This window comes from Terasakiella brassicae (assembly GCF_014641495.1).
GTDB lineage: Bacteria > Pseudomonadota > Alphaproteobacteria > Rhodospirillales > Terasakiellaceae > Terasakiella > Terasakiella brassicae.
Genome location: NZ_BMHV01000009.1, coordinates 57,672 through 115,342, shown reverse-complemented (window position 1 = coordinate 115,342; position 57,671 = coordinate 57,672). Strand labels below are relative to the sequence as shown.

50 protein-coding genes (1 of these 50 only partly in view) are annotated in these 57,671 nt (G+C 49.2%); 23 read left to right on the top strand and 27 right to left on the bottom strand.

From position 1 onward, the window contains the following. Both IEW74_RS08030 and IEW74_RS08025 read right to left on the bottom strand, forming a co-directional pair. Window positions 1-115: the 5' portion of a CHAD domain-containing protein gene (locus IEW74_RS08030; RefSeq protein ID WP_188663620.1), read on the bottom strand. The gene continues 1,502 nt to the left of window position 1, outside the view; 115 of the gene's 1,617 nt are visible here — the first part of the coding sequence; the start codon lies at window positions 113-115; its stop codon lies beyond the left edge, outside the window. Between the two features lie 93 nt (window positions 116-208). After that, a complete protein-coding gene (locus IEW74_RS08025; protein WP_188663618.1) occupies window positions 209-2,041 on the bottom strand; it encodes an extracellular solute-binding protein in 1,833 nt (610 codons plus the stop codon). A gap of 82 nt (window positions 2,042-2,123) precedes the next feature. Between IEW74_RS08025 and IEW74_RS08020 the strand changes: the two genes are divergently transcribed. After that, window positions 2,124-2,735, top strand: a complete 612-nt coding sequence (locus IEW74_RS08020) for a tetratricopeptide repeat protein (protein WP_188663616.1) — start codon at window positions 2,124-2,126, stop codon at window positions 2,733-2,735. A 66-nt stretch (window positions 2,736-2,801) separates the two neighbouring features. Here the strand turns inward: IEW74_RS08020 and acnB are convergent, their stop codons facing one another. The 7 genes from acnB to IEW74_RS07985 all read right to left on the bottom strand — a co-directional run bounded on the left by acnB (window position 2,802) and on the right by IEW74_RS07985 (window position 11,923). After that, window positions 2,802-5,387, bottom strand: a complete 2,586-nt coding sequence (acnB, locus tag IEW74_RS08015) for a bifunctional aconitate hydratase 2/2-methylisocitrate dehydratase (RefSeq protein ID WP_188663614.1) — start codon at window positions 5,385-5,387, stop codon at window positions 2,802-2,804. Between the two features lie 407 nt (window positions 5,388-5,794). Continuing rightward, entirely contained in the window at window positions 5,795-6,898 is a 1,104-nt protein-coding gene (gene ychF / locus IEW74_RS08010) for a redox-regulated ATPase YchF (RefSeq protein ID WP_188663612.1), read from the bottom strand. Between the two features lie 118 nt (window positions 6,899-7,016). Further along, window positions 7,017-7,706, bottom strand: a complete 690-nt coding sequence (gene pth / locus IEW74_RS08005; protein WP_188663610.1) for an aminoacyl-tRNA hydrolase — start codon at window positions 7,704-7,706, stop codon at window positions 7,017-7,019. 11 nt (window positions 7,707-7,717) lie between these two features. Next, complete coding sequence (locus IEW74_RS08000; RefSeq protein WP_188663608.1) at window positions 7,718-8,338, bottom strand: 50S ribosomal protein L25/general stress protein Ctc; 621 nt, start codon at window positions 8,336-8,338, stop codon at window positions 7,718-7,720. A 141-nt stretch (window positions 8,339-8,479) separates the two neighbouring features. After that, a complete protein-coding gene (locus IEW74_RS07995; RefSeq protein WP_229734278.1) occupies window positions 8,480-10,837 on the bottom strand; it encodes a DNA translocase FtsK in 2,358 nt (785 codons plus the stop codon). Between the two features lie 107 nt (window positions 10,838-10,944). Further along, a complete protein-coding gene (locus IEW74_RS07990; protein WP_229734277.1) occupies window positions 10,945-11,457 on the bottom strand; it encodes a CYTH domain-containing protein in 513 nt (170 codons plus the stop codon). Between the two features lie 31 nt (window positions 11,458-11,488). Continuing rightward, window positions 11,489-11,923, bottom strand: coding sequence for an NUDIX domain-containing protein (locus IEW74_RS07985; protein WP_188663603.1), 435 nt, complete (start codon window positions 11,921-11,923; stop codon window positions 11,489-11,491). 210 nt (window positions 11,924-12,133) lie between these two features. On the opposite strand from IEW74_RS07985, the gene IEW74_RS07980 reads away from it, so the two are divergent. Further along, window positions 12,134-12,949 (top strand): universal stress protein, encoded by an 816-nt coding sequence (locus IEW74_RS07980; protein WP_188663601.1) that lies wholly within the window; start codon window positions 12,134-12,136, stop codon window positions 12,947-12,949. An 85-nt stretch (window positions 12,950-13,034) separates the two neighbouring features. Here the strand turns inward: IEW74_RS07980 and IEW74_RS07975 are convergent, their stop codons facing one another. Both IEW74_RS07975 and IEW74_RS07970 read right to left on the bottom strand, forming a co-directional pair. Further along, a complete protein-coding gene (locus tag IEW74_RS07975; protein WP_188663599.1) occupies window positions 13,035-15,389 on the bottom strand; it encodes a thiamine pyrophosphate-binding protein in 2,355 nt (784 codons plus the stop codon). Between the two features lie 27 nt (window positions 15,390-15,416). Beyond that, a complete protein-coding gene (locus IEW74_RS07970) occupies window positions 15,417-16,604 on the bottom strand; it encodes a methionine gamma-lyase (RefSeq protein WP_188663597.1) in 1,188 nt (395 codons plus the stop codon). Window positions 16,605-16,733: 129 nt separating this feature from the next. On the opposite strand from IEW74_RS07970, the gene IEW74_RS07965 reads away from it, so the two are divergent. The 5 genes from IEW74_RS07965 to IEW74_RS07945 all read left to right on the top strand — a co-directional run bounded on the left by IEW74_RS07965 (window position 16,734) and on the right by IEW74_RS07945 (window position 20,975). Next, a complete protein-coding gene (locus IEW74_RS07965) occupies window positions 16,734-17,201 on the top strand; it encodes an Lrp/AsnC family transcriptional regulator (protein ID WP_188663595.1) in 468 nt (155 codons plus the stop codon). An 87-nt stretch (window positions 17,202-17,288) separates the two neighbouring features. Continuing rightward, entirely contained in the window at window positions 17,289-17,954 is a 666-nt protein-coding gene (locus IEW74_RS07960; RefSeq protein WP_188663593.1) for a CerR family C-terminal domain-containing protein, read from the top strand. Continuing rightward, window positions 17,951-18,901, top strand: a complete 951-nt coding sequence (locus IEW74_RS07955; RefSeq protein WP_188663591.1) for an HlyD family secretion protein — start codon at window positions 17,951-17,953, stop codon at window positions 18,899-18,901. The genes IEW74_RS07960 and IEW74_RS07955 overlap by 4 nt, the downstream gene beginning before the upstream one ends. Further along, window positions 18,898-19,845, top strand: a complete 948-nt coding sequence (locus IEW74_RS07950) for an ABC transporter ATP-binding protein (RefSeq protein ID WP_188663589.1) — start codon at window positions 18,898-18,900, stop codon at window positions 19,843-19,845. Before IEW74_RS07955 ends, IEW74_RS07950 begins: the two co-directional genes overlap by 4 nt. Continuing rightward, entirely contained in the window at window positions 19,842-20,975 is a 1,134-nt protein-coding gene (locus IEW74_RS07945) for an ABC transporter permease (protein ID WP_229734276.1), read from the top strand. The genes IEW74_RS07950 and IEW74_RS07945 overlap by 4 nt, the downstream gene beginning before the upstream one ends. Before the next feature lie 63 nt (window positions 20,976-21,038). Here the strand turns inward: IEW74_RS07945 and IEW74_RS07940 are convergent, their stop codons facing one another. Then, window positions 21,039-22,688: an electron transfer flavoprotein-ubiquinone oxidoreductase gene (locus IEW74_RS07940; RefSeq protein WP_188663587.1), complete on the bottom strand. Its 1,650-nt coding sequence runs from the start codon at window positions 22,686-22,688 to the stop codon at window positions 21,039-21,041. A gap of 147 nt (window positions 22,689-22,835) precedes the next feature. Here IEW74_RS07940 and IEW74_RS07935 point away from each other — a divergent pair, with 147 nt between their 5' ends. The 6 genes from IEW74_RS07935 to IEW74_RS07910 all read left to right on the top strand — a co-directional run bounded on the left by IEW74_RS07935 (window position 22,836) and on the right by IEW74_RS07910 (window position 30,348). Continuing rightward, window positions 22,836-23,702, top strand: a complete 867-nt coding sequence (locus IEW74_RS07935; protein WP_229734275.1) for a uracil-DNA glycosylase — start codon at window positions 22,836-22,838, stop codon at window positions 23,700-23,702. Window positions 23,703-23,852: 150 nt separating this feature from the next. Next, window positions 23,853-25,652, top strand: a complete 1,800-nt coding sequence (locus tag IEW74_RS07930) for a lytic transglycosylase domain-containing protein (protein WP_188663585.1) — start codon at window positions 23,853-23,855, stop codon at window positions 25,650-25,652. Window positions 25,653-25,666: 14 nt separating this feature from the next. After that, window positions 25,667-26,203, top strand: a complete 537-nt coding sequence (gene moaB, locus IEW74_RS07925) for a molybdenum cofactor biosynthesis protein B (protein ID WP_188663582.1) — start codon at window positions 25,667-25,669, stop codon at window positions 26,201-26,203. Between the two features lie 102 nt (window positions 26,204-26,305). Further along, on the top strand, window positions 26,306-28,201 hold the full coding sequence (locus IEW74_RS07920; protein WP_188663581.1) for a PAS domain S-box protein: 1,896 nt from the start codon (window positions 26,306-26,308) through the stop codon (window positions 28,199-28,201). Beyond that, window positions 28,194-29,267, top strand: coding sequence for an HD domain-containing phosphohydrolase (locus tag IEW74_RS07915; protein WP_229734274.1), 1,074 nt, complete (start codon window positions 28,194-28,196; stop codon window positions 29,265-29,267). Before IEW74_RS07920 ends, IEW74_RS07915 begins: the two co-directional genes overlap by 8 nt. Before the next feature lie 52 nt (window positions 29,268-29,319). Further along, a complete protein-coding gene (locus tag IEW74_RS07910) occupies window positions 29,320-30,348 on the top strand; it encodes a substrate-binding domain-containing protein (RefSeq protein WP_229734273.1) in 1,029 nt (342 codons plus the stop codon). 253 nt (window positions 30,349-30,601) lie between these two features. On the opposite strand, the gene IEW74_RS07905 is transcribed toward IEW74_RS07910, so the two are convergent. Beyond that, on the bottom strand, window positions 30,602-31,330 hold the full coding sequence (locus tag IEW74_RS07905) for an SDR family oxidoreductase (RefSeq protein ID WP_188663579.1): 729 nt from the start codon (window positions 31,328-31,330) through the stop codon (window positions 30,602-30,604). A 135-nt stretch (window positions 31,331-31,465) separates the two neighbouring features. Between IEW74_RS07905 and IEW74_RS07900 the strand changes: the two genes are divergently transcribed. Then, window positions 31,466-31,957 (top strand): hypothetical protein, encoded by a 492-nt coding sequence (locus IEW74_RS07900; protein ID WP_188663577.1) that lies wholly within the window; start codon window positions 31,466-31,468, stop codon window positions 31,955-31,957. Between the two features lie 321 nt (window positions 31,958-32,278). Here the strand turns inward: IEW74_RS07900 and IEW74_RS07895 are convergent, their stop codons facing one another. Beyond that, window positions 32,279-33,283 (bottom strand): hypothetical protein, encoded by a 1,005-nt coding sequence (locus IEW74_RS07895; protein WP_188663575.1) that lies wholly within the window; start codon window positions 33,281-33,283, stop codon window positions 32,279-32,281. 204 nt (window positions 33,284-33,487) lie between these two features. Between IEW74_RS07895 and IEW74_RS07890 the strand changes: the two genes are divergently transcribed. Together IEW74_RS07890 and IEW74_RS07885 are read left to right on the top strand one after the other, a co-directional pair. Beyond that, entirely contained in the window at window positions 33,488-34,255 is a 768-nt protein-coding gene (locus IEW74_RS07890) for an FKBP-type peptidyl-prolyl cis-trans isomerase (protein ID WP_188663573.1), read from the top strand. A 78-nt stretch (window positions 34,256-34,333) separates the two neighbouring features. Then, a complete protein-coding gene (locus tag IEW74_RS07885) occupies window positions 34,334-35,170 on the top strand; it encodes a mechanosensitive ion channel family protein (protein ID WP_188663571.1) in 837 nt (278 codons plus the stop codon). 21 nt (window positions 35,171-35,191) lie between these two features. On the opposite strand, the gene IEW74_RS07880 is transcribed toward IEW74_RS07885, so the two are convergent. Both IEW74_RS07880 and IEW74_RS07875 read right to left on the bottom strand, forming a co-directional pair. Beyond that, entirely contained in the window at window positions 35,192-35,812 is a 621-nt protein-coding gene (locus tag IEW74_RS07880) for a class I SAM-dependent methyltransferase (RefSeq protein ID WP_188663569.1), read from the bottom strand. Beyond that, window positions 35,805-38,828 (bottom strand): EAL domain-containing protein, encoded by a 3,024-nt coding sequence (locus tag IEW74_RS07875; protein ID WP_188663566.1) that lies wholly within the window; start codon window positions 38,826-38,828, stop codon window positions 35,805-35,807. The genes IEW74_RS07880 and IEW74_RS07875 overlap by 8 nt, the downstream gene beginning before the upstream one ends. Window positions 38,829-39,057: 229 nt before the next feature. Here IEW74_RS07875 and IEW74_RS07870 point away from each other — a divergent pair, with 229 nt between their 5' ends. The 3 genes from IEW74_RS07870 (at window position 39,058) to IEW74_RS07860 (ending at window position 42,459) form a co-directional block, all read left to right on the top strand. Continuing rightward, window positions 39,058-40,380: an acetyl-CoA hydrolase/transferase family protein gene (locus IEW74_RS07870; RefSeq protein ID WP_229734272.1), complete on the top strand. Its 1,323-nt coding sequence runs from the start codon at window positions 39,058-39,060 to the stop codon at window positions 40,378-40,380. A 178-nt stretch (window positions 40,381-40,558) separates the two neighbouring features. Then, on the top strand, window positions 40,559-41,458 hold the full coding sequence (locus tag IEW74_RS07865) for a type IV pili methyl-accepting chemotaxis transducer N-terminal domain-containing protein (RefSeq protein WP_188663562.1): 900 nt from the start codon (window positions 40,559-40,561) through the stop codon (window positions 41,456-41,458). Window positions 41,459-41,556: 98 nt separating this feature from the next. Next, on the top strand, window positions 41,557-42,459 hold the full coding sequence (locus IEW74_RS07860) for a type IV pili methyl-accepting chemotaxis transducer N-terminal domain-containing protein (RefSeq protein WP_188663559.1): 903 nt from the start codon (window positions 41,557-41,559) through the stop codon (window positions 42,457-42,459). On the opposite strand, the gene IEW74_RS07855 is transcribed toward IEW74_RS07860, so the two are convergent. Further along, entirely contained in the window at window positions 42,428-43,822 is a 1,395-nt protein-coding gene (locus IEW74_RS07855; RefSeq protein WP_188663557.1) for an FAD-linked oxidase C-terminal domain-containing protein, read from the bottom strand. The two genes, IEW74_RS07860 and IEW74_RS07855, sit on opposite strands and share 32 nt — an antisense overlap. A 146-nt stretch (window positions 43,823-43,968) precedes the next feature. On the opposite strand from IEW74_RS07855, the gene IEW74_RS07850 reads away from it, so the two are divergent. Both IEW74_RS07850 and IEW74_RS07845 read left to right on the top strand, forming a co-directional pair. Next, on the top strand, window positions 43,969-44,712 hold the full coding sequence (locus IEW74_RS07850; RefSeq protein WP_188663555.1) for an MBL fold metallo-hydrolase: 744 nt from the start codon (window positions 43,969-43,971) through the stop codon (window positions 44,710-44,712). 90 nt (window positions 44,713-44,802) lie between these two features. Continuing rightward, window positions 44,803-46,602: an ATP-binding cassette domain-containing protein gene (locus IEW74_RS07845; RefSeq protein ID WP_188663553.1), complete on the top strand. Its 1,800-nt coding sequence runs from the start codon at window positions 44,803-44,805 to the stop codon at window positions 46,600-46,602. Here the strand turns inward: IEW74_RS07845 and IEW74_RS07840 are convergent. The 3 genes from IEW74_RS07840 to fdxA all read right to left on the bottom strand — a co-directional run bounded on the left by IEW74_RS07840 (window position 46,599) and on the right by fdxA (window position 48,670). After that, a complete protein-coding gene (locus IEW74_RS07840; RefSeq protein WP_188663546.1) occupies window positions 46,599-47,399 on the bottom strand; it encodes a hypothetical protein in 801 nt (266 codons plus the stop codon). The two genes, IEW74_RS07845 and IEW74_RS07840, sit on opposite strands and share 4 nt — an antisense overlap. Window positions 47,400-47,481: 82 nt before the next feature. Beyond that, window positions 47,482-47,988 (bottom strand): CarD family transcriptional regulator, encoded by a 507-nt coding sequence (locus tag IEW74_RS07835; RefSeq protein ID WP_188663543.1) that lies wholly within the window; start codon window positions 47,986-47,988, stop codon window positions 47,482-47,484. Window positions 47,989-48,334: 346 nt separating this feature from the next. Beyond that, a complete protein-coding gene (gene fdxA, locus IEW74_RS07830) occupies window positions 48,335-48,670 on the bottom strand; it encodes a ferredoxin FdxA (protein ID WP_188663541.1) in 336 nt (111 codons plus the stop codon). A 273-nt stretch (window positions 48,671-48,943) separates the two neighbouring features. Between fdxA and IEW74_RS07825 the strand changes: the two genes are divergently transcribed. Beyond that, a complete protein-coding gene (locus IEW74_RS07825) occupies window positions 48,944-49,546 on the top strand; it encodes a DUF938 domain-containing protein (protein WP_188663539.1) in 603 nt (200 codons plus the stop codon). 15 nt (window positions 49,547-49,561) lie between these two features. Beyond that, window positions 49,562-49,768, top strand: coding sequence for a hypothetical protein (locus IEW74_RS07820; protein ID WP_188663537.1), 207 nt, complete (start codon window positions 49,562-49,564; stop codon window positions 49,766-49,768). A gap of 21 nt (window positions 49,769-49,789) precedes the next feature. Here the strand turns inward: IEW74_RS07820 and IEW74_RS07815 are convergent, their stop codons facing one another. The 7 genes from IEW74_RS07815 to IEW74_RS07785 form a co-directional block, all read right to left on the bottom strand. Next, window positions 49,790-50,170 (bottom strand): RNA-binding S4 domain-containing protein, encoded by a 381-nt coding sequence (locus IEW74_RS07815; protein WP_188663535.1) that lies wholly within the window; start codon window positions 50,168-50,170, stop codon window positions 49,790-49,792. After that, entirely contained in the window at window positions 50,167-52,671 is a 2,505-nt protein-coding gene (locus IEW74_RS07810; protein ID WP_229734271.1) for a helicase-related protein, read from the bottom strand. Before IEW74_RS07810 ends, IEW74_RS07815 begins: the two co-directional genes overlap by 4 nt. Before the next feature lie 150 nt (window positions 52,672-52,821). Next, window positions 52,822-53,220, bottom strand: coding sequence for a DUF2946 family protein (locus IEW74_RS07805; protein ID WP_188663533.1), 399 nt, complete (start codon window positions 53,218-53,220; stop codon window positions 52,822-52,824). A 112-nt stretch (window positions 53,221-53,332) separates the two neighbouring features. Further along, window positions 53,333-54,136: an energy transducer TonB gene (locus IEW74_RS07800; protein ID WP_188663532.1), complete on the bottom strand. Its 804-nt coding sequence runs from the start codon at window positions 54,134-54,136 to the stop codon at window positions 53,333-53,335. Continuing rightward, on the bottom strand, window positions 54,123-56,180 hold the full coding sequence (locus IEW74_RS07795) for a TonB-dependent receptor domain-containing protein (RefSeq protein WP_188663530.1): 2,058 nt from the start codon (window positions 56,178-56,180) through the stop codon (window positions 54,123-54,125). Before IEW74_RS07795 ends, IEW74_RS07800 begins: the two co-directional genes overlap by 14 nt. A 45-nt stretch (window positions 56,181-56,225) precedes the next feature. Next, the gene (locus IEW74_RS07790; RefSeq protein ID WP_188663528.1) at window positions 56,226-56,630 is read right to left on the bottom strand and encodes a hypothetical protein; all 405 of its coding nucleotides are present in this window, start codon (window positions 56,628-56,630) and stop codon (window positions 56,226-56,228) included. A gap of 161 nt (window positions 56,631-56,791) precedes the next feature. After that, window positions 56,792-57,565, bottom strand: coding sequence for a ferredoxin--NADP reductase (locus IEW74_RS07785; protein ID WP_188663526.1), 774 nt, complete (start codon window positions 57,563-57,565; stop codon window positions 56,792-56,794). Window positions 57,566-57,671: the final 106 nt, after the last annotated feature.

Genomic DNA, 57,671 nt, shown 5'->3' with positions numbered 1-57,671 from the left:
GTTCAACCACCTGTTCCCCTGACTTTTGTCCTTGGGCCAAGGTTGCAACGATGCTGCTCCATTCCTGCGCGCTATGTTCATTTCCAAGTGCGTAGTATCTGGTTTCTACGATCATTGTCCCGCCTTTCCCCTCTGCATGTCACAAGAGTGTAACATTTTAGCGGGTATGATAGCAAAGTCATGTTACATTTTTAGGGAATAATCCCTATTACTTGCGCTTATTTGCAAGGGTTTTTTCTTTGTCTTTATCCAGCCACCAGAAGGACCATGCGTCATAGCCGGGGCTGTATTTCGGGTAGGTATCAGGGCGGCTAAACTTGTTCCATGCCAGGATGCGGGCACTTTTCAGATGCCAGTTGGGAATGACGTAATGTCCCCATAAAAGAACCCGGTCCAAGGCGCGTGTGCGCATGACCAACTCTTCGCGGTTGGGGGCGTTGACGACCAATTCAACCAATTCGTCTACAATATCATTGCTGATCCCAATGGAATTACGCGCACCGGGTTGATTTGCGGTTTTGCTGGACCAGAAACTATATTGTTCGTTGCCCGGTGACTGACTTTGGCCGAAGACATCAACAACCATGTCATAATCGAAGGTATCCGTGCGCTGTTTATATTGCGCGGTATCAACCATACGCAAGCTGACCTCAATACCCAAGCGTTCGAGATTTTTCTTAAACGGCAGGACAATACGTTCCCATGTGGGACCGGCCTGTAGCAGGAATTCAAAACTGAGTTGTTCGCCCGTCTTGGCATTGACCAGTTTGCGATTTTTAATGACGTAGCCCGCTTTTTTCAACAAGGTGACGGCTTGTTTCAGGTTTCCCCGAATATTACCTGAACCATCTGTTTTTGGTGGCTCGTATGTTTTTGTGAACACTTCATCGGGCACGCGCCCGCGATATTTTTCCAGAATTTCCAATTCGCGTCCTGTCGGTAATCCGCGTGAGGCCAATTCGGAGTTTGCAAAATAGCTTTTGGTCCGGCTGTATTCACCATGAAACAGGTTTTTATTGGCCCAATCAAAATCAAAGGCATAGGCCAAGGCTTCGCGGACCAAGGGGTCTTTAAACTTGTCACGGCGAATGTTGAAGACAAAGGCTTGCATGCCTGCCCCAACACTATGGTTGAAACGCAGTTTTTCAATCAGACCGTTTTTGACTTCGGGGATGTCATAGGCAGTTGCCCAGTTCTTTGCGATGTTTTCGTATCGATAATCAAAGGCACCGCCTTTAAAGGCTTCAACCGCAACGGTTGCATCACGATAATAATCATAACGGATTTCGTCAAAATTGTTTTGCCCGGCATTGACGGCAAGGTCTTTGCCCCAGTAATCCTTGACGCGTTCATAAACCACGTTGCGACCAGCTTCAAACGATTTGACACGGTAGGGACCGCTGCTTAAGGGTGGCTGCAACGTTGTTTTTTCGAAGTCTTTATCCTGCCAGTAATGTTTCGGTATAACAGGAAGTTGCCCGACAATCATGGCCAGTTCGCGGTTTTTTGCCGATTTAAAGGTGAATTTGACAGTGCGTTCAGACAGGGCTTCGACCTTGGCGACATCGCCGTAATAGAACCGATATTGCGGGTGGCCTTTTTCGAACAGGGTGTTGAAACTGAACACCACATCTTCAGCCGTGACAGGTTTGCCATCATGCCATTTGGCTTGGGGGCGTAGATGGAATGTAACGGAGGATCGATCCTCGGGTATTTCAATTGTTTCCGCCAAAAGGCCATATTCGCTAAAGGGTTCATCCAAGGAACGCTGGGTTAACGAGTCATAGACTATGCCGACCCCGGCAGCACTGTTGCCTTTTAAGGTAAAGGGGTTGAAGGTATCAAATGTGGATCCCAGTGCCGCAAGACGTAAATTCCCTCCCTTTGGGGCATCGGGGTTGGCATAATCAAAATGGGTGAAACCGGGGCCATATTTAATATCACCATGCATGGCAACGGCGTGTTTTGGTTCGCTCGCCCATGCGTTAAACGTGACGGTCAATCCAATTAGTCCGGCAAAAGCGGCTGTTTTCAAACCCATTTTTGAACCCTGTTTTTTTGTGAATGCGACATTTACTTGATATTGGCGGGGATGTAAGCTTTGTGCAAGGGGTTGATCCAAAATGCGCTTTGTTTTTTTACTGATTTTAGTCGTTTTCTCGCATCCCACCTTTGCCAGTATGGAAGATGCCATTCGTGCGGTACAGGAAGGGCGCAACGAAGATGCCTTGCGCGAATTTCATCAATATGCGCGGGCGGGAAATCCGGTGGCGGATTACTGGATCGGCACCATGCATATGCAGGGACGAGGTGTACCAAAAGATATTGAAACGGCGATGCGCTGGTTTCATAAGTCTGCCCGACAAGATCATGCCCCGGCGATGGTGGTGCTGGGGCGTATTCATGCGGATGGCCTGAATGGTAAAACCAACCTGAACCTTGCACGCGGCTGGTTTGATAAAGCGGCCAAAGCCGGGGACCATTACGCCATGTTACGAATGGGCGAGATTTATATTTCCGGTATCGGGATCAAAGCCAATCCGAACATCGGTATTCGTTATGTTAAACAGGCGGCAAAAACCGGATACCCAAAGGCCATGCATATTCTGGGGCTGGCCTACTTGCGCGGGGTCGGGGTTGCTGTGGACAAACAACAAGGCTTTTACTGGCTGGAAAAAGCGGCTGACGCGGGATTTGCCCCGTCTCTTGAGGTATTGAAAGAACTCACACAATAATACACATAAAAAAAATCCCCGCCGGATTGCTCTGACGGGGAGTTTAGATGTTGTACAAATTAATGCTTAGGCATCAACCGTTGCCGCTTTTTCAACAAAAGCCGGGATCTGGTCGAAGTTCATGTAACGATAAACGTCATCTGCTTTTTCGTTCACAGCCTTCACCTTAGCTTGATATTCTTCGTTTGACGGGATTTTACCGATTTGCGCGCAAACAGCGGCCAACTCGGCAGAACCCAGATAAACGTTGGTATCAATGCCCAGACGGTTCGGGAAGTTACGGGTGGATGTAGACATCGCCGTAGACCCTTTGCGGATTTGTGCCTGGTTCCCCATACAGAGGGAGCAACCCGGTGTTTCCATACGCGCGCCTGTTTTACCAAGGATGGAATAATAGCCTTCTTCGGTCAGAATTGCGGCGTCCATCTTGGTCGGCGGTGCAATCCACAGGCGGGTCGGCAGATCGGACAAACCGTCCAGAACCTTACCGGCAGCGCGGAAGTGACCGATGTTGGTCATACAGGACCCGATAAAGACTTCATCGATGTTCTGACCGGCAACGTCAGACAATGTTTTCACATCATCCGGGTCGTTCGGGCAAGCCACGATCGGTTCTTTAATATCGTCCATGTTGATTTCGATAACGGCTGCATATTCTGCATCTTCGTCACGCTTCATCAGCTTCGGATCGGCAATGAAAGCTTCCATTGCTTCGATACGGCGCTTCAGAGTGCGCTCATCATGGTAGCCTTCCGCGATCATCCACTTCATCAGGGTGATGTTGGAACGCATATATTCGATAATCGGTTCTTCGTTCAGGTGAACGGTACAGCCAGCCGCACTGCGCTCAGCAGAGGCATCAGACAGTTCGAAGGCTTGTTCGACTTTCAGGTCGGGCAAGCCTTCGATTTCGAGAATACGACCAGAGAAGATGTTCTTCTTGCCTTTTTTCTCAACCGTCAGCAGGCCTTCTTTGATGGCATAGAACGGAATGGCGTTAACCATATCGCGCAACGTAATGCCTTCTTGCAGTTTCCCTGTGAACTTAACCAATACAGATTCCGGCATATCCAACGGCATAACGCCTGTCGCAGCCGCAAAAGCAACCAGACCGGAACCGGCCGGGAAGGAAATCCCCAACGGGAAGCGGGTATGGCTATCGCCACCTGTCCCAACTGTATCAGGCAACAGAAGGCGGTTCAGCCAGCTGTGAATAACTCCATCTTGTGGGCGAAGCGCCACACCGCCACGTGTCTCGATAAAATCGGGCAGTGTCTTGTGAGTGTTCACGTCAACCAGTTTCGGATAAGCAGAGGTATGACAGAAAGATTGCATAACAAGGTCGGCAGAGAAGCCGAGGCAAGCCAGGTCTTTCAGTTCGTCACGGGTCATCGGACCTGTTGTATCCTGTGAACCCACAGTGGTCATTTTCGGTTCGCAATAGGTACCCGGACGGATGCCTTTGCCTTCTTCCAAGCCACAGGCCTTACCGACCATTTTCTGCGCCAGTGTGTAACCTTTGCCTGTGTCTTCCGGTTCAACCGGTGTACGGAACAAGGTAGACGGTTCCAGACCCAAGGCTTCGCGTGCACGTGCGGTCAGGCCGCGACCAATGATCAACGGAATACGGCCACCGGCGCGAACTTCGTCGAAGATCACTTCGGATTTTACTTTAAATTCGGCAATAACTTTACCGTCTTTCAAAGCTTTTCCTTCAAGCGGGCGCAATTCAATCTCGTCGCCCATGTTCATTTCGTTGACGTCAAGTTCGATCGGCAATGCGCCGGCATCTTCCATTGTGTTGTAGAAGATCGGTGCAATTTTGCTGCCCAGACAGACACCGCCGAAACGTTTGTTCGGCACGAACGGAATGTCTTCACCTGTCCACCACAGAACGGAGTTTGTTGCAGACTTACGTGAAGACCCAGTCCCGACAACGTCACCGACATAAGCAACCAGATTGCCTTTGGCTTTCAGGTCTTCGATGAATTGGATCGGACCACGTACGCCTGCTTCTTCCGGTGTGATGCCTTCGCGCGGGTTTTTCAACATGGCAAGGGCGTGCAACGGAATATCGGGGCGGGACCACGCATCCGGTGCCGGGGACAGATCGTCCGTGTTGGTTTCGCCTGTGACTTTAAACACAGTCAGCTTCATGCTTTCAGCGACTTCCGGTTTGGACGTAAACCATTCCGCATCCGCCCAGGATTGAAGAACAGCTTTTGCATTTACAGAACCGGCATCGGCTTTTTCTTTGACGTCGAAGAAGTAATCGAAAACCAGCAGGGTCTTTTTCAGACCTTCTGCGGCTGTTTCGCCCACTTCAGCATCGTCCAGAAGGGCGATCATCGGTTCAATGTTGAACCCGCCGAGCATAGTACCCAGCAATTCTGTTGCCTTGACGTTGGAAACCAAAGAACAGGAAACGTCACCTTTGGCGACTTGTGCCAGAAAACCGGCTTTGATGCGCGCTGCATCGTCAACGCCAGCCGGGACGCGGTGTGTCAGAAGATCAACCAGTGTGTCTTCTTCACCTGCCGGCGGGTTTTTCAACAATTCAACAAGCGCTTCAGTTTGTTCAACCGACAACGGCAGGGGTGGAATGCCAAGAGCTGCACGCTCCTCGACATGTTTGCGATATTCTTCTAGCACTAAACTACCTCCGCTTATGCAAGAGTGAATAAGGAGAAAGCCCGCCTAAAGCGGAGTTCCTCATAAAAAACGTGGCCTATTTACACCACAAACGCGATCGTTTGTCCAGTCTCTAAACCCTTGAAAACGCGCAGAAAACCTTGCCTCTGGTATTACCAAGGGCGACTTTTAAGTTGTCTTTTTAGAGCTGTTAAATAAAGAGTCTGTCCCCTCAGGTGCTTAGCCTGCATTCAACGTAAGTCTGGTGTATGAAATTTTTTCGGGATGTGAGGTTCTTTGCGCTGCTTTGAAAGGGCTTTCTTTACAGGAACAGCGTGTTTGGTAGAAATTTATACGAGTTTCATGTGGATTCGTAGAAACACAAAAGGCTCCCGATGGAGGGGAGCCTTTTGGGGTATGATGTCGATTTACACGTTGAAGCGGAAGTGGAAGACGTCGCCGTCTTTCACCACATATTCCTTACCTTCTTGACGCATTTTACCGTTTTCCTTGGCCCCGGTTTCACCGTTACAGGCGATATAGTCATCATAGGCGATGGTTTCGGCCTTAATGAAGCCGCGTTCGAAATCCGTATGGATAACACCTGCGGCTTGCGGTGCTTTGGCCCCGGCTTGGACGGTCCAGGCGCGGGCTTCTTTCGGGCCAACGGTGAAGAAGGTCAGCAGTTCCAGAAGTTTGTAGCCTTCACGAATGACGCGGGCGAGGCCGGTTTCTTCAAGGCCGAGGCTTTCCAGAAATTCTGCCTTTTCTTCGTCGCTATCCAGTTTGGAAACTTCTTCTTCGATTTGGGCAGAAATCACAACGGCGCGCGCGCCTTCGGCGGCAGCTTTTTCGAAAACTTTGGCTGAGATGGAATTGCCTTCTGCCGCACTGTCTTCTTCGACGTTACAGACGTAAAGGACGGGTTTGGAGGTCAGCAATTGCAGCATCTGGAAGAGTTTTTCCTCTTCGTCATCGCGGCGCTCGACAATGCGGGCCGGTTGACCTTCGCGCAAGACTTCAAGGCAGCGCCCAACCAGTTCCAGTGTCGCTTTGGCTTCCTTGTCTTGACCGCGTGCTTTTTTGATCAGGGCTTGTTCACGTTTTTCCAGACTTTCCAAGTCCGACAGCATCAATTCGGTTTCAACGGTTTCCGCATCACGCAAAGGATCGATGGAATTATCGACATGGGTGATGTTTTCATCTTCGAAACAGCGCAGGACGTGGATGATGGCATCAACTTCGCGGATATTGCCAAGGAACTGGTTGCCCAGTCCTTCGCCTTTGGACGCACCGCGCACCAAGCCAGCGATATCGACGAATTCCAGTTGTGTCGGGATGATTTTACCGGACCCGGCAATCGCGGCCAGTTTGTTAAGGCGTTCATCAGGCACACCAACCCGCCCGGAGTTTGGCTCAATCGTACAAAACGGAAAGTTGGCCGCTTCGGCTGCTGCTGTTGACGTCAGCGCGTTAAACAAGGTTGATTTGCCGACGTTAGGCAGGCCGACGATACCGCAGTTAAAACCCATTGGAGTTCATCCCAAGAAAAAATAGAAAAACCGTTGGCAATGCGGATAGCGCGCCACGCACGAAAGGTCAAGCCAAACGTCCTGTTTTGCGAGGCAAGCGGGCAAAAAAGAAGATGAACTACTCTGTCAGCTTCTTTAAAACAGCAAAAGGGGAGTCGTTGTTGTCGTCATTATTTGCATTTTTGACCGAAGACGATTGTGCGCTGTCTTGTGTGGGCGTCTTCGGTTTGTTGGGGCGTTGCGGGCGCATCCCAAGGGCATAACGGTTCATAAATTCCGTATCTGCATCGTTGATGACATGACCGATGTGCTGGGCAACCCCATCCAGCATTTTATCGCGGGGGTCTTCTTCCGCCTTCGCAAAATCACCGAGAACATATCCGTGGACTTTTTCTTTGGAACCGGGATGACCGATCCCTAAGCGCACGCGTTTATAATTTTTACCCATATGGGCATCAATGGAACGCAGGCCATTATGGCCGCCGTGACCACCACCAATTTTAACTTTGATTTTTGTGAAGGCGAGATCAAGTTCGTCGTGCAGGACAACGGTCTGTTCGGGGGCAATTTTGTAAAAGCGTGCCGCCGCGCTGACCGAACGGCCTGACTCATTCATAAACGTTTCAGGCATCAGGGCGAGGACTTTGGTGCCATCGATGGTGCCTTCGCACATTTGGCCCTGAAATTTGGAACGCCACGGCCCAAAGGAATGGCGCCGAACGATTTCGTCCAGCGCCATAAACCCGATGTTGTGTCGGTTTTTGGCGTATTTCCCACCGGGGTTGCCTAGTCCGACCAACAAAATCATAGGAAGTTGCCTTATGCTTCAGCTTCTTCTTCAGACTCGTCTTCGCTTTCCACTGCTGCTTTCTCACCAGAAGACGGTGCCGCGATAGAGCAGATAGTGAAGTCACGGTCTGTAATGGTCGGCTCAACACCTTTGGGCAGGGTAACTGCGGAAATGTGGATAGAGTCCCCAACAGAAGTACCCGTCAGGTCAACTTCGATGCTTTCCGGAATAGCATTTGCCGGAACTTCACATTCGATCTCGTGACGTACAACGTTGAGAACGCCGCCACGTTTGATACCATCGGACTTTTCTTCGTTTACGAAAGTAACCGGGATCGCAACAACGATGGACGCGTCTTTTGCCAAACGCAGGAAGTCGGCGTGCATCGGTGCATCTGTGACCGGGTGGAACTGAACATCACGGCAAATGACAGTTTCTTTGGTTTTACCGATCTGGATTTCACCAGTGGAAGCGAAGAAAGTTTGACCTGTGTGCAGTTGCAGCCACAGTTCTTTCGGGCTCAGGGAAATGCTGACAGGGTCTTTTTTGTCACCGTAGATAACGGCCGGTACGAGGCCTTCACGACGGATTGCGCGGGCTGCCCCCTTGCCGGCTGTCTCGCGCTTTTGTGCGTTCAGAACATAGCTCATAAACTTATTCCTTAAAATCTTGTTACATTTGGTTGTTGCCTAGCCTCCAGGGGTGCCAGCAACGTAAGTGGGCGGGTAGTACAGGAAACGACCCCTTGAGTCAATCTTGAAACATCATAAGATCGGCAAGAACCCGCCTTTTTATTCAACACCGTCTTTCCCGGCGAGAATTTTACGACGACCAACCCGATCAGGGGCAGAGACGATGCCGTCTTCTTCCATTTGATCAACGATGCGGGCCGCCCGGTTATAACCGATGCTGAGACGGCGTTGAATGTGGCTGGTAGAGGCTTTGCCATCCTGAATACAAATTTGAACGGCTTGATCATAAAGTGCATCCCCGCTGGAGGTGTTGCCACCCACACTGCCGGCGGGCATGACAAGGCCGTCGATGGGTTCGTCACTTTCTTCGGTGACTGCATCGAGATATTTGGGTTCGCCTTGTTTTTTCAGGTGATTGACGACTTCTTCAACCTCTTCATCCGAGGCAAAGGGGCCGTGAACCCGCGAGATTTGCCCGCCGCCCGGTTTAAACAGCATATCGCCCATCCCAAGCAGCTGTTCCGCCCCTTGGCTTTCCAGAATGGTGCGGCTGTCGATTTTGGTGGTAACGGTGAAGCTGATCCGCGATGGGAAGTTGGCTTTGATCGTCCCGGTCATCACGTCAACAGACGGACGCTGGGTTGCCATGATCAAATGAATACCGGCGGCACGGGCTTTTTGGGCAAGCGATTGAATGCAGGCGTCGATTTCTTTACCGACCATTAACATCAAATCGGCGAATTCATCGACGATAATGACAAGGAACGGCAGGGCGTCCATATCCAACGGCTGTTCTTCAAAAATCGGCTTGCCGGTTTCCGGGTCAAATCCGGTTTGAACACGCCGGGTGAGGACTTCGCCTTTTTTGCGGCTTTCTTCCAGTTTGGCGTTATAGCCGGAAATGTTACGCACCCCAAGGTTTGACATCAGGCGGTAACGTTCGTTCATTTCCTGTACACACCATTTCAACGCCATGACGGCTTTGCCCGGTTCGGTGACAACCGGGGACAATAAATGCGGGATACCATCATAAACGGACAATTCCAGCATTTTCGGATCAATCATAATGAACTTACATTGTTCCGGTGTCATCCGATAAAGCATGGACAGGATCATAGTGTTGACCCCAACGGATTTACCGGAACCGGTTGTCCCGGCGACCAAAAGGTGCGGCATGCGCGCAAGATCCGCCATGACGGGTGATCCGCCGATATCCACACCCAAGGCCATGTTGAGGGAGGCTTTCGGGTTATCGAAGCTGGGAGATTCCAAAAGGGTGCGCAGATAAACGGTTTCGCGTTTGGCGTTGGGCAGTTCAATACCGATGACACTGCGCCCCGGGACAACCGCGATGCGAACGGAAATTGCACTCATGGACCGGGCGATATCATCAGCCAGTGAAATAACACGCGATGTTTTGGTCCCGGCGGCCGGTTCCAGTTCATAAAGGGTAACCACAGGACCGGGGCGGACTTCGACAATCTCCCCTTTTACGCCAAAGTCTTCTAGAACCTGTTCCAGCAGTTCGGCATTATGTTCAAGGGCAGCACGATCGATTTTACCGGCGGCCTTTTGGGCCGGGGTGGCTTCGGTTAAGAGATCGAGAGGTGGAAAATTGTAACTGTCTGGCGAAAGGACAAGCGTTTGTTGTTTGGCTTTCTGTGATTTTTTGGGCAGCGAGACATCTTCTTCCGGTGCCTTGATTTTTTTGGCACTGCGCTTGCGTTTTAAGACGGGTTCTTCGTCTTCAATTCCGCTTTCCTCTTTGATCATGTCTTCCAGTTTGGTGCGTTGCAGGACACCAACGCCTTTGCGAACGGCAACAACGGATCCTTGCAATGTTCCCTTGGCGACACTGCCGACACCTTGACCGACTTGTGTCCATTCAGAACGCGATAAGGCGAGACCGTAAAGGAGGGATAGAACACCGGAAATCCCGCAAAACAGGGCAATTCCCAATTTAATGAGGGCAAGATCGGGCACCCCGATCCATGTGAGAAAGGAGACGAGACGCTGGGTTAAGATCATCCCTGCGACACCGCCTAAACCGCTGCGTAGCGGCCATGTATCAGGTGTTGGAACGGCGTTCAGGGTGATGGACAGCAAAAAGGCGGCGCTGCAAAGTATGATCAAGCGCATCCACAGGTTTGAAACCATCTGTTTGGACGTGATGCGCCACGCCCAAGAAAACAGGACCAGAACGGGGACCGCACAGGCCAGCCCAAAAGATTGCACCATTATGTCAGCCAGATAGGCACCAATCGCTCCCATGAGGTTTTGCACTTCATGGGGAGAGGCACTGTTCCACGACGGATCACCCGGTGTGTAGCTGGCAAGGATCAGCGCAAGCATAATCGCACAAGCCCCTAACAGGAGGCCGCATAATTCGATTGTGCGTTTTACCAAAAATTCTTTGGCACCTGCGGGTAATAAGGGTGTGCGCTGCGATTTTGTCATGGTTCGGGCCATCTCGTGTCTCTCTTGGTCCATAGATAGAGTCGGAGTTGTGACAGAGTCTAGATCAAGAGAGTTAAGGGATGGTTTACGGTGTTAAAATGCAGATGTTATTCCTTGGCTTGAAATTTGCTTACAAGGTCGCCAAAGCTCACCCCCCATGTGGAAAAGGGATGTTCAGCAATATAGGAATTGAAAAATCGTTCATCTTTACTGACTTCCGGTCCCACCCAGTCCGGTTTTTCAAATGCCTGATCCGGTGTGTCCAGTTCAATTTCAGCCATGATCAGGCCGTCATTGATCCCGTGAAATTCGTCAATCTCCCACGTATTCCCCGCATAGTCAAAGGTGTAACGGGTTTTGGAAATGGCATCGCCGCATAATTGATCCAGCATCATGGCGCAGTCTTCGTGTGGGATTTCATATTCAAATTCAAGGCGCTGGATATCGCCGCGATCAGCCTTGATGGTCAGGAAAGATTTATCACCCTTGCTGCGCACACGCACCACACACTGATTGTCTTTGCTGATATAGCCTTGCGAGATTTTTTTGGCACGGGCTTCATTCTTCCACCCGTTACCGGTGACCAGAAATTTACGTTCGATTTCCATCATATTGGACATGGCAACGTTCCCCCGAAATGGAAGTGGACTTTTATTTGAGTGCGAAAGCAATTTTCAGGGCAGCGCGAACAACCGGATTGATTTCGTATTTCTTTTGATCCTTGATGTCGTCGGCACTTAATAAGCGCCACTCATTGTGTTCGTCGGACAGCTTGATTTTTTCGAATTTTTGATCGCATTCACAAAGATAGAATAATATAACACGTTCCGGTTTGCCGGCTTCTTCAAAACTGCGTCGCCCTGCGTAAATGATTTGACCAACGTGGACTTTGTGCAGGTGGGTTTCTTCAATGATTTCACGCTCCAGACCGGCGACCATATCCTCGCCTTCGTCCAGTTTGCCACCGGGTAGATCCCAATGGCTTTTACCTGTTTTTTCCATCATCAAAATGCGACCTTTCTTATCTTTCAGAATCGCTTTCTGGCTCACCGTAAAGAGGGCCGCGTCATTTACAAAAGCCGTCACGTCATTTACCCCGTGTGTTTTGAATATCAATATCCAGTATTGCCACATTCAAAGAGTTATTGTCGACACGCAATTGCAAAGAAATGTTAAGCTCTTGTTAAATTTCAGTAAAAGCTTGGAAAAAATGGAAAAATCCGCCACTCTCATACAGAGCTATGGTAGGCAGAATGAACGAAATTTATAAGGCAATTCAGGGAAGGTTTAGAACTCATGCCATTCAAGCATATTTTATTGCACCTCGATGCAACGGAGCAATGCGCAAAACGTGTCAAGATCGCTTTGGATTTGGCGAAAGATGGAAACGGGCACGTGACAGCCTTGTTCTGTCAAACCGACCCGGAAATGTCGGCTATTCTCGGACGCCATCCAGTGGGAGATAAATTGCGCGCTTTGGCCGATGAAGCTGAAAAAACCTTTTTAGCAGAAGCCGATGCAGCCGGTGTGCCTTGCACAGCCAAGAATGTGCTGTGTACGTCTCATGCACAAGTTATTCAGGCGATTACATGGGCGGCGCGCACCAGTGATATTGCCGTTCTTGGTCAATATGACTGGTCTGTGAACTATAAGGGGATTCCGTCCGATCTGGCCGAAAATGTGATCATTCACAGTGGTCGCCCGGCACTGGTTATCCCGTTTGCCGGGGAATTCCCCAAAGTCGGGTCGCGTTGTCTGGTGGCCTGGAATGGCGGGCGCGAGTCTGCACGTGCGTTAAATGATTCCATCCCTATGATGACGGGTTCTGAAGTTGTCGAAATTTATGCCATTCAGAAAGAAGGCGTGAAGCGCCCGGATGCGGATGATCTGGTTGCCCATTTGGAAAAATACAACATCAATGCGGTGGCGGTTCGTGACAAACAGGAAGGGGCCAGCGTGACTGATTTGCTTCTTTCCCATGCCGCAGATGAAGGGTCGAACCTGATTGTCATGGGGGCACATGGTCATTACGGTGTGTCACATATGTTAAAAGGTGGCAATACGCGTGAAATCCTCAAACATATGACCGTTCCGGTTTTGATGTCTCACTAAAAAATAATAAGTTTCCTTGTTCTAATTTAAGGAAACGTCCAAAAAAACGGGCTTCTGTTTGAATGCAGAGGCCCGTTTTTTTGCGTTAACGTGGCAAGGCACCGAGGGCTTGTTGAATAATGCCTTCCCGATCAATGCCGTAATGTTTGTAAAGGTCTTGCAAGGTTCCGGTCTGTCCGAAATGTTCAACACCCAGTGGGATGGTGCGATGACCGGCAACAGCACCCAACCACGATAGAGTTGCCGGATGTCCGTCGATAACAGTTAAGATCGCACAATGTCTGGGTAAATCGCCCAGCAAACGTTCCACATGGCAGGTGGCGTTTTGATTGCCACGCGCACGGTCTCTTTGTGCTGCTGTCCACCCGGCGTTGAGCCGGTCGGCAGAAGTGACGGCTAATACCCCGATATCGCGGCGTTGGGCGGCAAGGAAACCGGCGGCCTCTAGGGCTTCGGGGGCAATCGCCCCCTGATAGGCGATGACCAATTCACAATTGGGGCCGGGTTTGCGCCACCAATAGGCCCCGTCAATGGTGCCTTGTTTGAAATCATCATCCAGACGCTTGGCCGGTTGTTCAATCGAGCGGGTGGTCAGGCGCAGATAGACAGAGCCCCCGGTTTCGTCGCGCAGCCATGTGCGTTCATTCGGGTCGCCTTCGCCATCTTTTTGCATATAGGCAAAGGCCCAATTCATAATGACGGACAGTTCATCCATATAGGCCGGCTCAAATGCTGCCAAACCGTCTTGGCTCATGCCGATTAAGGGGGTGCCGATTGATTGATGCGCTCCACCTTCTGGGGCCAGTGTGATCCCGGACGGTGTGCCGACAATCATAAAACGGGCATCTTGATAGCAGGCGTAATTTAACGCATCCAATCCCCGGCAAACAAACGGGTCATAGACTGTCCCGATCGGCAGCAGGCGTTTGCCGAACAAGGAATGGGACAGCCCCGCAGCGCCCAACAGCAGAAACAGGTTCATTTCTGCAATGCCGAGTTCAATATGTTGCCCATCTTTGTTGAACGCCCATTTCTGGGTAGAGGGGATTTTTTCCGTCTGGAAAGTATCTTCCAAGGCGTGACGATGAAACAATCCGCGACGATTGACCCACGGCCCCAGGTTTGTCGTCCCTGTGACATCGGGGGAGGTGGTCAGAATGCGCTCTGCCAGTTCCGTATCGCTTTTTGAAATTTCATCTAGAATTTTACCAAAAGCCATTTGGGTGGAAATTTCACGATCCGTTGAAACCGTGATCATGGGTGCATCGATTATTTTATCGCTGTAACGGCGCAGACCTTTGGAAAAGAAGGGAACCTGATCGAGAAAGGCTTGTAAATCCTTGCTGTTTTCAACCGTGGCAAATTTATCCCATTCCTGCCCTTCAGGTACGCCCATGTCTTTTTGCCAAGCCGCCATTTGTGTCTTGTTCATAAAACCGCCGTGATTGTCCTTATGTCCGGCCAGCGGGGTTCCCCAACCCTTAACCGTATAGGCGAGAAAACATACCGGGCGGTCATGGTCGATGGCCCCAAAGGCGTTCGTCATGGTTTCAACGCAGTTTCCGCCGAGGTTTTCCATCAACTCAGCGAGTTCTTTGTCGCTGTAGCTGTCAATCAGGGCAGAGACATCGCCTTGATCGCCCAAATCGTCCAACAGGCGTTTGCGCCAGATGGCACCGCCTTGATAGGTCAGCGCGCAATAAAGTTGATTGGGACAGGCATCAATCCAGTCTTTGAGTTGGTCCCCGCCCGGTTTTTGAAAGGCGGCTTTCTGCAAGATGCCATATTTGATTTTAACGACATCCCAGCCAAAGGAAGAAAACACACCGATGATACGTTCCCATAATCCTTCAGAAACGACACCGTCCAGTGATTGACGGTTATAATCCACAATCCACCAGCAATTGCGCAGATCGTGTTTCCAACCTTCTTGCAGGGCTTCGTAAATGTTGCCTTCGTCCATTTCCGCATCACCCACCAACGAGATCATGCGACCTAAAGGTAGGTCTTTGCCCCATTTTTTAGCCTGAATATAATCTTGAACGAGGGAGGCAAAGGTGGTGATGGCAACCCCTAAGCCAACGGAACCTGTGGAAAAATCAACATCGTCGATATCTTTGATTCGGGACGGATAGGATTGCACACCGCCAAATCCGCGAAAGTTTTTCATGCGTTCCAAATCCTGATGGCCCATCAGATATTGCATGGCATGAAAAATGGGGGAAGCATGGGGTTTCACTGCCACGCGGTCTTGGGGTTTTAAGGTGGCGAAATAAAGGGCGGTCAGGATGGATACACAAGAAGCCGAGGATGCCTGATGCCCACCGACTTTCAGACCATCTTCCTTGAGACGCAGGTTGTTGGCATTATGGATCATCCAGTGGGATAACCATAAAAGACGTTGTTCGATGGTCTTGAGATGTTGAATGTCTGTCGGCATGAGGCCCTCCTGTTTCTTTTGCGTTATTTATAAACCACTCATGGCTTGTTCAAGATCAGCGCGGATATCTTCAATATCTTCAAGGCCGACAGAAAGACGAACCAGACCTTCTGAAATGCCATGCGCTTCGCGTTCTTCAGGCGTGTAAGTCGAATGGGTCATGGAGGCCGGATGCTGGATCAAGGTTTCTGCATCCCCAAGCGAAACCGCACGATGGATCATCTTAAGTTTGTTCATCAAAGTGATCCCGGCTTCATAACCACCGACCAGTTCAAAGGCGATCATGCCGCCAAAGTTTGCCATTTGTTTTTTGGCGAGTTCGTGATGCGGGTCGGTTTCTAATCCCGGATAATAGACGGATTGAACAGCCGGAGAATGCGCGAGCATTTGTGCAATGGCATGGGCATTTTCACAATGACGATCCATGCGCAGGGAAAGTGTTTTCAGCCCCCGCATGACCAGCATCGCGTTAAAGGGCGCCATGACGGCCCCGGTCATATCTTTCATGCCGACGAGACGGGTGACTTCCATATCTTCTTGTGATCCGATTGCAAGACCGGCGACCACATCCCCGTGCCCGCCGAGATATTTTGTGGCAGAATGGACAACAATGTCGGCGCCCAGTTCGATCGGGCGGGTCAAATATGGCGTTGCGTAAGTGTTGTCAACAACCACGCGGGCTTCAAACGGTTTGGCAATATCGGCAATTTTGGCAATGTCGATTAAACGCATGTTCGGGTTGGCAGGCGTTTCGAAATAGACAATTTTGGTTTTTTGGGAAATAGCTTCAACCAGATTGGCCGGGTCGGTCAGATCAACATAGGAAACGTCAATACCGAAGCGCGATAACCCGTGACGCATGAAGGCAAAGGTGCAGCCATATAAGGTTTTATCAACGATCAGTTCATCACCGGGCTGCAAAAAAGACCAGAGAACAGAGGTAATCGCCCCCATGCCGGAGGCGGTGGCAATGGCGGCTTCCCCGCCTTCCAGATCAGCCATGCGTTTTTCCAGAATATCCAATGTCGGGTTGGAAATGCGCGAATAAATATAACCGGCTTCTTCGCCTGCAAATCGTCGCCCGCCGCTTTCTGCAGTTTCAAAGGCAAAGGTGGAGGTCAGATGGATCGGCGGCGTTAAAGCCCCTTCATTTTGAAGAGGGTCGTAAAAATTGTGAATGGCCCGTGTGGCGAAGCCTGCATCCTGTTTGGTCATGGTGATTTCCTCCAACTCATTTTATGTAACGTATTGGATGATATAATATTCTTTATATGGTGGTTTTATCTGCCAAATACATCTAATATAAATATTAAAATTAGCAGTTTCTGCCAAAGGAAATGACAAATGGATGCCAAAGACGTTCAAATCATCAGGGTTCTTCAGGAAAATGGACGATTGAGCAATCAGGAACTTTCGGAAAAGGTCAATCTGTCCCCGTCACCTTGCCTGCGCCGCCTGCGGTTGTTGGAAAAACAAGGTGTGATTAAGGGCTATACCGCGCTTGTCGATCAAAAGGCCTATGGCTTGCCCCTGACGGTTTTTATTCAAGTTCGATTGGAACGCCACAATACAGAAGCGGTGCGCACTTTTGAACAACGTGTGAAAATGATCCCGGAAATTATGGATTGTTATATTACGACGGGCGGGTCGGATTATCTGTTGCGGGTCGTCTGTCAGGATCTGGATGCGTATGAATTTTTTGTACGCGAAACCTTACATAATGTACCGGGCATTGCCTCCATCGATACAAGCTTCGCCTATAGTGTTGTGAAGCAAGGTCACGTTTTCCCTGAAATTTCAGAAACTCAATAGAGATTTTTAAAGAAAAAATAAATCAATCGATTGACTTAATTATTATATTGGTGGCATTCTTATGGGGCAGAAAGAAGTGAGAATGTGATGTCAGATAAGAAAACAAAAGCAACCGCAAACCGTTTACTGGAGGCGGCGATTGAGGTCTTTGCCAAATATGGCTTTGATGGCGCCTCAACCCGGATGCTGGTCAACGAGGCCGGGGTCAATATATCCGCAATCCCGTATTATTTCGGCAGTAAGGAAGGCCTTTACGAAGCGGTGATCGAACATATCATCTCCACGGTGCTGGCCCGTCAGGAAGAAAAATCAAAAGAGATTTTTCAGGCGTTGAATAAAACCGATTTGACGAGCGTCCAGGCCCGCGTCCTTTTGCATGATTTTATCACCAGCTTTATTGATATTCTGCTCAGTCAACGGACCTCGCCCAGTATGGTTGAGATTATGATCCGTGAACAAATTCATCCGTCTTCCGTTTTTGATCGATTTTATGACGAGATGCTGAAACCGACCCATGAAATTCTCACGCACCTGACCGCCTTTTTAATTGGTCGGAAACCGGACTGTGAGGAGGCGATTTTATGTACCCATACGATCTTGGGACAATTTGTCATATTTAAAACCCATCAGGAATTAATGTTGCGGCGTACCGGATGGCAAGAATATGGGCCACGTGAAATGGACGCGATTAAAACGATGGTGTTGCGCAATGTGGACGCCATCCTTGATGCGAATAGGAAAAACGAACCATGAAAACCTCGTTTTGGATTTTCCTGAGCTTGCTTGTTTTGGCGGCCTGTACCCCTGAAAAAGAAACCATCCCCGGTTATGTAGAAGGGGATTTTCTTGCCATTGCCCCAACCAGCAGCGGATTGCTAGAAAAGGTGCGGGTCGTGGAAGGGCAAACGGTCAAGCCCGGGGATACTTTATTTTCGCTGGATTTGGTTGATTTACAGGCACAATATGACAGTGCCGTGGCGGCCAAACATCGTGCACAGGCCGAACTGAACGACCTGTTGAAAGGAGAACGTCCCGAGGAACTAGAGGTTCTTTTTAAACAATCGGCACAAGCACGCGCAAATCTGGAAAATGCGCAAAAAGACTATAATCGCACGATACCGCTCAGCAAAACAGGCGCGGTCAGCTTATCTCGGCGTGATGATGTTATCGCCGCATTGGATATGGCCAAAGCACGTGTTGAAGAAGTAAAAGCACAAATCACCGCTGCCAATCTTGGGGCGCGGATTGACCGGATCGAAGCCGCACGTGCCAGCGTGGAAATTGAAGAACAGAAAAGTAAACAAATCGAAAAACGGCTTCAAGAGGCTGCGCCTGTGGCAGGTGTTGAAGCAACGGTAATGGATGTTTTTTTTCGCCCCGGTGAATATGTCGGGGCGGGCCAATCTGTTGTGAAGCTTTTACCACCCGCCAATATCAAAATTAAATTTTTTGTTTCGCAGGAAAAAGTCGCCACCTTGAAAATGGGGCAGAATGTATCTGTTTCTTGTGATGGATGTGATCAATCATATCCGGCGCGTATCACTCATATCGCTGAAGAAAGCGAATATACGCCGCCGGTGATTTTCAGTGTTGAATCGCGCGATAAACTTGTTTTCATGGTGGAAGCTCGCCCGATAGAATTCCATGAGGCTTTGCGTGTTGGATTGCCAGTTACCATTGAATTGGGGCTGGGGTCGTGAGCGCACCGTCATATGCCATTGATGTCAGGAACCTCACCAAGAGGTTTGGCGATAAACTGGTTGTGGATCATTTTGATGTGAAGGTACCCAAGGGGAAAATCTATGGCTTCTTGGGGCCAAACGGTTCAGGCAAGACGACAACGTTGCGCATGATTTGTGGATTGCTCACCCCGGATGAAGGGGAAGGCGAAGCCTTGGGCTATAATATTCGTACGCAAGCCTTGGAGATCAAAAAGCGCATTGGTTATATGACGCAAAAGTTCAGCTTTTGGGAAGACCTCAGCATTCGGGAAAATCTGGAATTTGTTGCCACGATCTATGGGCTGGATCATAAAAAGAAACGCGTGGATGAAGCCTTAATTAAGCTGAACCTTGACACGCGCCAAAATCAATTGGCCGGGGCCTTGTCGGGGGGATGGAAGCAACGCCTTGCACTGGCGGCCTGTATTCTGCATGAACCGAAACTTTTGTTGCTGGATGAACCCACGGCAGGTGTGGACCCGAAAGCCCGGCGGGAATTTTGGGATGAAATTCATAAACTGGCGGCAAATGGTCTGACGGTTTTGGTCAGTACACATTATATGGACGAGGCCGAACGTTGCCATGCGATTATTTATATGTCTTACGGAAAACTGGTGACACAAGGATCGGTGCAGGATGTAATCAAGGGGGCCGGGCTTTATACATGGGTGGTCCAAGGCGATCGCCTGATGGATTTAGCCGCCGTTCTGCAAAAGATTGCAGCGGTGAAAACCGTTGCCCCGTTTGGGGATAGTCTGCACGTCAGCGGCACGGACCCGGACAGTTTAAAAGCAGCTTTATCGCCTTATTTTGAACATCCCGGCTATAAATGGCATCAAGAAAATCCATCTTTTGAGGATGTCTTTATTCGCTATATGGCGGATGCGGAAGATAACTTTCAACATAAGGGGGAGGGCGGATGATGTTTTTTTCATTTCGTCGCACAGGCGCTGTCCTTGTGAAGGAATTTATCCAACTCAGGCGCGATACGGTGACGTTGCGCATGATCATTATGATACCGATTGTGCAGCTTTTACTGTTTGGCTATGCGCTGAATACGGACCCGAAACATCTGCCGACTGCGGTGATATCTTATGACAATGGTGCGATGGCGCGGGCGGTGGTTGCGGGATTGAAAAATACGCAATATTTTTCAATAGATTATGAAGTTCATTCAGACAAAGAAGGCCGTGCCCTTTTGCAACGCGGGGATGTTTTGTTTGTTCTGAGTATTCCGGCAAATTTTGAACGTGATATTGTGCGCGGCGCCCATCCTGACATTTTGATTGAGGCAGACGCCAGCGACCCTGTTGCAGCGGTGGGGGCCTTGAATGCGGCGAACGGGATGATGCAACGACTTTTAAATGAGGAACTTAGCGGGCCGTTGGCAAAATTAAAACAGTCCCCGCCTGCTTTTAATGTGATGGCCCATCGTCTTTATAACCCGGAAGGTTTTACCCGTTATAATATCGTACCCGGCTTGATCGCCATTATTTTAACCATGACTGGGATTATGATGACGGCCTTGGCAATGACGCGTGAACGCGAACGCGGCACGATGGAAAACCTGCTCGCCATGCCCGTTTCCCCGTTGGAAGTGATGGTGGGTAAGATCACGCCTTATATCTTGATCGGTTTTTTCCAATCGGCCTTGATCATTATCGCGGCAAAACTGATGTTCGGCGTGCCCATTGTTGGCTCTTTATGGCTGCTGTTTGCGGCGTTGACGGTTTTTATCACCTGCAATATGGCGCTGGGTTTTACAATTTCGGCAGCTGCAAAAAATCAAACACAAGCCTTGCAGCTTTCCATTATGATCTTGCTGCCATCGATTTTATTATCGGGTTTTATGTTTCCCTTCCTCGGAATGCCGACATGGGCGCAATATCTCGGTAACATTATCCCGGCAACCCATTTTATTGCCATATCGCGCGGGATCTTGCTGAAAGGTAGCGCGTTCAGCGATATCTGGCCTCACCTCTGGCCCTTGCTCGTTTTTATGGTGGCCATAACTATTGTTGCGATCCTGCGCTATCGCCGGACACTGGATTAGGGCACAAAAAATCCCCCACGCCGTAAAGCGCGGAGGATTTTTATCGTTTCGTAAGTGCGAGACTTACATGTTGGGATAATTGGGGCCACCGGTGCCTTCCGGGGTGGTCCAATTGATGTTTTGGGTCGGGTCTTTGATATCGCAGGTTTTGCAATGCAGGCAGTTGGCGAAGTTGATTTGCAGGCGTTTCTGGCCTGCGTTTTCTTCGTCATCCAGATATTCATAAACCCCGGCTGGACAGAAGCGTGCTTCCGGGCCTTCGTATTTTGCCCAGTTCACAGAAACCGGAATGCTTTCGTCTTTCAGTTTCAAGTGACAGGGCTGGTTTTCTTCATGAGCCGTGTTGGAAATAAAGACTGAAGACAGCTTGTCAAAGCTGATGACACCATCGGGTTTCGGATAGTCGATGCGCGGCATGCTGGCGGCGGGTTTCAGGGTGTCATGGTCACTGTGCGGATGACGCAGGGTCCAAGGCTCGCGCCCACCGGTCAAATAAGTTGTGAAACCGGAATAGACCAGACCGCCAAAGAAGCCCCATTTGGCAAAGCTTGGGCGGATGTTGCGTACTTTGTACAACTCGTCCCACACGTAAGAGGCTTTCATGTTGGCTGTATATTGAACCGGTTCGTTGCTGACCGTTTCGTCTTCGCTGGTGCAGAGATCGAAAATTGCTTTGGCGGCTTCGATCCCGGATTGCATGGCGTTGTGAGTGCCTTTGATTTTGGGCACGTTCAGGAAGCCTGCGGAACAACCGACCAGACAGCCGCCCGGGAAGGTCAGTTTCGGGATGGATTGGAAGCCACCCTCGTTCAAGGCGCGTGCACCATAAGAAATGCGGCGACCACCTTCGAATGTTTTGCGGATTTCCGGGTGCGTTTTGAAACGCTGGAATTCATCAAATGGGGATAGATGCGGGTTGGCGTAATCCAGACCGACGACAAAACCGACGGCAACCTGATTGTCTTCGATATGATAAAGGAAAGACCCGCCGTAGGTTTTGCTATCCAGCGGCCAGCCTGTTGTATGAACGATGCGGCCTTCGGAATGGTTTTCCGGTTTGATTTCCCACAGTTCCTTGATACCGATCCCAAAGGTTTGCGGGTCGCAGTCTTTGCGCAAATCGTATTTCACCATGATTTCTTTGGCGAGGGAGCCGCGCACGCCTTCTGCAAAAATAGTGTAGCGGGCGTGCAGTTCGACACCGGGTTCGAAGTTCGGCCCTTCGGAGCCGTCTTTTTCACGGCCCATGTCGCCGGTGGCAATCCCTTTAACGGAACCATCTTCGTTATAAAGCACTTCGCAAGCCGCAAAACCGGGGTAGACTTCCACGCCCATTTCTTCGGCCTGTTCGCCCATCCAACGCGCCACATTGCCCAAGGAGACAATATAGTTGCCGTGGTTGTGCATTTGCGGCGGGGTCGGCAATTTGGTAGCGCCTTTTTCCGACAGATGCAGGAAGGCATCTTCTTTGGCTTCGACTGTCAGGGGCGCGCCTTTTTCTTTCCAATCGGGGAAAAGCGTTTCCAGCGGGCCGGTTTCAATCACGGCGCCGGACAGAATATGAGCCCCGATCTCGGACCCTTTTTCCACAACACAGACCGTCAGCTCTTTTTCCTGTTCCTGTGCAAGTTGGCTGAGTTTAATCGCCGCTGACAGACCCGCAGGGCCACCGCCAACGATTACAACGTCAAATTCCATGGATTCACGTTCCATAGTCCGGCTTCCTTCCTAAGATGTTTCCTGTGTGAACTGTTCTTCTAGCGAACATTCTTATCACTTTTATGCATTGCAACATAGAAAAAATGCACGAACTTGTGAACCTTTCTGTTCAAATAATCCGAACTTTGCTAGTAATCCACTATGAACCAACAGTCTGACAGCACAAATATGGACCCTTTTGCCCCGGCAGCCTTGCTGAAATGGTATGTGGAAATGGGGGTCGATGAATGTATCGGTGACGAATCCATCGATCGTTATGCCCTCAGTGCCGATTTGATCGAGCGCCGTAAAAATACACAGATGCAAGCTGCATCTCCTGCGCCACGTCCGGTACAAGGGGGACGGCCTCCTGTCTCGCCTGCGCCGCAAACTGTGCAGGCAACGGATGAAATGGTGCATACGGCGGTGGAAATGGCGCGTAAGGCGCAAACCGTTGATGAACTGCGCGAGGCTGTCTTGGCATTCGACGGGTGTGCCTTGAAAAAAACCGCCATGAATACGGTCTTTGCCGATGGGAATCCAAAGGCAGACGTTATGTTTATTGGTGAAGCACCGGGCGCGGACGAGGATCGACAGGGCATCCCCTTTGTCGGGGCAAGTGGGAAATTGCTGGATCACATGTTGCATTCGTGCGGTTTGCAGGAAACGGTTGGGGACCGATCTAAAATTTATATCAGCAACGTTTTGTTCTGGCGCCCGCCGGGCAATCGTAATCCAACCCTAAGCGAGATTGCGGTGTGTCTGCCGTTTGTCGAACGCCATATCGAACTGGTTGATCCAAAAATGATCGTTCTTTTGGGTGGGGCGGCGGCCAAGGCTGTCTTGGGACACCACGAAGGAATTTCGCGCTTGCGCGGGCGTTGGTTTACCCATTCCACACCGGGGTTATCCCACCCCATTCAGGCAACGGCCTTATTTCATCCGGCCTATTTATTGCGTTCACCTGCGCAAAAACGCAGGGCGTGGGGGGACTTGCTGACGATAATGGAAAAGCTGTCAGGATTATAAAACCAGCCGTTTCTTGCGGTTTTCTGTGAAATGTATTAGTTTATTGCGCTGTGGTTGCTTTTGTTCAAATTCTTCATAGGGATCAGATGGTTACGTGAAGTGGGTGAATTCAACTGTATGTAGTGGCTTTTTTCTTGATGATTGGTAGATATGGTATCTAAGCTTGCAGGTGGTCTGTTTGCGGTTGCTTTGTTTTTAGGGGCGGTATGTGTACAAACGGCACAGGCCGAGGACGTGCAACTTGCCTCTTTAGTTGAGGATGGCGATCATATACGGGACCAAATCCGTCTTTTGGATGATAAAAATCTGAAGTTGTATCAAGAAATTTTCCAGGTACAAGAAGATGGTCATTGGAAAAAAGCTGACACATTGATTGCCAAGGTGACGGACCGGACCTTGATGGGGCATGTGGAAGCGCAACGTTATCTCCATCCGACGAAGTACCGTTCACGATATAAGGAATTACGCCGCTGGCTTATAAAATATAGCGATCATCCGCAAGCCAAGCGCATTTATGAACTGGCCTTGAAGCGGCGCCCGCAAAATGCACTGAACCCGAAACGCCCAACGGGGCAGTATCTCAGTGGATCCGGCTATGATTCAACCGGTGTGGCGGAGAAGGTTTATGCACCACGCAAACGGTTGTCGCGGGAAAAGGCGGCCAAGGCGGCAGGCTATACCCGCAAGATGCGTTACTATACGCGCAAAGGCTGGACCAAATCGGTCAAAAACCTGTTGAAGACCCGCGAAGTGCATGAATTGTTGCATCCGGGACAAGTGGATCAGGCGCGCACTTGGCTGGCAGCGGGCTATTATGCCGATGGTCTGGATGATTGGGCCTATAGCTGGGCAACCAAGGCGGTAAAACGATCGGGTAAATATATCCCGCGTGCCCATTGGATTGCAGGTTTAGCTTCATGGCGAATGGGCAAGCTGGAACAGGCCGCTGCACATTTTGAAAAGGTCAGTGCATCGGGCTATTCATCAGACTGGATGGTTTCTGCCGGAGCCTATTGGGCCGCGCGGTCTTATTTGTTGCAGCGCAAGCCGGAAAAGGTCAATGTCTGGCTGGATAAAGCTGCTGGATACCCCCGCACATTTTATGGGCTGTTGGCCAATCGGGCCTTGGGGTATGAAGCTGTTTTTGACTGGACCTTGCCCGTTTTAAACGATGATGTTCTATCGTCCTTAAAAATGCAGGAGCCAAGTCGTCGGGCCTTGGCTTTGTTGCAGGTTGGACAAGACGAAATGGCGGAAAAAGAATTCCGCAAAGCTTATTCAAAAGCCGATACACAAGCCCGCCAAGCCATGTTGAGCGTTGCCCTTTACAGCAATATGCCATCCTTTGCGATGCGTCTGGGGGCGCAATTGGTGCGCAATGGGGTGAAAATACCGGATGCGGCCTTGTATCCCATGCCCAGATGGCAACCCAAAAATGGCTATGAGGTTGACCGCGCCTTGATCTTCGCCCTTATGCGTCAGGAATCGGGATTTAATCCCAAGGCAAAATCCTATGCCGGGGCCAAAGGTCTGATGCAATTGATGCCGGGAACGGCCAGTTTCGTCGCCGGTGATCGGCGCATGCGTTGGAGCAAAAAGATATTTGAACCGGAAACCAACATTCATTTGGGGCAGAAATATATAAAAATGTTGCTGGAAGAAGATGTTGTCAGTGGTGATCTTTTTCATATGACAGCTGCATGGAATGGTGGACCGGGTAACCTGAATAAATGGAAACGCGGTGTAAAACATAATGATGACCCGCTTCTTTTCATTGAAAGCATTCCATCTCGTGAAACGCGTATTTTTATTGAGCGTGTTTTGACCAACTTATGGGTCTATCGTGACCGAATGGGACAAAAATCCAATACGCTAGATGCCATTGCATCCGGGGCATGGCCGATTTATAAAGGTCAGGATCCGTCATCAATTGAGGTGGCGCGTAATTAACGAAGGGAAATCCCATGTCAAAAATCGATGGGGACCGCGCGTTCCTGCCCTTGAATATTGCCATTATCACCGTGTCAGATACCCGCACGTTTGAAAACGATAAATCCGGTGATACGCTGGCGGCACGTATTGAAGGTGCAGGGCATAAAGTCTATGAACGCCTGATTTTAAAGGATGAGGCGCAAGATATCGCAGCCCAGCTTAAAGTCTGGGCGGATAATCCGGAAATTGACGTGGTGATTACAACAGGTGGAACCGGTGTGACCGGACGTGACGTGACGCCGGAAGCCTTCCGTATGGTTATCGAAAAAGAAATTCCGGGTTTTGGGGAAGTGTTCCGCTGGATTTCCTATCAGAAGATCAAAACATCAACCATCCAGTCGCGTGCAATGGCGGGCTTGTTGAATGCCACTTATATGTTTGCCTTGCCGGGATCAAGTGGCGCGGTGAAAGATGCGTGGGACGATATTTTGGTTCATCAATTGGATGCACGTACGCATCCGTGTAATTTTGTTGAACTGATGCCGCGTCTGAATGAACACCTCAAATAGGACATGGCTTGCGATTGTTTGATTGCAAGTTGCTAATGTATGCTTCTATAATCAGGGTTGAAAAAAGGTAAAGAAATAGAAAAGTTGTGAATTCAACCCGATATGGAAAAGCAAAATGATCGTAATATTCGTTCGGTGATGGAGCGCGGCCCGGCCGTGATGTATCACTGTGCCCGATATTGGGATGACGCGGTGGATTACATCACGCCGAATATTACGCCATTGCTGGGATGGGATGTCGCGGAATTTAGCGAGAACCCCATGTTTCGACGGGAGATTATCCACCCGGATGATCTCCCGCATGTTTTATCCAAAATTCCCGCATTATTTGAGACAGGGCAACAAAAGCACGAATATCGGATGCGCAAGAAAGACGGAACCTATCTTTGGGTTCTGGATGATATGCGCGCCCTGACTACCGAAGCCGGTGACTATGACGGGCTTGTCGGGTATTTAACCGATATTACCGAATTAAAGGCTGCCGAACAATCTTTGCGCAAAAGTGAATTGCGTCACCGTGCCATTTTCGAAACGGTGCTGGAAGGGATTATTACAATCGATTCGGGCGGGATCGTAAAAGATTTGAACCCGGCTGCGGAAAAAATGTTCGGCTATAGCAAGGAAATGGTAGTTGGCCAGAATGTTTCCATGCTGATGCCGGAACCTTATGCTTCCCAGCATGATGAATATCTTGCCCGATATCTGGAAACCGGAGAAGCCCATGTGATGGGGGTGGGGCGTACGGTTATGGGTAAACGCGCTGATGGTCAGACGTTTGAAATGCATTTGTCTGTTTCTTTATTAAAGTTGCCGGAAGGTACGTTTTTTGTCGGCGCGGTGCGTGACGTGTCGCAGCGTATCCGGGCGGAACGCGCCTTGCGGATCAGCAAGGAACGCCTGAAAATGAGCCAGCAGTTCGCCAAAATGGGAACCTGGGACTGGCATATTGATGAAGATCGACTGTTCTGGTCAGAGCAGATGTTTCACTTATACGGCCTCAAAGATGACGGGGTGGAAGAACGGCGTGAAAGGTTTGAAGACTGGGTATTAGAAGAAGATCTGCACATTTTAACAGATGCTATTCGCAAATGCTTACGTGATGCCAGTGAAATGAAATGTGAATATCGTGTAAAATTACCCTCAGGGGATGTTCGTTGGGTGCGCGAACAGGGTAATGTGGTGCGTGATGAAAGTGGACATGCGACGCGGATGCTGGGGGTGACACAGGACATCAGTGCTGAAAAACATTATGCTGAAGAGCTAAAGGCAGCGCGTATTGCAGCGGATACAGCCAATAAAGCCAAATCTGAATTTTTATCACGTATGAGCCATGAATTGCGCACACCTTTAAATGCTATTCTCGGCTTTGCGCAGTTGTTGGGCATGAGCACCAAACACCCTTTGGGGGATCGTCAGAAACGTCAGGTCAACCAAATTGTCAGCGCAGGCCATCATTTGATGGATTTGATTAACGAGATATTGGATCTGGCCCGCATCGAAGCCGGACGTTTGCATTTGACCATCGAAGCGGTTGATGTGCAAGGCGTGCTGGATGATTGTCTGGACCTGAGTGAGAATGTGGCCGAAGAATGCGATGTATCGTTTAATATCGACTGTCCGGTTGGTTTAACGGTGAATGTTGACCGTACGCGCTGTAAGCAAGTTTTGTTAAACCTGTTCTCGAACGCCATCAAATACAATCGTCCCGGTCATTTTGTTGATGTCAGGGTTTTTGAAATCGGGGGTGACATGGCGGAATTTCGCATCAGTGATCACGGAAATGGTATTCCTGTTGAAAAACAAAATCATCTTTTTAAACCGTTTGACCGATTGGGGGCGGAGGCCAGCGGGATTGAAGGAACAGGCATTGGTCTCACGTTGACCAAGCAACTGGTTGAAGCAATGGGAGGAACCATCGGTTTTAATAGCATTGTCGGGGAAGGAACAACTTTCTGGGTGCAGTTGCCAATTTCAAGGCTGGGAAAAAACCATGAATGATATGATAGGTAAAATTAAAGACAGTTGTATTTTGGTTGTGGATGATAAACCGGCCAATGTACTGCTTCTTGAACAATTACTGGAAGAAGAAGGGTATGGAAACGTTCTCTCGACAACAGATTCCCGTGAGGTCGTCGATATTTATCAAAACGAAGCTGTCGATATGATCCTGCTGGATATACGTATGCCGTTTATGGATGGTATTGAGGTCATGCAGGCTTTGAAAAAAATTGTTGGCAATGATGACTATTTACCCATTTTGGTCCTGACGGCGCAAACGGATATGGAAACCCGCCAAGCGGCGTTGGCAGCCGGGGCACGTGATTTCCTGACAAAACCGTTTCAGCCGTGGGAAGTTTTTCAACGTATCCATAACCTCTTGGAAACCCGTTTTTTCTATTATAACCAACGCCTGCGTGCCGATGATCTGGAAATTGAGGTTCAAAACAGAACCAAAGAAATCCATCGCACACAGTTGGAAGTGGTGCGCCGGCTGGGGCGCGCGGGGGAATACCGTGATAATGAAACGGGTGCGCATGTTGTGCGTATGAGTAAAAGCTGTCGCTTGCTGGCCTTGAAGGCAGGATTGGGGGAACAATTTGCAGAACTGATTTTGCAAGCAAGTCCCATGCATGATGTCGGTAAAATCGGTATCCCGGATTATATTTTGCTGAAACCCGGGCGATTGACGCCAGAAGAACGCGTCATAATGGAAAGTCATGTGGAAATAGGTATAGATATTATCGGGAATTTTGATTCGACCATGCTTATAATGGCGCGATCTATCGCCGCCACTCACCATGAAAAATGGGATGGGTCTGGTTATCCCCATGCGATTTCCGGTACGGATATACCGATTGAAGGGCGAATTGCCGCGATCTGCGATGTGTTTGATGCACTGACATCGACGCGCCCCTATAAGGAGGCTTGGCCGCTGGAGAAAGCGATTTCCTTTTTAAAGGACAATGCCGGCAGCCATTTCGATCCTTCATTGGTACAGCAGTTTATCGAAATAATTCCAGATGTCATATCATTGCGGGTGGAACACCCCGATGAAGAAGAGTAAGATCCACACCAGATTTACTTTTGCAAGTATCATTATGATAAGGCAGTTGAATATGATGAAACGTGTTTCTGCGTTGCTGATCGGCTTTGGCATTCTTCTGAATGCGGGGCAAGGGAACGCCAATAGTGAATTTCGCAATGCAGTCCGTATTGTAGGATCCTCAACGGTTTTTCCTTTTGCAGCTTTTGTTGCTGAAAAATACTATCGCAAAACCGGGGCTGAATCACCCGTGGTTGAATCGACCGGGTCCGGTGGCGGGATCAAAATGTTTTGTGCCGGTATCGGCATCGAAACGCCGGATATTGTCAATGCGTCCCGGCGCATGAAGATCAGCGAAATTCGAGATTGTGCCCATAACAAAGTTGATCATATTTCTGAAATTATGATCGGCTGGGATGGCATCATCATCGCAAAATCACGAGACAGCGCCGATTTTAATTTGACGCGGCGTCATTTGTGGAAAGCACTGGCAAAGCGCTTGCCCGTTGACGGTCAACTGGTTGACAATCCGCATAAGTTATGGTCGCATATCGACTCCGCCTTGCCGGATGTTCCCATTCAATTTTTTGGTCCGCCGCCGACATCAGGGACACGTGATGTCTTTGTCGAAGAAGTAATGAATAATGGCTGTCGCGGGTCTGATTATATCGAAAAACTGAATGCGCCAACCCGGAAAACGGTATGTGGTGAAATGCGCGAAGACGGCGTTTATATCGAGGCGGGCGAAGATGATGATTTGATCGTGCGCAGACTATCAAACAACCCGAAAGCTTTAGGCATTTTGGGGTATAATGCGCTGGAAAGACGCAGTGGTTTAATTTCAGCATTAAATATTGATGGCGTGGTCCCGACCTTTGAAACAATCCGTGACGGGATGTATCCATTGGCCCGGCCTTTGTTTTTATATGTGAAAACGGAACATATGAAAGCTTTGCCACAAATCGGGGAGTTTTTGAAAGAATTTATGAGTGAGGCCGCAATCGGGGAAGAAGGCTATTTAACCGAGAATGGTTTGATCCCGTTGCAGGATGATCTGGGACGTAGCATGAAAGCGCAGGTCTTGAAGCTTTCAACTCAGTAATGAACGGAACGTAAAAAAGCCGCCTGTTGTTGTGCAGGCGGCTTCAGGTTATTGACAAAGCCCCTCAACTGTCATCCCCGACCCTGATCGGGGATCCATCTTTGTCCAATGAGTAATATCTAATCCATTGATTTTAAATGGATCCCGCATCAAGTGCGGGACGATGGCTTTTGGTCAATTATTTACTAAAAACACTTTGTCAGCAGTCTGAAACCGCCTGTTTTTGTGCAGGCGGCTTTTTTATAGGTAGAGTTTACAGTTTTTGCTTGGTCGGGCGGATGATGATTTCGTTGACGTCCACTTCATCGGGTTGTTCGATGGCATAAAGACAGGCATTGGCGATGTCTTCTGCGCGAATGGCGTCTTCATAGAGCTTATCAATGCCTTGTGCAATTTTTTCATTACTGATCGTTTGTGTCAGTTCAGATTCAACAGCACCGGGGGATAAGATGGTGGTGCGCAAGAACCCACGGGATTCCTGACGGAGTCCTTCTGAAATGGCGCGCACGGCAAATTTGGTAGCGGCATAAACACCGGATGACGGCGTGACAACATGACCGGCGACAGAGGCAACATTGATGATATGGCCGGATTTTTGGGCCTGCATGGTATCAATTACTGCGGCGATGCCATGTAAAACACCTTTGATGTTTACATCGATCATCTGGTTCCATTCATCAAGTTTTTTCTCGCTGAAGAAGGACAGCGGCATCAGGCCTGCGTTATTAATTAAAATGTCGATGGTGGAAAATTCATCTAAAGCAAGTTGGGCAAGTGCCTGAACATCGTCGAAAGAGGTGACATCACACTTCATAAAACGGACGTTTTCACCAAGCTCCGCGCTGAGAGCGCCGAGTTTATCTTCTCTGCGTGCACCCAGAACGAGATTGGCACCCAAGGGGGCAAACTTGCGAGCCATCGCTTCCCCTAAACCGCTGCTGGCACCTGTGATAATGATTGTTTTTCCTGCGAGTTGTGACATGGGAACCCTTTGTTTCATTTGATATTTATTTTTGCAGATTAAATCATTGTATAGAGCAGGGCAATCGTAATGATTTTCTATCGGAAGTTTGGTAGAATGGCAAAAACGAGGGCAAATAACGAACGGATGACCAGAATGTCAACAGATCAGCATTTGATTGCAGAAATTAAAAGAGAACTGGATTGGGCAGCAGAAGAAGTCAAGCGGACGGAATTTGAGCTGATGCGCCTGGAAAGTGAATTCAACAACGCGATGATAACGGCGGACGAGACGGATCATGCCCGTCTTTATGAGGAAAAGCTTCATTTGCAGGGCCGGGTCGGGCTGCATGACGCCTATGCTTTACAACGCCGTGCGGCAACCCGTTTTGCAACGCTTTGTCATGTGTTTGAAATTGCCAGCCGTGAAAAGTCTTCTGAAGATATTCGCGAGGAACTTTGCCATTTTATGTACCGCGCCATTGATGGCGAGCCGGAAAATGCCGATCAGAAAGACAAGTTGCTGGAATTGTCCGAAGCCTTGAAAGCTTATTTTGAGGATGGGTATTCGAATGAAGCGGATGAAGCCATTCGCGAAGCGTGGCAGAATATCGAGGAAACCATCCGGGAGTTGGGACGAAAATTATAAAAGGCAAAAAAGAAGCCGGCCTCGAAGACCGGCTTTTTAGTTTGTTAGAAGCTATCCCTAGCTTCTAGGCGCTCTGATCGGGATAAACCCGAAAAGGTATCAGTCCTAAAAATATCAATCAAAGATTTCAATTTTCAGACCGATGAGATCGGCGGAATAGATGTCTATTATATTAACCGAACTATATGATTTTTCTAGAAAAAAAAGATACGTATCATCCCTTAGGGGTTGCTGCAATGGTAGCTGCACGTATAAGGTTTGCAACCTTATGGTTGTGGTGTTCGGGTGCTTTTTTCGATATGGACAGGTTTTGATGTCGCATCAATGTGTGTAGACCGTGTGCATTCCTTTAATTTTCTCCACCGGCGTACGGGCATCGTTGCTATTGGCTTCGTTCATAATAATGACCCAGCGTGACGCGATGGCATCAAGGCGGGCGCCGATACGATGAAAACGGGTAAAATGCTCGTCAAAATCTTCTTTCTTCATTTTCACGATTAAAGAGTTCAGGAATTGATTTATTTCGTCAATTTCCTGTGACATCAGTTTCAGGTCTTTTTGAAAGCCGAGATATATCTCTTTAATGCGCGTTTTGGCGGTGGGGCCGGGTTCGCTGGCGGCCAATTTCCGCAACAGCCCTTCGAACTTTGTTTTCGCTCTATGAATTTGGTTTGCTTTGTTTTGAATAGCTTCAATGAAGGTCAAGGCAATGGCATACTTAAACAACCGGTTCATAACTTGTGCGGTCGAAATGCCCAGAACTTTTGCCGCCAATTCGAATTGCGCCTGTGGCGGGGTTGCAGTTCGCAAGCTGTCCAGTTCTTTTTCGTCTGTAACGCCATGTTCTTTGGCAAGCAATTCGTTGAGTAACAGTTTGGCGATATAGCGTTGGGAGCGCCCAAACAATTTATTGCGTTCACTTGCCATTTCACGATCACTGTATTTTTCAAAATAGCGCAGTGTTTGCGCACATAGATGTACGCCATTGTCGCCATTGCGTTCCAATGGACGCTGGACAAAACTGAGATATTGTGTGGGGGATAATCCTTGAAGGCCGGGAACCAATTGAGGCAGGCGTGTCGGATTGACGAAGCGGTCTTGCTGGTGGCGTTCTTTGTCCATCCACTGGTTATCCGTGGCTTTTAAACGTTGCCATGCGCTCATATCCAGAACAATTTCTCCATCGCCTCGTCTGGTTAAAAGAAGCTGGGATAACAGCTCTCTGGTCTCATCCGCGATTTTGCTCTGGGCTTCGGCCATTTTTAATGTTTGTTTTACATGCGATCGAATTGCATGAAAGATATCTGTGTTGGTGCCCGTCGCCATGATGGGGCTTTCCTTATGATCGGTTTCATTAGAAATTATAGATTGATTTTTAAAGCGATTATCGCTTTCCCTCTTTCCTTTTTTATATAGAAAAGCAGGCGCGGAAAAAAGCATTAAGTAATGGAATTGATAAAGATACCTTTTATATCAGAGGGTAATAATGTATTAATTGACCAAGGGTTTACATAAGATAGGATGAGAAATATGCGCAGCGTCATAAAATGTGTCAGCTTTTTAATGGTCACACTTATTGCCAGTGCAACGGCTTACGCTTCCCAGTTGAAAATACAAGACCTGACAGTAGGGAGCGGTGATCAGGTTGAAACTGAAAAACAGGTCGTTGTTCATTATACCGGATGGCTTTTGAACGGTAAAAAATTCGACTCCAGCCATGACCGCAGCCGCCCCTTTACTTTTACGGTGGGTGCACGTCAGGTGATCCCGGGATGGGAAGAAGGCGTCCTGGGGATGAAGGTTGGTGGAAAACGCGAACTGATTATCCCGCCGGAAATGGCTTATGGATCGCGTGGGGTTGGCGATGTTATTCCGCCCGATTCCACATTACGCTTTGAGATTGAGCTTCTCGGCGTGAAAGATGCCCCGCTAAAAAATATTGATAATGCCGAGCTAAAAGCACTGTTGAAAAAAGGGGTGACGCTAATTGATATTCGTACCCCGGCGGAATGGAAACAAACGGGGGTGATTGAGGGAAGTCGCCTCCTGCCCTTTAGAATGGCAAATGGCAAAATTAACCGGGATTTCCCGAATGAATTGAAAAAACTGGCACAACCCAATGAAGATGTGATTTTGATCTGTCGATCAGGAAACCGTTCCAGTGCGGCGGCGCAGTTATTGACCCAACGGTTTGGCTATGCCAAAGTTTACAATGTACGTAAAGGCATGAACGTTTGGTTAAGCGAAGGAAATCTGACGGTTCAACCCAACGAAAACGATGGTAATAAACATCAGTAAAATTTGTTTTTTAATCTTTCTATTTTTTTAAGATGTGTGCATATTTGGCTAAATAGATAATATCTGGAGCATAGAAAAATGTCCGAATCTGTAGAGCAGACGGTACAAACGGTTATTGATTTTGTCGCAATGTATGGCTTGCAGGTTATTGCGGCGATCATCATCTTAATCGTCGGGTTTTGGTTTGCGGCCTATTCCAAGCGGAAATGTCACGACCTGTTGATGAAAAGCCCCAATGTCGATGAAATGCTGGCAGGCTTTTTGGCCACCTTGGTCAAATATATTGTTGTTGCCGTTACCGTTCTGGCGGTTTTGAACAAATTCGGCATTGAAACAACCAGTTTGATCGCTGTGTTGGGTGCTGCCGGCCTAGCCATTGGTTTGGCGTTGCAGGGGACCCTCAGCAACGTTGCCGCAGGTGTTATGATCCTGTTTTTACGCCCCTTTAAGGTGGGCCAGTTTGTTGATATCGGCGGGGTAAGCGGAACCGTCAAAGGTGTATCTTTATTTACCACAGAGTTGGCGACCGGGGATAACGTGCAAATCCTGCTGCCGAACTCACGCGTTTGGGGCAGTGCCATTTTGAATTATAGTGCCCATGCCACCCGCCGTGTCGACCTGTTGATGGGGATTGCCTATGATGATGATATCAACAAGGCGATGGCAGTGATCGAAGAACTCGCAAAGGCGGATGATCGTATCAAGCAGGACCCGGCCCCTGTACTGGCGGTTGGGGATTTGGCCGACAGTTCTGTGAATATCATTGTACGCGTTTGGGTCAATGCCTCTGATTATTGGGGGGTGCGTTGGAGCTTGACGAAAAGCATCAAGGAAGCGTTTGATGAAAACGGCATCTCCATTCCTTTCCCGCAACAAGTCGTGCATCATGTGAATGCATCGGCAGATACTGAATAATAAGGTTTGAACGCTAGGGCGTTACCTTTGTTTTTTGACAACGATCCGACTGACTTTGCCCTGTCCGCCTTCATGAAAGGTGGATGGGGCAATTTCACGTTCACACTCTTCTAAATGTAAGATCTTATATCGGTTGAAATCATGTGCCAGATCAACGGCAGTATAACATAACTCGCGCATGGACGGTCCACCGAGGCCGCGTCCGACATGATCGGGATGAAAAACTTCTAAAACAAGAAGACCGTCTTTGATCAAGGCATTCATCATGGCTTGATGCATCTTCGGGCGTTGATCGGGCGTGAAATAAAGATGAAGGCAGGCAACCGCGTCAAATTTACCAATCGGCCAGTTCCATTTTTCCAAATCGGCGCATAAAGCATGAAAACGCGTGCTCAGGTGACGTTCCTCGGCCTGCTGCCGGGCTTTGCGCACGGCATTGGCTGCACCATCGATCGAGGTGACATTAAATCCTTGTTCAGCCAGCCATAAACCGTTTCGCCCCTCCCCATCGCCCACGGCAAGAATATGTCCGCCCTTTGGGAAATGATGGCTATTTTCCACAAGGAAACCATTCGGTGTGGTGCCGAAAACCAGACCTTCGCCTGCGTATTTTTCGTTCCATTTCTGGATGATATTATTCATCGGGTTCCAATGGTCCTTCTTTTTGCACCATCAGGCGGAATGCCTCAATGGGGACGGGCGGGCTGTAGTAATACCCTTGAATATAATCACATCCACCTTCGCGTAAGGCATTCAGTTGTTCAAGTTCTTCAACCCCTTCGGCGACGACTTTCATATGAAGACTGTTTGCCATAGAGAGAATGGCGGAGACAACGGCTGCCGCTTCCTCATCCGTGGTGAGATCGAGAATAAAGGCGCGATCAATTTTTAAGGTTGTGATCGGGAAGCGGCGTAAATAACTGAGCGAGGAATACCCCGTCCCAAAATCATCAATGGACAAGCCAACCCCGAGTTTGCGCACGTCATGGAGCTGCTGCACGATTTTTTTGTCATCAACAATCAAAAGGCTTTCGGTAATTTCCAACGTCAGGCGTTGAGGGTCCAAACCCGTTTTTTGCAGTGTGTCGCGGACCAGAGCAACCACATCGGTACGCTGGAATTGACGCGACGACATATTGACGGAAATATTGGGCGGGTTTTTAATTTTTTTCGCCCAATTGACGGCTTCAAAACAGGCTTTTTCCAAAACCCATGCCCCGATTGGAAGGATCAGGCCGGTGTCTTCTGCCAAGGGGATGAATTTGTCGGGGTAGACGTTGCCATGTTCCGGTTGATGCCATCTCAGCAAGGTCTCGCAACTGACCAATTCGCTGGTGCGGGCATCGACAATCGGCTGGTAGTGAAGAACAAATTCTTCACGTTCCAAGGCCTGATGCAATGCGGTTTCCAGGGCGCGGCGTTCGTTGGCCTCGTCGTTCATTTGTGTGGTGAAGAACTGGCTGAGATTGCGCCCGTTTTCTTTTGCCTGATACATGGCCGTATCGGCATTTTTGAGCAGGTCTTCAACGTTTGCCCCATCGTTGGGGAAAATCGTAATCCCGATACTGGCGGACACAAAGGCGACATGTTGTTCCAGATCGTAAGGTGCAGACAAGCTTTTCAGGAGTTTTTCGACCAAATGCTCAATTTGAGTAAAATCACTGAGATCACTGAGAATGACGGTGAATTCATCCCCGCCCAGCCGCGCCACCGTATCGGAACGACGCACCAGGGCGCTGAGACGGGCGGCGGCTTCTTGTAGCAAAAGATCCCCGCACGCGTGTCCCAATGTGTCATTGACGTTTTTAAATCGATCCAGATCGATAAATAACAGGGCGATTTGTGTGTCGCTGCGTTCGGCCTGAATGATGGCACGTTGCAGGCGATCCAGAAATAGGCTGCGGTTGGGCAGGCCGGTCAGGGCATCGTAATTGGCCTGATAAAGGATGCGTTCTTCATTGCGTTTGCGCAGTGTAATATCGCTAAATAGGCTGATGTAACGCTGAATTTTACCGGTTTCATCGCGAATGGTTTTGATGGAGAGCCATTGCGGGTAAACTTCGCCGTTTTTGCGGCGATTCCAGATCTCCCCTTCCCAACGGCCAATTTTGTTGAGCTTTTCAATCATGCTGCGATAAAATTCAGCTTGATGTCGTCCTGATTTCAGGAGAGAGGGCGTTTGCCCTGTGGCCTCTTCGACAGAATATCCGGTGATTTCGCTAAAGGCGCTATTGACGATTTCGATCACGTTATTGGCATTGCAGACCATAATGGCTTCGGAGGCGGCTTCGAAAACGGCGGCAGCCAATTGTAATTGGTCCTCGGCTTTTTTGCGCTCTGTAATATCCTCTTTGACGGCAAGGAAATGTGTAATGTCTCCTTGTTCATTTTTAATGGAACTGATGGCGGCACTTTCCCAATAGATCCTGCCATCTTTGCGCTGGTTGCAAAATTCGCCCCGCCAATCCTTACCCTGTTTTAATGTGTCCCACATTGCGGCGTAATCGGTCTTTATGTCCGTGGCGGCGGAGAGGATTTTTGGATTTTTGCCGATGACTTCGGAAAGGGCGTAGCCTGAAACTGCAGTGAATTTTGGATTGACATATTCAATGCGAGCTTTTGCATCCGTAATGACAACGCTGGTCGGGCTTTGTTCAATGGCTTGAGATAACTTTTTCAGGCTATTTTCTGTTTTTTGCCGCCTTAGGTTTTCAAGCTGAACGGTACTGAAAGCGCGCTGAACCAAAAAGGCATAGATCAGGATCAAAGCGGAAAAAATCACCCCGATAATGGTATAGGCAATGGTTTGCTGTTTCCATGCCTTTATAATATTCTGGACATCGATATCGACGGTCAGAATTAAATCGTAATCGGGGACTTTTGTGCGTGTATTTATATTTTGCTGCCCCGTTATCAGATTGCGTTCGGTTTGAAGGGACTGCTTTTCTGTGCGGGAAAATAAATCGCTGATATCGTGATGAAAAGCCATGACCTCGGGGATGGATAAAAGCCGGGACGTTTTGTTATAGAGTGCGATATCATGTTCGTTGTTATCCATGCCGACTTGATAAATTTCTTTTAAGTAGCTGGTACGGATTTTGGCAACAACGTATCCCTGCAATGTACCGACAGAGTCGTAAACAGGACGGCTTAGCCCGATGGTTTTCATACTGTTCAAGCGGTCAATCAGTAAGCGGCGATCCGGGTTGAGCAGCATTTGAACGCGGAAGGTGTCGTTTGGGTCAGAACCCGCATATGTGTAATCGTATCGATGGTTTAAAAGGGTTTTCCCGTCCGCCGAAAGAATAATAATGTCACGCAATTGAGGCATGCCGCTAAACGCGGTTGTGAGAAAATCATGCGCCTGTGGCGGGGCACTTTTGAGCGTGTCCCAATTCTTTGAAAAATGACCGACCGTGCGCATGATGGCGAGATCAACGGTTTTGATGGATGTCGAGGTATGATGTGCCAGTCGTGTTCCCAGACTGGCAATATTATTTTCCGCACGTGCCAGAACGGATTGATAGCTGTGCCAAGTGAACACACTTCCCGTGATCCAGAGCGTCAAGCACAGAAACAGACCGCCAAGAAGGATATGTGTGCTCTTGGTTCTTTGATAAAGTTTGCCTGTGTTTTGTTCGGATGAAAATGGTGTCACGGTTTTGCCTTATGCCCCCTTTCGGCTACCCTAAAGAAACATCAGGTTGAAAGAAAAAGAAAACCTGTCTGTTTCGTTGATAAATATAACACCTTGTTTCTAGGGAATCTACGTATCCGTATTTAATAAGATCATGGAATGTAAAAAGACTTTCTTTTTGCGCTTGCGAAAAGCTGGTGTATGCTCCAAACCAACTATCGTTATTCTTATGTCCTGAGGGGGTATGTTCGTGTCGTTCTATATGGAAATGTATGAGGCCAAGAAAACAACGGCGCATGATGCGGTCGCCAGTATTGCAGACCGTTCCAATCTAATTCTGGGGATGGGGGCTGCCATGCCGCCCGCCTTGATGGAGGCGGTGGCCAGCCGGGCAAAGCAGGGCTGGTTTACCAACCTGAATGTTTATTATATGCATGCCAGTGCGGCGGCGACCGAATCGCTGCTGGTGCCGGAATTAATGCCGGTCATTAAACCTCATCCCTTGTTTATGAGCAGCCATGATCGTCAATTGGCCAAGCAAGGCTATGATGTCGGGGAAGAATGGGTGCATTTCGTCCCCTGTCTGTTCCATCAGGCAGGCCGCTTGTTGACGGAGTCGATTTCACCGGATTGTTTTGTCGTGACGGTATCCCCGATGGATAAGTCCGGGCATTTCAGTCTGGGAACAAACCCGGATTACGGCGCAACGGTTGTACGCAAAGCCAAACGGATCATCGTTGAAGTCAATGAAAACATGCCGCGATCCTTTGGTGAATGTTTATTGCATATTTCCGATGTGGATATGATCGTTGAAAATAGCCCGCCTTTGATGGAAACTATTATCGGGGGCGGCAGTGTTGAAGATGAAAAAATAGGTCATTTTATTGCCGAACGCATCCCTGACGGGGCGACCCTGCAAATGGGGATCGGCGCGGTGCCGAACTCGGTTATGAGCCAATTGGTCAGTCATAAGGATTTGGGCCTGCATTCCGAGCTGTTTTCACCGCCGATGGTGGATTTGATCAAGCGCGGTGTTTTAAACGGTCGCCGCAAGACATTATTGCCTTATAAACATGTCTTTACATTGGCGCTTGGCGATCGGGATATGTTTGATTTTATGGATGATAACCCCTCAATTGTCGGCTATCCGGTGTCTTATGTGAACAACCCGTCCGTCATTCGCAAGAATGAAAATATGATTTCGGTAAATGCCGCCATTGAAGTTGATTTTACCGGGCAGGTGAATTCGGAAAGTATTGGCGGGCATCAATTCTCCGGCACAGGGGGGCAGTTGGATTTTGTCCGTGGCGCTTATGCGTCACCGGGGGGGAAATCCTTTATCGCGCTGCATTCCACAGCCAAAAAAGGCACCATTTCACGGATTGTGCCGCATTTGACCGGCGGGGCCGTGACGGACCCGCGTATGGATGTTCAATTTGTGGTGACGGAATATGGCGTGGCCGATATGAAGGGGCGTTCCTTGCAGCAACGTGCCAAGGCTTTAATCGATATTGCGCATCCCGATTTCCGCGAAGATTTGTCAAGAGAAGCGCATAGCATGGGGATGATGTAATCGACCTTTGCGTTTAAAAAGCGTAATAGCCTGTCTGAATGTATCCACTTACGAGAAGCCTGTACTTTGTGCAGGCTTTTTCTCGTTCCTGTACGCAGAAATGGGACCGCAGAAGTAGCTTATGGTTTTTAAATAGGATATTTTTATCTTTAAACCTATAGAAGGCGGGGGCCATTTAATGCGTAGATTTATCCTGATTGGAAGTGTTTTTTCTTTGTTATCGACCTTTGCCTATGTACCGGTCTTTGCAGAGACAACAGAGCGCATGCAGGCCCAAAAAATTGATCTGGCCGGACGTCAACGGATGTTGAGCCAACGCCTTGCCAAAGCTGCCTGTTTTATTGCGACTTTCAGTGATGTGGAACAGCATCGTCAAATCCTGCTGCAAACAGCGGATCTGTTAAAGGTCAGTCATGACGCTTTTAAAAATGGCCGTTCGCAAGAGGGCTTCCTCCCTGAAAGTAATAAAGCGATTCGTGAAGAACTGGATCAACTGGATAGTGTGCTTGAAATGCTGGATTTCGGTGCCCGTTTATTAGGGGAAAGTGCAGCATTGCCGGGACTGGGCGTTGATTTAATCGCACAATATAACCTTGAGGCTTTGGGGCAGTTCGAACGGGTCGTAAAAATGATGGAAATGGAATATGCCTCCAGTCAGCAAATGGCGAACGGGCAGGCCCGCGTTTTAAATATTGCAGGGCGTCAGCGTATGTTGATCCAAAAAGCGGCCAAGGAATTTTGCTTGATCACATATGGCGTTGATGTGGATCAAAACAGGGCCAGCCTTGCCAAGACGGTACATACCTTTGATACGGCGATTGAAGATTTACGCAGTGGAAATCCGCGCCAAGGTATTTCGGCGGTTCCAACATTGGAAATTCGCAACGAATTGTCACAGATGAAAGTCGACTGGCAGTCACCACGTGGTGTTTTATTGGCGGTTGCCAGTGGTTTTCAAGCGCGGACATCTGATTTTGAAAAAATTGCCAAATCAAATGAAGCCTTACTTCGCGAGGCCAATCAGGTTGTTCAGATGCTGGTCGCGTATTATAAAGATGCCGCCGCGCCACAGGAATGATATAACACTAAAAATAATGTTTCCCTTTCCTATTTCCCTTTTTGGTGTTTTATGGGAGGTAATGGGAGAAAAGCGTCAAACGATAGGATGAGGATCGGTTGAAAAAAATTACTGCCATAGGAGTGATACTGCTGTGTTGTGTTTTTGCGCGCCCCGGACTGGCGGATGCGGGTGAATTGCTGCGCAAGACAAATCTGGTGGCGATTCAAAATATGTTGACGCAACGCTTGGCGAAGGCGGCTTGTTTTATCGGGACGTTTACAGAAACCGAACAACACCGTGATGTCCTTGTTCAAAGCCGTGAAATGTTTGATACCAATCTGATGATTTTAAAAGAGGGGCATGGCGCATATGGCATTTCCCCGGCAAACGACACTGTGGTGTTGGATCAGTTGCAACGTTTGGCACCGGTCTGGGGGCGTTTGAAGTTTGCCTCAGACCTGTTGGCGCAGACACCGCAACATCCGGGGTTGGATGTCAATATGATCGAAGATTTTAATTTACCGACATTAAAGCTGATTGAGGAATTGGGCGACTATTATCGCAGCCAGATAACCGATGAAGCGGAAGCGGCGGAAATGGTCCGTTTAACGGGCAAACTGGCAACCTTGTCGCAAAGGGCGGCAAAGGAGTTTTGCATGACCTCCTACGGGATATCGGCAAATATCAACCGCAATGCGCTGGCCCGTTCCATTCTGGAATTTGATCAAATTCTGGAGGATTTGATGGTGGGTAATGAGGCCTTTAATATTATCGCCCCGCCTGAAGCCGAGTTTGTTCAAGCGTTAAATGAATTAAAACGGGAATGGCGCGCGCCGAAGCGCGTGATGATGGCGATTGCCAACAGCATGCGCGCAAAGACATCTGATTTCATCGTGATTTCACGGACCAATGAAGCAATTATGAATCAGAGCCGGAAAATTGCTGATTTATATCTGAACTATTACAAAAAAGTCCTTGCGGAAAAGGCTATAGAGCGACAATTTTCCCAGGGTTCATAATGTTATCGGGATCCAGTGCTTTTTTCAAACTGCGCATGATTTCCAGACCGGCTTCCCCGAATTCGCTTTCCAGATATTTCATTTTACCATGCCCGATGCCATGTTCACCTGTGCAGGTCCCGTCCATTGCAATGGCGCGTTCCACAATACGGGCATTCAGGCGTTTGGCCTCGGCCAATTCTTTTTCATCATCGGGCATAAAGGCGAATAAAGTATGGAAATTACCATCGCCAACATGCCCGACAATGGTGCCATCAAGAAACGAGTCTTCAATATCCTGTTTGGTCGCCATGATCGCCTCGGCAAGACGTGAGATCGGGACACAGGCATCGGAAGAGACCCCTTTACATCCTGGTCGTAAGGCAAGCGCGGCATAATAGGCATTGTGGCGGGCATTCCACAGACGGTCACGGTCTTCCAGTTGGCTGGCCCACTGGAAGTTCTTTCCGCCAAAATCTTCGGCAAGGCTTTTGACCATTTCAATCTGTTCTTCTACGGATGACGGGGAGCCGTGGAATTCAAAAAACAGGGTCGGGGCCACTTCGTAATCCAGTTTGGAATATTGGTTGACCGCATACATTTGGCGGTCGTCCAGCAATTCCATCCGGGCAACGGGAATACCACATTGAATAATGGAAATCACCGTATTGACGGCTTCTTCCAGACCGGGGAAAGGACAGACGGCAGCACTGATGGTTTCCGGGATGCCGTATAAACGCAAGGTGACTTCGGTGATAATACCAAGCGTGCCTTCCGCCCCGACATAAAGACGGGTGAGATCGTATCCAGCGGCAGATTTTTTTGCACGCGAGGCGGTCTTTACAATATCGCCATTCGGGGTGACCACGGTCAGGGCCAGTACGTTTTCACGCATGGTGCCGTACCGCACCGCATTGGTGCCTGATGCCCGTGTCGAGGCCATACCGCCGAGGGAGGCATCCGCACCGGGGTCGATGGGGAAAAAGAGACCCGTATCGCGCAGATATTCGTTTAAGGCTTTGCGTGTGACACCGGCTTCAACCGTGACATCCATATCTTGCGGGCGGGCTTCGACAATTTTATCCATTTGGGACAGGTCGATGCAAACACCGCCATGCAGGGCGGCTATATGGCCTTCCAGTGACGTCCCTGTTCCATAAGGGATGACCGGGATCTTGTGTTTCGCACAGAGTTTGACAACATCGGAGACTTCTTTTGTGGAAAGTGTGAAGACCACCACATCCGGGGCCTGCGCCTTATGGTATGACTCATCTGTTCCATGTTGTTCACACAAGGCTTTCGACGTGGAAACCCGGTCCTTGTCCGTCAGGGTGTGCAGTTGGTTTAAAAAGGTCTGATCAATCGTTCCGTATGCAGTGGTCATGGCTAACCATTCGTTGTCAATTTCAGTTGAAACGATAGTAATCATCCTTAAGGCAAAGAACAATAGGGCAAAAGTGCGTATGAGACTTGACTTAAAAGTTGGGTCGTGTTGGATTTAAAAATCATGGGTATAGGGAAGTCGCTTATATGAGCTTGGTTGATGTACAGTTTCTCGGAAGCGGTGATGCTTTTGGCACAGGAGGACGGTTCAATACATGTTTTCATGTGCTGGGTCAGAAAAACTCTTTCCTGATTGACTGCGGTGCCTCATCTTTGATCGCGATGCGAAAATTCAACGTTGACCCGGATTCTATTGAAGCCATTTTTCTAACGCATCTTCATGGCGACCACTTTGCCGGTGTGGTGTTTTTCCTCATGGATGCGCGCTATGTTTCCAAACGAACCCGCCCTTTGATTATTGCAGGCCCGCGTGGGGTTAAGAAACGGGTGATTGAGGCCATGAACGCCCTTTATCCCGGTTGTTGGGATAAAGGTATTGATTTTGATGTCTTTTTTGTTGAACTGAAATTGGGACAGCCGCAAGGATTGAACGGGATCAAGGTGCAGGCCTTTCAGGCGAGACACCTTCTGGACGAAAATGATTTTATTCTCCGTTTCGAGGTGGAAGGCAAAACCATCGTCTATAGCGGGGATACGGGATGGACGGATCATCTGGTCACGGCGGCGCAATTCTCCGACCTGTTTATATGTGAATGTTATCTGTATGATCAGCAATGTGAATTCCATATGGACTATATGACGTTGCAGGAAAATAAACATCGTTTCAACACCCGCAATCTGGTTTTAACGCATCTTGGCCCTGATGCGCTGGCACAAAAAAAGCAAATGGAAGACCAGACGGCCTTTGATGGTCTTATAATTTCTATATAATATGCAATTCATCATTTCGTAATTTGAGCGAATACTGTAAAACGGCGCTTTCGAATATCCGCATTCTTGCTGGCATTTTAAGGATTCCCGATGGCGCTCCCTCCGCTTCTCACACTTCGCGATGTACATGTAACCTTTGGCGGTCGTCCTGTCTTTGAAGGGGTGGAATGTGCTGTTCAACCGGGGGATCGTATCTGTCTGGTCGGGCGCAATGGTTCGGGTAAGTCAACCTTGATGAAAGTTATCGCCGGCTTGGTTGAAGTCGATGACGGCGAACGGTTTGTCCAACCCGGCGTAACCGTTTCCTATCTGCCGCAAGACCCCGTCATGCCCGAAGGCGTCAGTGTCCATGATTATGTTCATGCGGGTTTGCGCCATGAAGATGAATATCACCGGGTGGATATTTGTCTGGAAGCCATGCAACTGGACGGGGCGCGTGATACCTCCACATTATCGGGTGGAGAGGGGCGACGCGCTGCCATTGCCCGTGCGCTGGTTTCCGAACCGGACATTTTGCTGCTGGACGAGCCGACAAACCACCTTGATTTACCGACGATTGAATGGCTGGAAGAAGAATTGCAGTCTTTCCGGGGCGCGATGATGATGATCAGTCACGACCGGACGTTTTTACGTAAACTGTCCCGTCAATTATTGTGGCTGGATCGTTCAAAAATACGCAGGACGGATCAGGGATATGAATTTTTTGACGAATGGGTTGAACAGGTTCTGGCGGATGAGGAAAAAGAACTGACCCGCATCAATATCCAGATTGCCGAAGAAGAACGTTATATGTTGAAAGGCGTCACAGCGCGGCGCAAACGTAATATGCGACGCGTGCGCAAACTGGCTGATCTGCGTGAACAAAAAGCCACCCGCGTTCAGGTGCAAGGGACGGTGAATTTAAAAGTCGATAGTGGGGAAAGCTCCGGTAAGTTGGTGATTGAAGCCAAGGGAATTTCCAAGGCCTTTGGCGACAAAATTATCGCCAAAGATTTTTCCATTCGTGTGATGCGCGGTGACAAAATCGGTTTAATTGGCCCGAACGGGGCGGGGAAAACAACTTTGTTAAAAATGCTGACGGGACAATTACAGCCTGACAGTGGCGATATTCGTATCGGGACCAATTTGACAGCGGCTTATTTTGATCAGAAACGCGACAATTTGCCCAAAGATGTGACACCGTGGGATTATTTGGCCGATATGGGCGGGGATCAGATCATTGTGCATGATCAACCCAAGCATGTCGTGACTTATATGCGTGATTTTCTGTTTGAAGAACGTCAAGCCCGCCAACCCATCCATGCCTTATCCGGTGGGGAGAAAAACCGCCTGATGCTGGCGAAGCTTTTGGCAAGTCCGACCAATTTCCTTGTCTTGGATGAACCGACCAACGATCTGGATATGGAAACGCTGGACCTGTTGCAGGAAGTACTATCTGAATATGACGGCACCTTGTTGCTGGTCAGTCACGACCGGGATTTTCTGGACCGGGTTGTGACATCGACCATTGCAGTGGAAGGCAATGGAAATGTGCAGGAATACCCCGGTGGGTATGAAGATTATTTGCGCCAACGCCCCGATGATAAAGCGGTGACAGAGGCAAAGGCGAAATCAGCAGAAAAACCAAAAGAACAACCGAAAAAGACGAAAGCCAAGCTCAGTTATAAAGATCAGCGCGAACTGGATATGTTGCCGCAAAAGATGGAAAAACTGACGGCTGAGAAAGAACAGTTGGAACGCGCAATGGCGGACCCGGATTTATTTGCCAAAAGCCCGGATAAATTCCAAAAAACCAGTGATGATCTAAGCGTGGTTCAAGCCGAACTGGAGGCTTGTGAAGAACGCTGGCTGGAACTGGAAATGTTGCAGGAAGAATTATCGGCAGGTTAAACGTCAATCCGTTCCACAAGGGCGCCGTTTTCTTCAAAGCAGACACCGCTCAGCTTGCCGCCAAATCCGCAACCGCTATCAATGCAAAGCTGGTGTTTGGCCATATGAAAACCGCCTTGGCGGTGGTCATAGCCCCGGACCGTGCGTTCAAACCCGCTGTAGGGGTGGTCTAGTTCACGAAATTCTTGCGTGCCCCACCAAAAAGCATCGGTTTGCGCGTCCAGCGGCATATCGGGTACAACATTAGCGTTGACGAACAACAGTTTTTTATCATCGCTATAGGCGGCCCGTTTCAAGGCATCCATATATTGTTCATGGCCATCCATCGTGCGCATGGTTTCTTTTAACGCATTGGTCCAGGCTGATAAGGCGCTCATGCCGCCTTTTGCAGCCTTGATCCCTTCTGCGCAGGAGGTGTGATAGGCCTGAAGGGTGCTTTCTACACCCTGATTATACATCCATTCCAACACTTCTTCCGGTTCACGGGCAAAGGGAAGCTGGCGCATTTTATAAAGCATTTCTTCCTGACAGCCGCGCAGGAAAACAACGTCATCGGTTTCGGCACCTTCCTGTAAAATAACAAGACGGCGGAAATTTAAAACTTCATTCAATGTTCCGGCAACATCGGGACCACGCCCCAGAATGTTACCGCAATAAATCAGGGCATCACCGGGCAGGAAATGATTGGCCAATTGACCATGAAGGGCTTTCAGTTTGTCGACTTCACCATGAATGGCACCAACAGCCCAAATCCGTTTTTTACCTGTCAGCTTCGCAAATTTACCGTCTTGCGACATACACGTCCCTTTTATCTATAGGAAAAGGCAGGAAGATTTATAATCTATCCTGCCTTTTCATAAAGTCATATGCAAGTAAAGCTTAAGCGGCTTTTTCTTTTTGAAGGACGTCTTCCAGCTTTTCGGTTGCCGCATCTTTGTCGATGTTTTCAACGGCTGCAACTTCATGGGCCAATCGCTCCAACGCAGCTTCATAAATTTGGCGCTCGGAGAAAGACTGGTCAGGTTGACCGACGTTGCGATAAAGATCGCGAACAACTTCTGCAATCAAAACCGGATCGCCGGAGTTGATCTTTGCTTCATATTCCTGTGCACGGCGGCTCCACATGGTGCGCTTGACTTTGGCTTTGCCTTTCAGCGTGGTCATTGCTGTTTCCATGATTTTACCGGAGCTGAGTTTACGTAAGCCTGCGGCTTTGATTTTGCCGACAGGGACGCGTAACGTCATGCGTTCATGTTCAAATGTAATCACAAATAACTGGAGTTCGTGACCACCGATTTCCTGAGTTTCAACGCCCACAACGCGGCCAACGCCATGAGTCGGATATACGACAAAATCGCCAGAATCGAACGGTAGGTTTTGAGCCATTTCTTATCTCTCTTACTCTTTACACAGACAGCCCATCAGGTGGGGGGAACCCAAATTCGGCGACAAAAAAAACCGTCCGCTTGGTTAAGCAGAAGGGGCCGACATGACAACGGGTTGTCTATATTTGGTTGGTTGGCCGCCCTGAGCATCATAAAGTTTGACAGGGATATAAGACTCTGGACGGTCAAAAACCGGCTCCGCACGGAACCGGCTGTTGGCAATGGTTATACCACAAGATTGGTCAAAAAAACAGACCTAAGTTACAAAAACATGACAAAAACCCGCTTCTTTCCTGAAGAAGCAGGTCTTTGAAATCTGAAACTGTAAAAGATTACAGGTGCTTGGCTCAGTCGCCTGCGCCCGGGTTTTCGCTCAGTTCCGCTTTTTTACCGGCGCGACCATTTTCCGCATCGGCATTTTCCATCGGGTCTTTCTTGGCTGTGATGTTCGGCCAGACTTCTGCGAATTTCTGGTTAATTTCCAGCCAGTCTTCAATGCCGTCTTCGGTATCCGGCAAGATCGCTTCTGCCGGGCATTCCGGTTCGCATACGCCGCAATCAATACATTCGTCCGGGTTGATTACCAAGGTGTTTTCACCTTCGTAGAAACAGTCAACCGGGCAGACCTCGACACAGTCGGTGTATTTACATTTAATACAGTTTTCCACGACAACGTAGGTCATTTGAATCTCCGTTTTTTGATCGCTTGGCCGGTTTAACCGTTTGTCGAATCGTGCGGACAAAGCGAATCGTTAATATCTTCTTCCCCAAAGGACATGATCGGCTCATACCCCAAAATAGTTGAATTGAGGTAGCACAATCCTTTGGAGACAGCAACCATATGAATATTGTGGATACCCGTTTTTTTGCATCCAGAGTGTGAGTGAAAATCAATCACAACATTGCATCTCCAAGTAAAAGTTCCTACCTTATTGAAAAAGAAGGAGCTTCCCCCAATGCCACACCGTTTGAATTATCCCGCAACTGCACGTAATCGGGGTCCGATTTTAGCCGTCCTAAAACGGTTTTTACCCGATACGGGACGCGTTTTGGAGATTGCAAGCGGCAGCGGCGAGCATGTTGTTCATTTTGCACAACATTATCCGGGGCTGGTTTGGCAACCCAGTGATCTTGATCCGGCTTGTCTGAAAAGTATTCAGGGCTGGGTGGATCATCACGCACTTGAAAATATTCTTCCCCCTTTGTCGTTGGATACCACAATAGAGGACAATTGGCCCCAAAATGAATTGGATGCACTGATATGTATCAATATGGTGCATATCAGTGCGTGGGAGGCGACCATCGGGTTAATGAAAAAAGCCGGGACGTTGATCCGGCAAGGCGGTTTTCTGTATCTATACGGGCCTTATCGGCGAAATGGGGAACATACCGCCCCCAGCAATATGGAATTTGAATATTGGCTGAAAGAGAAAGATCCCCGTTTCGCAGTGCGCGATATCAGCGAGGTTGATGCCGAGGCCCGTAAAAACGGTCTTGCATTGCAAGAGGTCGTTGAGATGCCTGCAAACAATTTTTCATTGGTTTTTCAGCGCCAGTGAAGTTATACCGGACCCATGAGACAAAATCCGAATTTTAAAGCAGATTTGGCAGTTTTTGCGCTGATCATCTTTTTGTTAGGTGTGGTTTTTTCCATATTTGTATTGGAAAAAGACCCCGATGCACGCCTCGGCCTGTTCGGCATAAGTCTTTGGGTGCTTGTGATTGCCGGGGCGATTTATTTTCGTATTAAAACAAAGAACGAAGAAGAAGACGGGAAATAGCGCCCGCCTCGCGTGATGGGACTATTCCGCTTCGGCCAGCCACTTATCCATCTGGCGGCGTTCGCGTTTGGTTGGGCGACCGGCACCTGCATCGCGTTCACCGACTTTGGCGGGTTTGTCGATTTTTGGTTTGGGTTGGGGCGGGTCCAAGTCTTCGTAAAGGGTGCGGGCCTCGGGTGCCGGGCCACGCCGCTCTCCCATTTTGATGACTTTAATCAGCCGAATATAAGGGCCCAACGGGAATGTCAGCACATCATCGGGTTTTAACATATAGTGGGCCTTGGAAATGGCGGTGCCGTTGACACGCAATTTACCACCGGAAACAAATTTTGCGGCCAAGGTGCGGCTTTTGAAAAAACGTGCCTGCCAAAGCCATTTATCAACACGTAGTGTTTCTGTCATTTCTTCCAGTCTTTAAGTTGGGCAAAAGGCGAATCCGGGTCGATCCGAACCGTTTTTTGATGTGCAGACTTCGCCTTTGTCTTTTTCTTTATATGGGCTTTCTTGCGTTGGACTTTAAGGGTGTCAGCGGATTTTTCAATATCATATCCCATGCGCCGTAAAATATCGGACATAACAGTGGCAGAACAGCCCGCCAAGCTGGTGAAATCCGCATTGATATCTGTTGATCCCTTTTTTGTTTTTTCCCATGCCAATTCCGCAATGCGTTCGGCCATATCGACACGCAAACAGCGGGTGCCGTACATTTGATAACCGATCTGTTCATAAAACAGGCGCGGGGTATCGGGTTGGGCCTCAAAGGACATCAGGCCGCTGGCGGGATAAAACGGGGCAATGTCGGGTTGGTGATAGAGGGTCCATAAATCGGCACGCAATCGCACAGCAGCGGCCTTTAACAGTTTTGGGCAATAGATACTGTGCCGGGCGATAACCACACCGTATTTGCGCAGGGTTTTACGGTCTTTGCTTTCGATATCGCGGATCAGGTCACGGGCCTGCTTACGTGCCAAGGTGCCCAGACCTTCGCGCAACTGGAAGATAACACCACGCGCCGGTCCGTTCAGTTTGGCTTTTTCCAAATCCAATAACGGTTTTAGGGTGCGTTTGATATAATGATCAAGCCATTTGGTGAGGCGGTTTCTGACACGACCCCGCAAACTGTCTTCGATCAGATCGAATGCCAAGGTCTCCAAGCGCGGGCTTAAGGCATCGCTGCCTTTATAAAGGCGGGCACAAGGTGTGCCGCGCCACAGAACATAGCCATCGTCACGCAAGCTAAAAGCCTCGTCTTTTTCATCTTCAAACGTGCCAACCCGGCGACCCATTTCCTGACGCAAGGCTTTGAGGGCGGCGGCATTAACGGCGCGCTTGGCATGTGGGTTGTCGGTTTCATCGGCGGCGAAATGAAACCCTTCAAGGCGACCGACGAAATGACCTTCGACCAGTACGTCCCCGGATTTGGTCACCGCTGCCAACAGGTCGTCTTTGTCTTTCAGTTTTTTCATTAAAGCCGAGGTCCGGCGATCAACAAACCGTTTGGTCAGTTGTTCATGCAGCGCATCGGATATTTTATCTTCAATTTGGCGGGTGATATCTTGCCAATGAAGTGGATCCACCAGCCATTTGCTGCGCTGGGAAATATATGTCCAGGTTCGAATCCTGGCGAGGCGTTGCGTCAATGTATCGATGTCGCCGTCTGTACGGTCCAGACGTTGGACATGTCCGGCAACCCAATCGGTTGGCAATAGATTTTTATGGGTGGAAAGATGTTGATAAATCTGTCCCAAAAGGCGGGGGTGACTGTCGGACAAGGTCTTGGCAAAGTCCGGAATTTGGCAAACATCCCACAAAAGCTTAACGGCCTTGGGATGTGTGGCGTATTTGATGACATCCGGGTTTTTGGACAGAAAATCCAGCGTGATTTCATCTTCGGGAATGCGCGGGCGGATCAATCCGTGTGTTTGTGGGGCGCGGCGCAAATCCATCTGCAAGGTGTCAACCGAGGTAAAACGCAGGCGGGAATTGCGCCAGTAAATCTGTTCGATATTGTCAAATTCATGGGATTCGAGCCGATCAATGATTTCAGGATCAAGGGGCGGGCAGTCTGCCGTCACCCCGAAGGTACCATCTGTCATGTAACGTCCGGCCCGTCCTGCGATTTGGGCCAGTTCGGGGGCTTGCAGTCTGCGCATCTGGTGTCCGTCAAATTTGGACAGGGCTGCAAAGGCGACATGATCCACATCCATGTTCAACCCCATACCGATGGCGTCTGTGGCGATAATATAATCCACCTCGCCTGCCTGATACAGTCCGACCTGTGCGTTGCGGGTGCGTGGGCTGAGGGCACCAAGGACGACAGCCGCCCCGCCTTTTTGACGTTTGATCAATTCGGCAATGGCGTACACTTCGGAGGCAGAAAACGCCACAATGGCAGAACGATTGGGCAGGCGGGTAATTTTCTTTGACCCGGTATAGGTCAGTTTTGAAAAACGGGGACGTTGATCAAACTGGACGTCAGGGATCAAACGACGGATCAAGGGGGCGATGGATTGCGAGCCCATAAACATGGTTTCGGCCTGCCCACGGGCATTAATCAGGCGATCGGTGAAAATATGACCGCGTTCAGGGTCTGCACATAATTGAATTTCATCAATGGCGAGGAAATCAACCGTATGGTCCACAGGCATGGATTCGACGGTGCATAAAAAATAACGGGCATGTGGGGGAAGTATTTTTTCTTCGCCGGTAATCAGGGCGACTTGATCAGGCCCTTTTATTTTGACGACCCGATCGTAGTTTTCACGCGCCAGAAGGCGCAAAGGGAAGCCGATCATACCGGTGCCGTGGGCCATCATACGTTCCAGGGCGAGATAGGTTTTTCCGGTATTTGTAGGGCCAAGCACCGCAGAAATACGGGCATCTGAAGAAGTATCAATTTGCATAACGGGCGCACAATGGACCAGTTTGCAAAAAGAGGCAAGAAAAGAGGGGAATGTTGGTATCAAACCCCTCTCTCTTACAAATCACATAGGTGAAAGTACCTTTGAGGTGGCAAAAATAAGGGCCTCCCACCTATGGGAGGGCGAAAAACCTTATATTTGCGGAGGGGCGCGCGGCGATTTCGTGCGGGCGTAATGCGAAAGTGCCTGGTGCCCGAATGCGACTGCTTCGCTGAGTTGGGGGGGACCTATATGGAAGTCGAAGTGTACGACTTCGGGAAGAATGAGGTCAAAATCCCGGGTGGCATCCTGATGGCAAAGGACGCAATAATCACAGACAAAATTGTCTGTATGGCTGGGCGTGTCCGGGTCGTTGTCCAGATTAACACGGCAAATGCTGGTGCGCATTGCCGATTCGAATTCAGCCATTGCAGGTGATTCACTGGCAAGAACAACAACGGGCGTGACAAACTGAAAGACGAACGCAATCAGCAACAGTGCCGATATATCGACACGCAGCGCGTTCATCAGTTTTGTCAGCTTGTGACTCATAGACTAAACATTCCAGCTACTATAAACTTTAATATACCTATCAAAAAAACAGGACGAATACAATTCGTATTATTCAAACCATTACGGCTGAAATAGGGCAAAGCGTTTAAAATCAGGTCCGCAGTTGAAAACGTATGGGAACGATGACATCGCTGTTGACGGCTTTTCCGTTGCGTTTGGCGGGTAGAAAGCGCCAGTTCCTGACGGTTTGTAAGGCGGAACGATCCAGTGCGCTATGCCCGCAGGATTTAAAGATGCTCAGATTTAAAACACGGCCTTCAGCACTCACCAAAACTTTTAATTCCACAACCCCTTCCAGACGGCGGCGTTTGGCCGATTTGGGATAAGGCGGGGCGGGGTTGCGCAAATAGGCCGGATAAACCGGTTTGATAAAGCCTGTTTTGGCTTGGACCTTTTTAACAGGTGCGGTTGTAAAAGCTTGTGCGACAGCCTGAATTTTTGGTCGGGGCTGTACGGTTTTCGGCGGCGATACGGGTTTGACAGGTGGTTTCACCTCAACCTGTTTGGGGACGATTCGCGGTTTGGGTTTTTCTATCTTTTTTTCTTCTTTGGGTGGTTCAACTGCTTCTTCGATAATTTCGGCGATTTCTTCTTCTTCGATTACTGGTTCTTCTTCAACGATTTCTTCTTCTTCAATGGGTGTTTCTTCGATGACCTCTTCGGGTTCGATAACAGGTTCGACGTAGGTTTCCACCATAAAGGCGATTTCTTGGGGGGCATCGTCTTTGGGGATGTGTAATTCCCCGCTGGCCTGTCCGATCAGGAACAGGCCGCTAAACAGCAAGATATGCAAAAAACCTGCGGCCCCGATGGGCAACAGGCGTGCCCCGAGCGGGGTGTCCACGACAACCCGCCCGGTGCTTTCGTCCAGCCTATATTGATTAGAAATCAGCATTGATCCGCAGGAAGAATGAACGTCCCGGTTCATTCACCTTTGCGACTGTGTTGTCAAAAGAACTGCTGCGGTTCAAATGGTTGGAATAGGTTTTATCCAGCACGTTTGTCACGCCCAATGCCAGATTAAACGGTTGGAAGGCCCAGATTTTTCCATAAACATCAAAGACAGCATAGCCACCGGTTTTTTCGATGTCCTGACCACTGGTCACTGTCCCGATGTCGGCGCGGTTTTGTTTGGCAGCCGCCCGCATGCGCAAACCGCTCATCCAGTCGGCGGTGCTGTATTCAAGTGCTGCGCCGACTTCCAGCGGTGCAATTTGGGCCAGCGGACGGTTATCTTCGTCATTTTCACCGTATGTGTAAGCCACGTTCAAGGCGAGGTTCAAACCTTCCATCAAATCAATCCCACCGGACAGTTCAAAGCCCATCAAGGTTGCATCGACGTTGCGATAAATATCGGCGTTGTCAGCCAGCAGAATGCCGTCTTGACCCGTGGCGTTATCGCGCAGGATGTAATCACTGACTTTGTTGTAATAAACAGAACCGCCTACGTTCCAGCCGTCATAGGTGGCACTGGTACCCAGTTCAATTTGATGATGTTGTTCCGGGTCGATATCCGGGTTGCCGATCCAACGGCTTGCTGCGGTGGCATGATCACCGGCCATCCCGCGTTCTGTGGCATCTGCGGTGCGCACAACGCGTGACAAGCTGCCGTAGAAGGCGATGTTTTGATCCAGTTCGTGATCATAGCGCAACAAACCACCAATGTTATGTTCGCTCTGGTCGTCCCACTGTTTGCCGTAATACATCTGGTACAGTTGATTGGCGGTACGCCCGGTCCGTGCGGAAACGGTGTTTACCTTGCCTGCATCAACCCCGACATAGTCATAACGAAGCCCGACTTTGACCTTGCTGGCGGACGTTACCTGATAGGTTTTTTCACCAAACAGGCCAATTTGATCGGTGGTCATGCCCGGCCACATATAGGCATGTTCATTCCCGCTGGCATAAATGTTGGTTTGTGCCCCCATGTAACGCAAGGCATCCTGATAGGAGACTTTTAAATCGGCCCCAACGACAAGGTCGTTATTTTCCAACGAGACTGTCCCGCCGTAGATTTGAGTTTCCGAATCGGTCAGCATCCCCATACCGGCGCGGCTGCGCAGGCTGAAGTTATCCATTGTGTGATCGACCTGACTGATATAGGCAGAGGCGTTAATTTGATTGAACAGGCCAAGGTCGCCTTTGTGGGTCAGGGAACTGCGCAAGGCCATCATCTTGGCTTCCGGTGCATCCATGCCAGCCCCGGCATAAAGGGCATCGCTGGTATCATCTAATTGTGCACCAAAAGTGATTTTTGTATCTGCAGTGGCCTGAACACCGACATCCAGTCGCCCGCCATGTTGGTCAAAGCCGGAACGGACTTTTTTGCCATTACCGTCTTCATAAGTGTTGGCGGCTGATTTTTCGATATTGGCACGCACATAGTGACCATCGCCAAGATCAAAGGACCCTTTGATTGCAACGTCACGGGTGTTGCCGTTGCTGTCAATGCCACCTGAAATATTGATGTTTGCCGATTTGCCTTCTGTAAAGGTCGGGGCGTTGCGTTTGGTTTTCACGGTCCCGCCGGAACCACCGCTACCATGTTGGACTGAGGTATAACCTTTTTCCACGATCAATTCGTCGTTGCCATCAATGGACAGGAAGGAGGCAGGCGGGTCCATACGGTTGGGACAGCCGCCTTGAACAAACACGCCATCATCCACGATATTTAACTGGGTCTGTTTTTGACCACGGATAAAGGGATCAATCCCGTGACTGCCCATACGGCTACCGGAGACACCGGGGACAGATTGTAAATAGTCCCCGCCGTCAGCCGCCGGGAAGGTGCTGTCTTCTTCAAAATTCAGGATAATACGCTGGGGTGTTTCGATTTGGTCTTCGGCCAGAACTTCCGGAAGTTTAACGGGATCACCGGCATGGACGGACAAAGGCAGGAACGCACATAAAGCGGCGCCCAGCAATAATTGCTGTTTCATAATTAAGTCTCTTCTTAAAGATAAATGGATATGTGAAACGGATCTTTAAGAAGAAAAAGGTGGTGCCCGTGAAGACGCAATATTACCCCAAACTTGGGTGTCCAAGACGAGGGGCGTCTCCTTATAGGTGATTTTCGATGTGGGTAAGCGTGTAAGGATAACGCCAAGGGCAGGGTCTTTGAGTTGTATAGCAGGTAAAAACGTGCCGCGTAGACACCAGTCACAAACAAAACCGTCTGTTTGTTCGGTTGGGAGGGACGTGTCTTGCTGTTCTGCCAGCATGACCTGACAAATGCTATTGCGAAGGGCAGCTTCGTATTCGCCTTGCTCGCTGTGTTCTGCTGCAAACAGGACAATAGGGGTAAACAATTGAAAAAGAAACGCGATCAGAAGCAGGGCCGAAATATCAGCCTTTCCTGCTTTTTGAAAACGTCTTAACAAATCAATCATTTAGAAACATTCTAGTCAGTGTAATCTTGAGGCTTTTCTTATATATCAATTTTCCCAAATTACAAATAAAAACGCCCTGCCTTTGGTCAAGGCAGGGCGTTTTAAAAGTATCCCGAACAGGAATTGGGGGGCAATTGGGTCCGGGTTACTTTAATCAGGATTTAACGTTCAACAAAGGCGCGTTCAATCACATAATCAGCCGCATCGCCGGTGTGGGCGGAGGCACGGAAACCGAGATCATCCAGAATTTTGCAGGTATCTTCCAGCATGCTCGGGCTGCCGCAGATCATGGCGCGATCCGTTTCCGGATTTAATTGCGGCAAGCCAAGGTCCTGACACAGTTTACCGTTGACGATCAAATCGGTTAGACGGCCCTGATTGCGGAAAGGTTCGCGTGTCACGGTTGGATAATAAACCAGTTTTTCAGCGATCATTTCGCCGAGGTACTCGTGATTGGGCAATTCTTCGTTGATGTAATCCTGATAGGCCAATTCGCTGACGTGGCGCACACCATGAACCAGAATGACTTTGTCAAAACGGTCATAGGTTTCAAAATCACGAATGATGCTCATAAACGGGGCGAGGCCGGTTCCGGTGGCAAACAGGAACAGGTTTTTCGCGGGTGTCAGGTCATCAACAACCAATGTGCCCACCGGTTTTTTGCTGATCAGGATTTTGTCATCTTTTTTCAAGTGTTGCAGGCGTGAGGTCAAAGGCCCGTCCTGAACTTTAATGCTCAAAAATTCCAGATGTTCTTCGTAGTTGGCGCTGGCGATGCTGTAGGCACGCGTTAGCGGTTTACCGTTAACTTCCAGACCGATCATAACAAAGTGACCATTATGGAATCTCAATGCATCCGGACGCGAGGTTTTAAAGCTGAACAGGCTGTCGTTCCAGTGTTTTACTTCTAATACGTCCTCTTGGTAAAAAGCCATTTTTACTCTCTTCGTGTTCGTGATGGTCGGGGTCGTGGGCAAGCCACGCCTGTCCATACATAGGGGGTCTAATCTCAATATTACAGGAACGGTCGAATGTTGTGTC

What these genes read in the sequence shown, in the direction of transcription:
- IEW74_RS08025 (WP_188663618.1), bottom strand. Translation starts at nt 2,041, where the DNA reads ATGGGTTTGAAAACAGCCGCTTTTGCCGGACTAATTGGATTGACCGTC.
- IEW74_RS08020 (WP_188663616.1), top strand. Translation starts at nt 2,124, where the DNA reads ATGCGCTTTGTTTTTTTACTGATTTTAGTCGTTTTCTCGCATCCCACC.
- ychF (WP_188663612.1), bottom strand. Translation starts at nt 6,898, where the DNA reads ATGGGTTTTAACTGCGGTATCGTCGGCCTGCCTAACGTCGGCAAATCA.
- pth (WP_188663610.1), bottom strand. Translation starts at nt 7,706, where the DNA reads ATGATTTTGTTGGTCGGACTAGGCAACCCCGGTGGGAAATACGCCAAA.
- IEW74_RS08000 (WP_188663608.1), bottom strand. Translation starts at nt 8,338, where the DNA reads ATGAGCTATGTTCTGAACGCACAAAAGCGCGAGACAGCCGGCAAGGGG.
- IEW74_RS07995 (WP_229734278.1), bottom strand. Translation starts at nt 10,837, where the DNA reads ATGACAAAATCGCAGCGCACACCCTTATTACCCGCAGGTGCCAAAGAA.
- IEW74_RS07990 (WP_229734277.1), bottom strand. Translation starts at nt 11,457, where the DNA reads ATGTCCAATATGATGGAAATCGAACGTAAATTTCTGGTCACCGGTAAC.
- IEW74_RS07980 (WP_188663601.1), top strand. Translation starts at nt 12,134, where the DNA reads ATGCCATTCAAGCATATTTTATTGCACCTCGATGCAACGGAGCAATGC.
- IEW74_RS07975 (WP_188663599.1), bottom strand. Translation starts at nt 15,389, where the DNA reads ATGCCGACAGACATTCAACATCTCAAGACCATCGAACAACGTCTTTTA.
- IEW74_RS07970 (WP_188663597.1), bottom strand. Translation starts at nt 16,604, where the DNA reads ATGACCAAACAGGATGCAGGCTTCGCCACACGGGCCATTCACAATTTT.
- IEW74_RS07965 (WP_188663595.1), top strand. Translation starts at nt 16,734, where the DNA reads ATGGATGCCAAAGACGTTCAAATCATCAGGGTTCTTCAGGAAAATGGA.
- IEW74_RS07960 (WP_188663593.1), top strand. Translation starts at nt 17,289, where the DNA reads ATGTCAGATAAGAAAACAAAAGCAACCGCAAACCGTTTACTGGAGGCG.
- IEW74_RS07955 (WP_188663591.1), top strand. Translation starts at nt 17,951, where the DNA reads ATGAAAACCTCGTTTTGGATTTTCCTGAGCTTGCTTGTTTTGGCGGCC.
- IEW74_RS07945 (WP_229734276.1), top strand. Translation starts at nt 19,842, where the DNA reads ATGATGTTTTTTTCATTTCGTCGCACAGGCGCTGTCCTTGTGAAGGAA.
- IEW74_RS07940 (WP_188663587.1), bottom strand. Translation starts at nt 22,688, where the DNA reads ATGGAACGTGAATCCATGGAATTTGACGTTGTAATCGTTGGCGGTGGC.
- IEW74_RS07935 (WP_229734275.1), top strand. Translation starts at nt 22,836, where the DNA reads ATGAACCAACAGTCTGACAGCACAAATATGGACCCTTTTGCCCCGGCA.
- IEW74_RS07930 (WP_188663585.1), top strand. Translation starts at nt 23,853, where the DNA reads ATGGTATCTAAGCTTGCAGGTGGTCTGTTTGCGGTTGCTTTGTTTTTA.
- moaB (WP_188663582.1), top strand. Translation starts at nt 25,667, where the DNA reads ATGTCAAAAATCGATGGGGACCGCGCGTTCCTGCCCTTGAATATTGCC.
- IEW74_RS07920 (WP_188663581.1), top strand. Translation starts at nt 26,306, where the DNA reads ATGGAAAAGCAAAATGATCGTAATATTCGTTCGGTGATGGAGCGCGGC.
- IEW74_RS07915 (WP_229734274.1), top strand. Translation starts at nt 28,194, where the DNA reads ATGAATGATATGATAGGTAAAATTAAAGACAGTTGTATTTTGGTTGTG.
- IEW74_RS07910 (WP_229734273.1), top strand. Translation starts at nt 29,320, where the DNA reads ATGATGAAACGTGTTTCTGCGTTGCTGATCGGCTTTGGCATTCTTCTG.
- IEW74_RS07905 (WP_188663579.1), bottom strand. Translation starts at nt 31,330, where the DNA reads ATGTCACAACTCGCAGGAAAAACAATCATTATCACAGGTGCCAGCAGC.
- IEW74_RS07900 (WP_188663577.1), top strand. Translation starts at nt 31,466, where the DNA reads ATGTCAACAGATCAGCATTTGATTGCAGAAATTAAAAGAGAACTGGAT.
- IEW74_RS07895 (WP_188663575.1), bottom strand. Translation starts at nt 33,283, where the DNA reads ATGGCGACGGGCACCAACACAGATATCTTTCATGCAATTCGATCGCAT.
- IEW74_RS07890 (WP_188663573.1), top strand. Translation starts at nt 33,488, where the DNA reads ATGCGCAGCGTCATAAAATGTGTCAGCTTTTTAATGGTCACACTTATT.
- IEW74_RS07885 (WP_188663571.1), top strand. Translation starts at nt 34,334, where the DNA reads ATGTCCGAATCTGTAGAGCAGACGGTACAAACGGTTATTGATTTTGTC.
- IEW74_RS07880 (WP_188663569.1), bottom strand. Translation starts at nt 35,812, where the DNA reads ATGAATAATATCATCCAGAAATGGAACGAAAAATACGCAGGCGAAGGT.
- IEW74_RS07865 (WP_188663562.1), top strand. Translation starts at nt 40,559, where the DNA reads ATGCGTAGATTTATCCTGATTGGAAGTGTTTTTTCTTTGTTATCGACC.
- IEW74_RS07855 (WP_188663557.1), bottom strand. Translation starts at nt 43,822, where the DNA reads ATGACCACTGCATACGGAACGATTGATCAGACCTTTTTAAACCAACTG.
- IEW74_RS07850 (WP_188663555.1), top strand. Translation starts at nt 43,969, where the DNA reads ATGAGCTTGGTTGATGTACAGTTTCTCGGAAGCGGTGATGCTTTTGGC.
- IEW74_RS07845 (WP_188663553.1), top strand. Translation starts at nt 44,803, where the DNA reads ATGGCGCTCCCTCCGCTTCTCACACTTCGCGATGTACATGTAACCTTT.
- IEW74_RS07840 (WP_188663546.1), bottom strand. Translation starts at nt 47,399, where the DNA reads ATGTCGCAAGACGGTAAATTTGCGAAGCTGACAGGTAAAAAACGGATT.
- IEW74_RS07835 (WP_188663543.1), bottom strand. Translation starts at nt 47,988, where the DNA reads ATGGCTCAAAACCTACCGTTCGATTCTGGCGATTTTGTCGTATATCCG.
- fdxA (WP_188663541.1), bottom strand. Translation starts at nt 48,670, where the DNA reads ATGACCTACGTTGTCGTGGAAAACTGTATTAAATGTAAATACACCGAC.
- IEW74_RS07825 (WP_188663539.1), top strand. Translation starts at nt 48,944, where the DNA reads ATGCCACACCGTTTGAATTATCCCGCAACTGCACGTAATCGGGGTCCG.
- IEW74_RS07820 (WP_188663537.1), top strand. Translation starts at nt 49,562, where the DNA reads ATGAGACAAAATCCGAATTTTAAAGCAGATTTGGCAGTTTTTGCGCTG.
- IEW74_RS07815 (WP_188663535.1), bottom strand. Translation starts at nt 50,170, where the DNA reads ATGACAGAAACACTACGTGTTGATAAATGGCTTTGGCAGGCACGTTTT.
- IEW74_RS07810 (WP_229734271.1), bottom strand. Translation starts at nt 52,671, where the DNA reads ATGCAAATTGATACTTCTTCAGATGCCCGTATTTCTGCGGTGCTTGGC.
- IEW74_RS07805 (WP_188663533.1), bottom strand. Translation starts at nt 53,220, where the DNA reads ATGAGTCACAAGCTGACAAAACTGATGAACGCGCTGCGTGTCGATATA.
- IEW74_RS07800 (WP_188663532.1), bottom strand. Translation starts at nt 54,136, where the DNA reads ATGCTGATTTCTAATCAATATAGGCTGGACGAAAGCACCGGGCGGGTT.
- IEW74_RS07795 (WP_188663530.1), bottom strand. Translation starts at nt 56,180, where the DNA reads ATGAAACAGCAATTATTGCTGGGCGCCGCTTTATGTGCGTTCCTGCCT.
- IEW74_RS07790 (WP_188663528.1), bottom strand. Translation starts at nt 56,630, where the DNA reads ATGATTGATTTGTTAAGACGTTTTCAAAAAGCAGGAAAGGCTGATATT.
- IEW74_RS07785 (WP_188663526.1), bottom strand. Translation starts at nt 57,565, where the DNA reads ATGGCTTTTTACCAAGAGGACGTATTAGAAGTAAAACACTGGAACGAC.